The sequence below is a fragment of the Leptolyngbya sp. Heron Island J genome, assembly GCF_000482245.1.
Taxonomy (GTDB): domain Bacteria; phylum Cyanobacteriota; class Cyanobacteriia; order Phormidesmidales; family Phormidesmidaceae; genus Leptothoe.
The window spans coordinates 57672-107423 of record NZ_AWNH01000022.1; the positions used below are offsets into that span (position 1 = coordinate 57672).

At 48.3% G+C, this 49752-nt stretch carries 42 protein-coding genes and 1 tRNA gene; 24 read left to right on the forward strand and 19 right to left on the reverse strand.

The window, feature by feature from the left end:
* Positions 1-272 precede the first annotated feature (272 nt).
* Together N836_RS47010 and N836_RS0137435 are read left to right on the forward strand one after the other, a co-directional pair.
* Positions 273-911 carry a DUF928 domain-containing protein gene (locus N836_RS47010; RefSeq protein ID WP_161634943.1) on the forward strand — a complete coding sequence of 213 codons (639 nt, stop codon included), beginning with the start codon at positions 273-275 and terminating at the stop codon, positions 909-911.
* A 138-nt stretch (positions 912-1049) separates the two neighbouring features.
* Positions 1050-2801 carry a CHASE2 domain-containing protein gene (locus N836_RS0137435; protein ID WP_023071635.1) on the forward strand — a complete coding sequence of 584 codons (1752 nt, stop codon included), beginning with the start codon at positions 1050-1052 and terminating at the stop codon, positions 2799-2801.
* Between the two features lie 26 nt (positions 2802-2827).
* Here N836_RS0137435 and bchM read toward each other — a convergent pair whose 3' ends face one another.
* Entirely contained in the window at positions 2828-3523 is a 696-nt protein-coding gene (gene bchM / locus N836_RS47015; RefSeq protein ID WP_023071636.1) for a magnesium protoporphyrin IX methyltransferase, read from the reverse strand.
* 122 nt (positions 3524-3645) lie between these two features.
* Positions 3646-4800, reverse strand: a complete 1155-nt coding sequence (nagA, locus tag N836_RS47020) for an N-acetylglucosamine-6-phosphate deacetylase (protein WP_031292046.1) — start codon at positions 4798-4800, stop codon at positions 3646-3648.
* Between the two features lie 103 nt (positions 4801-4903).
* Between nagA and purE the strand changes: the two genes are divergently transcribed.
* The 3 genes from purE to N836_RS47035 all read left to right on the forward strand — a co-directional run bounded on the left by purE (position 4904) and on the right by N836_RS47035 (position 9762).
* Positions 4904-5452 carry a 5-(carboxyamino)imidazole ribonucleotide mutase gene (gene purE / locus N836_RS47025; protein WP_023071638.1) on the forward strand — a complete coding sequence of 183 codons (549 nt, stop codon included), beginning with the start codon at positions 4904-4906 and terminating at the stop codon, positions 5450-5452.
* Positions 5453-5880: 428 nt separating this feature from the next.
* Complete coding sequence (locus N836_RS47030) at positions 5881-7341, forward strand: ammonium transporter (protein WP_031292048.1); 1461 nt, start codon at positions 5881-5883, stop codon at positions 7339-7341.
* A gap of 402 nt (positions 7342-7743) precedes the next feature.
* Complete coding sequence (locus N836_RS47035; protein WP_023071640.1) at positions 7744-9762, forward strand: DICT sensory domain-containing protein; 2019 nt, start codon at positions 7744-7746, stop codon at positions 9760-9762.
* Positions 9763-9785: 23 nt separating this feature from the next.
* On the opposite strand, the gene N836_RS73015 is transcribed toward N836_RS47035, so the two are convergent.
* The gene (locus N836_RS73015) at positions 9786-10985 is read right to left on the reverse strand and encodes an AMIN domain-containing protein (RefSeq protein ID WP_023071641.1); all 1200 of its coding nucleotides are present in this window, start codon (positions 10983-10985) and stop codon (positions 9786-9788) included.
* 360 nt (positions 10986-11345) lie between these two features.
* Here N836_RS73015 and N836_RS47040 point away from each other — a divergent pair, with 360 nt between their 5' ends.
* Entirely contained in the window at positions 11346-11930 is a 585-nt protein-coding gene (locus N836_RS47040; RefSeq protein ID WP_023071643.1) for a thioredoxin family protein, read from the forward strand.
* Between the two features lie 2 nt (positions 11931-11932).
* On the opposite strand, the gene N836_RS47045 is transcribed toward N836_RS47040, so the two are convergent.
* A complete protein-coding gene (locus tag N836_RS47045; protein WP_023071644.1) occupies positions 11933-12808 on the reverse strand; it encodes a J domain-containing protein in 876 nt (291 codons plus the stop codon).
* A gap of 16 nt (positions 12809-12824) precedes the next feature.
* Positions 12825-15752, reverse strand: a complete 2928-nt coding sequence (gene dnaK, locus N836_RS47050) for a molecular chaperone DnaK (protein ID WP_031292052.1) — start codon at positions 15750-15752, stop codon at positions 12825-12827.
* Positions 15753-15963: 211 nt separating this feature from the next.
* On the opposite strand from dnaK, the gene N836_RS47055 reads away from it, so the two are divergent.
* Positions 15964-16046 (forward strand) — tRNA-Leu (locus N836_RS47055).
* 127 nt (positions 16047-16173) lie between these two features.
* A complete protein-coding gene (locus N836_RS47060; protein WP_023071646.1) occupies positions 16174-17079 on the forward strand; it encodes a DUF4349 domain-containing protein in 906 nt (301 codons plus the stop codon).
* 68 nt (positions 17080-17147) lie between these two features.
* On the opposite strand, the gene N836_RS47065 is transcribed toward N836_RS47060, so the two are convergent.
* Positions 17148-18137: an NAD-dependent epimerase gene (locus tag N836_RS47065; RefSeq protein WP_031292056.1), complete on the reverse strand. Its 990-nt coding sequence runs from the start codon at positions 18135-18137 to the stop codon at positions 17148-17150.
* Between the two features lie 496 nt (positions 18138-18633).
* Between N836_RS47065 and N836_RS47070 the strand changes: the two genes are divergently transcribed.
* The gene (locus N836_RS47070) at positions 18634-20790 is read left to right on the forward strand and encodes a polyribonucleotide nucleotidyltransferase (RefSeq protein ID WP_023071648.1); all 2157 of its coding nucleotides are present in this window, start codon (positions 18634-18636) and stop codon (positions 20788-20790) included.
* A gap of 161 nt (positions 20791-20951) precedes the next feature.
* Positions 20952-21677, forward strand: coding sequence for a triose-phosphate isomerase (tpiA, locus tag N836_RS47075; protein WP_071789032.1), 726 nt, complete (start codon positions 20952-20954; stop codon positions 21675-21677).
* 41 nt (positions 21678-21718) lie between these two features.
* On the opposite strand, the gene N836_RS73020 is transcribed toward tpiA, so the two are convergent.
* From N836_RS73020 to tilS, 3 genes are all read right to left on the reverse strand, one after another.
* Positions 21719-22924 (reverse strand): diguanylate cyclase domain-containing protein, encoded by a 1206-nt coding sequence (locus N836_RS73020; protein ID WP_023071650.1) that lies wholly within the window; start codon positions 22922-22924, stop codon positions 21719-21721.
* Between the two features lie 781 nt (positions 22925-23705).
* On the reverse strand, positions 23706-24500 hold the full coding sequence (locus N836_RS47080; protein ID WP_023071651.1) for a tetratricopeptide repeat protein: 795 nt from the start codon (positions 24498-24500) through the stop codon (positions 23706-23708).
* A gap of 81 nt (positions 24501-24581) precedes the next feature.
* Positions 24582-25562, reverse strand: a complete 981-nt coding sequence (gene tilS, locus N836_RS47085) for a tRNA lysidine(34) synthetase TilS (RefSeq protein ID WP_023071652.1) — start codon at positions 25560-25562, stop codon at positions 24582-24584.
* 227 nt (positions 25563-25789) lie between these two features.
* Between tilS and minC the strand changes: the two genes are divergently transcribed.
* The 3 genes from minC (at position 25790) to minE (ending at position 28322) form a co-directional block, all read left to right on the forward strand.
* Positions 25790-26815, forward strand: coding sequence for a septum site-determining protein MinC (gene minC, locus N836_RS47090; RefSeq protein WP_023071653.1), 1026 nt, complete (start codon positions 25790-25792; stop codon positions 26813-26815).
* 153 nt (positions 26816-26968) lie between these two features.
* Entirely contained in the window at positions 26969-27769 is an 801-nt protein-coding gene (gene minD / locus N836_RS47095) for a septum site-determining protein MinD (RefSeq protein ID WP_023071654.1), read from the forward strand.
* A 163-nt stretch (positions 27770-27932) separates the two neighbouring features.
* Positions 27933-28322, forward strand: coding sequence for a cell division topological specificity factor MinE (gene minE / locus N836_RS47100; protein ID WP_023071655.1), 390 nt, complete (start codon positions 27933-27935; stop codon positions 28320-28322).
* On the opposite strand, the gene N836_RS47105 is transcribed toward minE, so the two are convergent.
* The 3 genes from N836_RS47105 to N836_RS47115 all read right to left on the reverse strand — a co-directional run bounded on the left by N836_RS47105 (position 28319) and on the right by N836_RS47115 (position 30164).
* Entirely contained in the window at positions 28319-28807 is a 489-nt protein-coding gene (locus N836_RS47105) for a TrmH family RNA methyltransferase (protein ID WP_023071656.1), read from the reverse strand. The genes minE and N836_RS47105 overlap by 4 nt on opposite strands.
* 30 nt (positions 28808-28837) lie before the next feature.
* Positions 28838-29443 (reverse strand): thylakoid membrane photosystem I accumulation factor, encoded by a 606-nt coding sequence (locus tag N836_RS47110; RefSeq protein ID WP_023071657.1) that lies wholly within the window; start codon positions 29441-29443, stop codon positions 28838-28840.
* A 109-nt stretch (positions 29444-29552) separates the two neighbouring features.
* The gene (locus tag N836_RS47115; protein ID WP_023071658.1) at positions 29553-30164 is read right to left on the reverse strand and encodes a hypothetical protein; all 612 of its coding nucleotides are present in this window, start codon (positions 30162-30164) and stop codon (positions 29553-29555) included.
* Positions 30165-30312: 148 nt separating this feature from the next.
* Between N836_RS47115 and ychF the strand changes: the two genes are divergently transcribed.
* From ychF to N836_RS47135, 4 genes are all read left to right on the forward strand, one after another.
* Positions 30313-31404, forward strand: a complete 1092-nt coding sequence (gene ychF / locus N836_RS47120; protein WP_023071659.1) for a redox-regulated ATPase YchF — start codon at positions 30313-30315, stop codon at positions 31402-31404.
* A 215-nt stretch (positions 31405-31619) separates the two neighbouring features.
* Complete coding sequence (locus N836_RS47125) at positions 31620-32411, forward strand: GDSL-type esterase/lipase family protein (protein WP_200867397.1); 792 nt, start codon at positions 31620-31622, stop codon at positions 32409-32411.
* A 66-nt stretch (positions 32412-32477) separates the two neighbouring features.
* Positions 32478-33722, forward strand: coding sequence for a 4-hydroxy-3-methylbut-2-enyl diphosphate reductase (locus N836_RS47130; RefSeq protein WP_023071661.1), 1245 nt, complete (start codon positions 32478-32480; stop codon positions 33720-33722).
* Positions 33723-34207: 485 nt separating this feature from the next.
* The gene (locus N836_RS47135) at positions 34208-35575 is read left to right on the forward strand and encodes a hypothetical protein (RefSeq protein WP_023071662.1); all 1368 of its coding nucleotides are present in this window, start codon (positions 34208-34210) and stop codon (positions 35573-35575) included.
* Here N836_RS47135 and N836_RS47140 read toward each other — a convergent pair.
* The gene (locus N836_RS47140; RefSeq protein ID WP_023071663.1) at positions 35572-36372 is read right to left on the reverse strand and encodes an ABC transporter permease; all 801 of its coding nucleotides are present in this window, start codon (positions 36370-36372) and stop codon (positions 35572-35574) included. The genes N836_RS47135 and N836_RS47140 overlap by 4 nt on opposite strands.
* A gap of 387 nt (positions 36373-36759) precedes the next feature.
* On the opposite strand from N836_RS47140, the gene N836_RS47145 reads away from it, so the two are divergent.
* Together N836_RS47145 and N836_RS47150 are read left to right on the forward strand one after the other, a co-directional pair.
* Complete coding sequence (locus N836_RS47145) at positions 36760-37188, forward strand: photosystem I reaction center subunit II PsaD (protein WP_023071664.1); 429 nt, start codon at positions 36760-36762, stop codon at positions 37186-37188.
* A 245-nt stretch (positions 37189-37433) separates the two neighbouring features.
* Complete coding sequence (locus tag N836_RS47150; protein ID WP_023071665.1) at positions 37434-38966, forward strand: anthranilate synthase component I family protein; 1533 nt, start codon at positions 37434-37436, stop codon at positions 38964-38966.
* 114 nt (positions 38967-39080) lie between these two features.
* Here the strand turns inward: N836_RS47150 and N836_RS47155 are convergent, their stop codons facing one another.
* Entirely contained in the window at positions 39081-40160 is a 1080-nt protein-coding gene (locus tag N836_RS47155; RefSeq protein WP_023071666.1) for a mannose-1-phosphate guanylyltransferase, read from the reverse strand.
* Positions 40161-40513: 353 nt separating this feature from the next.
* Between N836_RS47155 and N836_RS47160 the strand changes: the two genes are divergently transcribed.
* Entirely contained in the window at positions 40514-41866 is a 1353-nt protein-coding gene (locus N836_RS47160; RefSeq protein WP_023071667.1) for an LCP family protein, read from the forward strand.
* 9 nt (positions 41867-41875) lie between these two features.
* A complete protein-coding gene (locus N836_RS77860) occupies positions 41876-42010 on the forward strand; it encodes a hypothetical protein (protein WP_023071668.1) in 135 nt (44 codons plus the stop codon).
* Positions 42011-42021: 11 nt separating this feature from the next.
* On the opposite strand, the gene N836_RS47165 is transcribed toward N836_RS77860, so the two are convergent.
* From N836_RS47165 to glnA, 3 genes are all read right to left on the reverse strand, one after another.
* Positions 42022-42717, reverse strand: coding sequence for a GDSL-type esterase/lipase family protein (locus N836_RS47165; protein WP_023071669.1), 696 nt, complete (start codon positions 42715-42717; stop codon positions 42022-42024).
* Between the two features lie 234 nt (positions 42718-42951).
* Positions 42952-43152: a hypothetical protein gene (locus tag N836_RS47170; RefSeq protein ID WP_023071670.1), complete on the reverse strand. Its 201-nt coding sequence runs from the start codon at positions 43150-43152 to the stop codon at positions 42952-42954.
* Positions 43153-43411: 259 nt separating this feature from the next.
* A complete protein-coding gene (glnA, locus tag N836_RS47175) occupies positions 43412-44833 on the reverse strand; it encodes a type I glutamate--ammonia ligase (RefSeq protein ID WP_023071671.1) in 1422 nt (473 codons plus the stop codon).
* An 833-nt stretch (positions 44834-45666) separates the two neighbouring features.
* Between glnA and apcB the strand changes: the two genes are divergently transcribed.
* Together apcB and N836_RS47185 are read left to right on the forward strand one after the other, a co-directional pair.
* Positions 45667-46176 (forward strand): allophycocyanin subunit beta, encoded by a 510-nt coding sequence (apcB, locus tag N836_RS47180; protein ID WP_023071672.1) that lies wholly within the window; start codon positions 45667-45669, stop codon positions 46174-46176.
* 79 nt (positions 46177-46255) lie between these two features.
* Positions 46256-47494, forward strand: coding sequence for an FGGY-family carbohydrate kinase (locus N836_RS47185; RefSeq protein ID WP_023071673.1), 1239 nt, complete (start codon positions 46256-46258; stop codon positions 47492-47494).
* A gap of 99 nt (positions 47495-47593) precedes the next feature.
* On the opposite strand, the gene petG is transcribed toward N836_RS47185, so the two are convergent.
* Positions 47594-47707: a cytochrome b6-f complex subunit V gene (petG, locus tag N836_RS47190; protein ID WP_006516887.1), complete on the reverse strand. Its 114-nt coding sequence runs from the start codon at positions 47705-47707 to the stop codon at positions 47594-47596.
* A gap of 300 nt (positions 47708-48007) precedes the next feature.
* On the opposite strand from petG, the gene N836_RS47195 reads away from it, so the two are divergent.
* Positions 48008-48418, forward strand: a complete 411-nt coding sequence (locus N836_RS47195) for a c-type cytochrome (protein ID WP_023071674.1) — start codon at positions 48008-48010, stop codon at positions 48416-48418.
* On the opposite strand, the gene N836_RS47200 is transcribed toward N836_RS47195, so the two are convergent.
* The gene (locus N836_RS47200; protein ID WP_031292066.1) at positions 48415-49470 is read right to left on the reverse strand and encodes a D-alanine--D-alanine ligase family protein; all 1056 of its coding nucleotides are present in this window, start codon (positions 49468-49470) and stop codon (positions 48415-48417) included. The two genes, N836_RS47195 and N836_RS47200, sit on opposite strands and share 4 nt — an antisense overlap.
* Positions 49471-49752: the final 282 nt, after the last annotated feature.

Here is a 49752-nt window from a genome sequence, read left to right on the forward strand (position 1 = left end):
TCTTACGGTCCTACAGCTTTACTTAGTCTGTACAGCACAGACATCTTTTTTAAGTATTCTTTACCTGTTTCAAGGTTAAAAAAGATACATTAAAGCAACTGAAGGGCTCTCCATCACCGCCATTCATTTATTTAGCAATTTCTACTCAGCTTTAGACTCATCCCGCCATGATTCCGTTTGCCCACAGCACTACGCAACTACTAACAGTCATCCTAAAACAAAACCACCGACTATTATCTGTCATATTAGCCAGCAGCTTGGGGCTAACTTGGATGCCGTCTAGCTATGCAGGGGAACGCATTCGTTGGACGCCTGATAGCGATCGCGGCAGTGTGGAATCAACTCTATCGGGGGGTCGCCGGGGACAGGCCGCCGTCAGTTGTAATGCGGCCCACCATGCTACCCAGCTAGCCTTGTTGATCCCAAAACACCAAGATAGCCTCCTCACAACCCGTGCCCAGCCGACATTGGCTTGGCAGATAACAACAGCTACCCCTGTTTCCATGACATTTCATTTATCGGACCCTGACCTGGCCACTCCGATATACACTCGCGCCCTGCAGCTTGAAAAAACCAGTGTCGTCAGCCTTACCTTACCTGAGAACTACCATTTAACTGCTGGCAAACGATATCGCTGGACAGTATTTGTCTCATGCCCAGGAGATCACCAGGCTGAAATTTCTGCCCGTAGCTTTGTTGAGTATGTAGATCGGGAATCCTTAGATGTAAATCATCTATCTAACCTGGAACAAGCACGTGCTTACGCTGACCGAGGCATTTGGTACGACGCTATCGCTGTGCTGTTGACTGGGAATCACGAAGAAACAGATGCTGAAACTATGGTGCAAAGTCTTTTGGAACAAGGGGAAAGCTCAGCAGAGGCAACACTGTCAGCGGTGGTACATCTTTAATTTAATGGGTGCCACCACCGTGTTGCGGAAGCACTGCTAGACATCACACACGGGAAGTAACCCTTGGTAAAAACAGACAATATAGGAGATCTTTGGAGAACGCTCTGGCATCGCTGCAAGCATAAGGGCGGGTTTACTATGTGGGCTAGTTTAGTTACAGCCAGCAGTGTCTTAGCGTTGCGATCGCTAGGTTGTTTGCAAATGATAGAACTACGCGCGTTTGATAAAATGCTGGGGCTACGAGTCCCCGAATCCCCAGATCCACGGATCGTGATCGTGGGTATCACCGATGCGGATTTAGACAGTTATCTAGGCACCGCATCCGTGAGCGATCAGATTATGGTTGAACTGATTCGTAAAGTTCAGAGTCAACAGCCTCGGGTAATTGGCCTGGACTTTTATCGTAGTTTACCAAACGAGCCTGGTACCAAAGAACTGACAGAAGTCTTCGCCAACACGTCTAAGTTAATTGGCATTGAAAAGGTAATAGGAGGTGAAACAGGAGACTCAATACCTGGCAACACAGTTCTCAAAGCTACAGACCAAATCGCCGCCAGCGACATTGTTGTTGATGCAGACGGTCGTATCCGACGGGGGGTGTTATTCCCTACAGCCCATGGTTCTAATGTCGTTGAATCCTTGGGCTTACGCCTAGCCCTGGATTATTTAGCAGAGGATCCCTACAACATCACACCTGATTTAGACGCGCCAGTCCTCACCCTGAATAATGTTGTTTTTCCTCCCATTGAAAGTCACACAGGCGGATATGTTGAAACTGATGCTCAGGGATACCAGATCTTGTTGCATCTTCGCCAGCAGGCAAATCCTTTTGATGTGGTGTCGTTAAAACAGGTATTACGGAACGAAATTCCATCGGATTTAATGCGCGATCGCATTGTCCTAATTGGCAGTATGGCCCTGAGCAGCGCTGATATCTTTTATGCAGCGGGTCGCTATTCTAAACAGCAGCTTCCTATCAAGTTTGGTGTAGAACTTCATGGGGAGGTTGCCAGTCAGATTATCAGCACCACATTGGATGGTCGCCCCCTACTCCATGCCTGGCCCCAGTGGATTGAAAGCCTGCTAGTGATAGGCACGTCTGCCTATGGCAGCTATCTGGTTCAAAAGGCAACCAAGCTGTGGCAACGACTAACCCTGATCCCAGGTGTGAGCTTATTAGTTTTTGGCAGTAGTTACGTCGCACTAAACTTTGCAGGACTATGGCTACCTGTCGTACCGGCTCTTTTGGGGCTATGGATAGCCGCAGGCCTCATTGGAGCACATCGAACAACTCAACTCCAGGTACTCTCAACCAACGACAAATTGACTGGATTAGCGAATCGGCGGACATTTGACGAGAGTCTTCAACAGACATGGTTTAAGGCATTGCGATCGCAACAGCCCCTGGCTCTGATCGTGGGTGATGTAGACCACTTCAAAAAATATAATGATACCTACGGCCATCCCCAGGGAGATGAATGCCTTAGACGAGTGGCCCAAGCTATCCGTACTACCGTCAAAACCAATGGCGCTTTAAATGCTCGATACGGTGGCGAAGAATTTGTAGTGTTGTTACCCAATACGTCGGCAACCCAGGGAATCGCGATCGCGACAGCCATATTAACCAAGCTAGCCACTTACCATTTGCCCCATGCCGCGTCTGATACAGCTGAGTACGTCACCATGAGCTTAGGAGTCACTAGCTTTATACCCAAACTAGAGATTCCCCCCAGTGCTCTAGTCGAAATGGCGGATCTGGGATTATACACCGCCAAAAAATCTGGACGCAACTGTGTTCGGCTACATCAGCCGAATACCCTCAACAGCCTTTCCTTAAAACTCAACCGTCAAAGCATTGACTTGTCAGAGCCTTCTGAGCAGAGCACATAAAACCAAAGCCGAACACCAGACCAGCCTTAATCTGAAGCTTTGACAGCCTCCAATAATCGCGAAAAATAAAATTGCGTTGCCGTAAATTCCTTGCGCTTAATTTTCCAACCGTTAGCCTTAAGGGCCGCACAAATTTCAGCTTCGCTGTGGAGATATGCTCGGGTAGCCTTGCTAGGACCAGGAAAGAATTCACCAATGCGTTTGAGCACGGTATAGAAAGGATTTTTGGGCGCAAAGCTTAAAATCAATCGCTCTTCTGCCAAAGAACTCAAATGGGCAATCATGTCACCGGCTTTGTCCTGGGGATAGTGAATCAGGACATCGAGACAAATAACCGTGTGATAGTTACCATCCAATGCCTCTAGATCTTTAGCCTCAAAGGTAGGCACAGCTCCAGGCAGCAGTAGCTCCTTAACTCGTTCAGTGGCTTCCGTCACCATTTTCTCAGAAATATCACTGGCTGAGACTTTGGCCCCCATCATTGCCAGAGGAATGCTGAGACTACCAACACCGCACCCCGCATCACAGACAGAAAGCCCCTCAGCATTGCCATCCTGCTTAAACCAATAGAGCACATGGTCCACCGTCTGCTGATGGCCCTCACGAATGTCCCGTTGCACCTTATTAACCTGACCATCCCCATAAATGCGGCTCCAACGCTCGAACCCTTGGGCATTAAAATAATCACGAACGATGGTCTTATCGTCAGTTGCACTTGTCATAGGATTGGACAGAAATAGTCATTATGATTTCTTCACCGTCAGATCCTATTACGTTTTGGCGATATGCAGTGCGTCTTTATAGTTGTTCGTAGCGAACCTTAGGGCCTGCATGCCAGACCTCATCAATCTTCTAAGATTCTTTGCCAGTTTAAGGTCGTGCCATCATCATGCCAGCGGAGTAAGTGCACCGTTTGTCTAGGGGCTAATCCTGGCAAACCGATGGCCTGACGTGGCTGATCTGTAGCCAGAGCAATCGCCTCATCAATACTGCATACCCCCCATTTGACCAAATTCTTTGCACCGTCGAGCAAGGGGCGGGTTGTCCCCGATAAGGTGCCATCAGGCAATCGCGCTGTCCCTTCAACCACCTCAATCTCCCGGTCATCCCACGGATAGATGCCGTCCGGTAATCCAAGGGGAGAGAGGGCATCGCTCACCAAAAATAGGCCACCCTTATCTGTGGTCTCACGTCCTCGACCCGCTCGCAAAAGCAGATCGAGCATCATAGGGCAGACATGTTGCCCATCAGCAATCATCCCTGCAGACACATTGGGCTGGGTGAGCGCGGCCCCCAATAACCCCGGTTCACGATGGTGTAGACCTGGCATGGCGTTAAAAGCATGGGTCACCATGGAGGCTCCCTGGTCAAAGGCTTGCTGAGCTTGGGCTGCCGTAGCGAGAGAATGGCCTAGGCTGACAATAATGTTGTGCGATCGCAACCACGGAATCACCGCCGCTGCCGTGTCGATTTCGGGAGCTAAGGTCACAATCCTAATCACATCCAGATATTGTCCCAGTAGCGATCGCATGCGCTCTATCGAGAGCGGTTGCAGATGCTCCTGAGGATGGGCTCCGCGTTTAGCCGGATTGAGAAACGGGCCTTCTAAATGCGCCCCTAGAACCGTGGCATGGTCTGACTGAGAGTTAAAGTCTTGAGATTGATAGGCCTGAATTACAGCCAGGCTGCGCTGAGTTTGTTCAGGGTGAGCCGTCACCAGCGTTGGCGTAAACGCATCAATGCCCTGGCTCCATAAAAAACTGGCGGCTTTTTGCAGTTCCTGAGGCTCGGTTAAATCCGGAAATGCCAGCCCCAAAGCCCCGTTAATCTGCAAATCCACTCCACCCAGGGAAAGCCAATCTCCTTCTAAATCTATCGCTTGGACTGCATTAGCAGCGACCTTAGCCATCGGCAAAATAGACCGCAGCTGATGGCTCATCACCTCAAGACAGTAAAGTCCTGACAAGTGAGGTAACCGTGCATTAAGCAAAATTGACATGGGCACTTGATGTCCAAATCTTTATACGAATCATGCCATAGGAACCCGGTAGGCTAACAAAAGACCCTGGTCAGGCCAGGCATACCATTCACGTATCCGTCCTATGACTTCTCCCCTTGTCGGCATCATTATGGGCAGCGATTCTGATCTGCCCACCATGGAAGCAGCCATTGTTGTTTGTGAAGACTTTGGCATTCCACACGAAATCGCTATTGTGTCAGCCCATCGCACACCAGATCGGATGGTGAACTATGCTCAAACGGCAGTCGAACGAGGCTTAAAAGTCATCATCGCTGGGGCCGGTGGAGCCGCTCATTTACCAGGCATGGTCGCCGCCCTCACGCCACTTCCGGTCATTGGTGTTCCCGTTAAAAGTCGCAGCATGCAGGGAATAGACTCGCTTTATTCAATTGTGCAAATGCCCGGTGGTATTCCGGTAGCAACGGTGGCTATTGGCAATGCCAAAAATGCGGGTTTATTAGCAGCCCAGATCTTGGCGACTAGCGATCGCCAACTCTTAGAAAAAATTCAAACCTATCGCCAAAACCTCAAAAACAGTGTCCTAGACAAACAGCAGCGTCTTGACGAGCTTGGTCCTCATCCGTACTTAAAGACGATGTTTCCATCTCAAAACATTGAAGCATCTCACTAACTATCAATAGCTTTGAGGCTCGGTACATTATTAATTTTTGAAAATAAGCAAAAATAAGCAGGGCTCAAACACCTAATATTCCATTCACACGTATCAAGTGTATTACTTGATACAGAATGACTTTGCTGAAATTGGTGGAATCTATCTAATAGATAGTGCAATGTACCAGCATGAATACATCTAGCAGGCTAGGTATGTTCGTGCGTGACGTGATGGAAAAGCTACTGTCGGCAAAAATCTTGATTAATCGCTAATTTTGATTTTTCCCAATGTTTGGCACTGCCATATCACGGTCTCAGAGCCACCGTCGGTCATTGAGTATCTTGAACTGTCAAGGTCCCCTCACACACGGACTTCACTGTCTAGGGTTGGAGCCTTTGATAGTGAGTTTTAGTTGATTGGATTGTGTTGTAGGAACGTCTGTTGAGATGTCTAGTCTAAATTTGAGCCGCAAGGCGAGACGACGTAAATCGTCTGTCTGGGATTCTTATGCACCGCCATTTGATCAAATGGCGAAGCGCTTTTTCGGTAGAAGCTTTTCTTGGGCTTGGCTAGCTTGTATTCCCCTGGCACTGGTTATCGTTGCCACCTGGGATACAGCAGCTCATGCTCAGGAAGATGCCATTACTGCTGAGAATGTTCAGTTTGTTTTAGATAACATCTGGGTGCTGATCGCAGCTATCCTGGTGATTTTTATGAACGCTGGTTTCGGCATGTTGGAAACCGGATTCTGTCGCCAGAAGAACGCTGTTAATATCCTTTCCAAAAACTTAATCGTATTTGCCCTGGCTACACTTTCCTTCTGGGCAATCGGATTTGGCCTCATGTTCAACGAAGCCAATCCTGTTTTTGGTATGGGGAACTTCTTCTTATCTGGCTTGTCTGCTGACGAGCCCTATGCGGGTAACTTAACTGCCCCGGTGTTCTTCTTATTCCAGGCGGCATTTGCTGGTACTGCAGCAACTATTGTGTCTGGTGCAGTAGCCGAGCGTATCAAGTTTATTGACTTTATCCTGTTCAGCATCTTGCTAACAGCGATTTCTTATCCAATCACTGGTCACTGGGTCTGGTCTGGTAACGGTTGGTTAGGTGCTCTACCAACAGGCGGATTTTCTGACTTTGCTGGCTCCACTGTTGTTCACTCCGTTGGTGGTTGGGCAGCTCTATGTGGTGCTGCTATTTTGGGGCCTCGGATCGGCAAGTACCAGGATGGTCAAATTAATGCAATCCCTGGCCACAACATGAGTATTGCTACTTTGGGTTGTCTAATCCTTTGGATTGGCTGGTTTGGCTTTAACCCCGGTTCTCAGCTAGCTGCAGATGGAGCCGTTCCTTACATTGCTGTGACTACTAACTTGGCTGCTGCTGCGGGTGGTGTAGCCGCAACTGTAACAGCTTGGATCATGAGCGGTAAGCCCGACCTATCCATGATTATTAATGGCATCTTAGCCGGTCTAGTGGGCATTACAGCTGGTTGTGCTGGTGCTAGCTTCTTCGGCGCAGTTATCATTGGCCTGATAGCAGGTGTGATAGTGGTCTTCTCAGTGGGCTTCTTTGATAGCATCAAAATCGATGACCCGGTTGGCGCCATCTCCGTACACCTTGTATGTGGTATCTGGGGAACCCTTGCTGTTGGGTTGTTTGATACTACTGCTGGTCTGTTCTACGGTGGCGGTATCCAACAGCTGATTTCTCAGGTGATTGGTATTGTTGCAATTGGCTTGTTTACCGTTGTATTCAGTTCTGTCGTTTGGACTATTCTGAAGTCTGCTTTTGGCCTACGTGTATCTGCCGAGGAAGAGCTCAAGGGTTTGGATATTGGTGAGCACGGTATGGAAGCTTACAGTGGTTTCCTTAAGGACACTAGCGATATGGGTGGTGTTGCTTAGCGCCTCCTTAAGTCGGATCGGATCTTTGAGAATGCTTTAGCATTACGATAGAATCTATGTTTTCAGGGTGAATAGCTTCTGATTGGAGGCTATTCACCCTTTGTTATGGGGGGATCAGTACCTTTCAGACCGCATAGGACGGCTCGCAATATCTTGTTAGGCATTGACTCGGCCTGTCCTACTTTCCCCTAAGCTTAGTTACAATTCCGTTGCAGCCTGGATAGGCGCTGATAAGGTTGGTGCAGTTGGGCGTGTTTCTATAGCGATAGCCCAATTGGTTAGGATGCAAGTGCTCGGTATAAATGCTTAGGTCATCTAGGCTTGGTGATCTGGCCAATTGAGCAGGCGCGTGTCTAATTTATTAGGTCATCAGCTATGGCATCAATCACATCGTAGAAGTGAATGGGCAATCCGGCTTCGGTTTTAGACGAGTTGCTTGCGGCCTTACCAAGCTTAAGGCCACAAATGTATTTCAAGACATCGCTGACGGCCCTCTCTCATGCGATGGAAGATCAGGTATTGGCCGGAGATGATTCTCCCTTAATGATTGCTAGCTTTCAGCAAGAACGTTTCTACCGTCAAGAAGCACATCGCTATTTGCGGTTAGCTGAAATCACGCCTCAAATCTATGTCATGGCAGCGGCTGATACTAAGTTTGCCGATGTTGGGGGAACAGCTAGACATGAAACCATTGCGTTTGATCCAGAGGATGCCTTAGTTAATGAATGGCATCTAGTAGTGTTAGGCAAACAATACACAGCCTGTCTGATTTGCCGCGAGCATGATCAAGGGTCGCTAAAGCCAAAGGAGATCGGTGGAGCATCTGCGCTGGATCAAAGTCGTCGCTTTGAGGGGATTTGGACTTTAAACAGGCATGTGTGCGAGCAGGCTGCTTATAGTCTGCTGCAGCGCATTGCCAGCTACCGTCCTGATTTGTCCGGCAAAATTGCGCAGGCTCAGACAGAATTTATCCCCAGTGAGCTTTTAGCCGGGAACTCTTATGGTGAGGAAATTACTGAATCTTATCCCTTTGCTCAACGGTTGGTTACCTATGTGCAAGCTAGCCAGTATAAGTTGCTGAAAGCGTATAGAGCCCTAGCGGCGAAGGAAAATCGAGAACGTTTAATTAATTCGATTACCGCGGCAATTCGTCAGTCATTAAATCCAACGGAAGTGTTTGCGATCGCAACCCATGAGTTAGGGCAAGAAATCTCTACCTGCAGATGCATCATTTATCGCAGCGATGATACCTCTAGCGTTGAAATCCACCACGAATTCCGACAACCAAATGTCACCTCCCTTAAGGGTGAAAGGTGGCCTATCTTAGAAAACCCTCTGTACCAAACCGTCAACCATCAACGAGAATCCCTAACATACCTACGAAATACAGCCACAAATTCAGCAGACGAGCAGATTGCTGATATCTCGACCATCGAAACATTATTCAACCAGTGGAATATTAGTGGTTGCCTACTCGTTCCACTCATCTACAAAAAACGACTACTAGGTATTATCGAGCTACATCAATGTGTCACTACCCCACACCCCTGGAGTAAGTACGACATTAGCCTAGTAGAAGCCGTAGCAGCTCAGCTCAGCGTAGCTGTCATTCAAGCTGAAGCCTACGCTAATCTGGAAAGCCTCAATCAACAGTTAGCCGCCCTTGATCGCACACGCAGCAATCTAATCGCCATTACCGGTCACGAATTACGTACACCCCTATCAACCATTCGAGTCTGTCTAGAAAGCCTCTTTACAGAGCCAGATATGCCTGCGGAAATGCAACAAGCCATGCTGCAAACAGCAATCGATGACTCAGAACGGATGCAGCGACTTGTTCAAGATTTCCTCACCCTTTCACGTCTAGAAAGCGGTCGCATTGAATGGAATCTAGAATCCCTCTCCCTTGAAGAATGTGTTGCCCTGGCCCTTAGCAGCCGCCGAGCTAACGCCCACTGTTCTACCATCACTGTTGATTTACCTGAGGCCTTACCCCTAATTCGAGGAGATGGCGAATGGATTGTTGAGGTGCTCACTAAACTACTCGACAATGCCTGTAAATTTACAACCTCTGATGGCAAAATCTCTATCCAAGCAACTATTAAAGACGAAGCCTTTCTGGAAGTCTCAGTTAACGACAGTGGCCGAGGCATTGAACCCGAGCGGCTAGAAACTGTGTTTGAGCGGTTTTACCAAGAAGAAGGAGCACTCCGCCGTTCAGTTGGCGGCACTGGACTGGGTCTAGCGATTTGTCGACAAATTGTAGAAGCCCAGGGCGGCAAAATTTGGGCTACTTCCGTTGGCAAAGATCAAGGCACCCAAATTCATTTCACGTTACCAATCGCTGCCCAACCAATAAACCCAAAATCCCACAAACAGTCGAAAATCAGGTCATCTCGGCAAAAAAAAATCTCCGTCTAGTCCGCTACCCAGCCTAAAGGACTTTACAGATCTTCTGGCAGAGGTTGGCCAAACGGCAGTGGCGTGGGTGGTGCTGTTTGCACAATTGTACGTGCAGCCGCAGGTTGTTGAATAGTTTGCAGCGCAGCATCTCCACGTGCAGGTTGCAGATTATCTGACTGAGGCGATGACGACTCAATCGGAGCCAACGCTGTCTCTGTTGGCCCGACAGGCGTAACTACTTCAGCCGTTGAAGAATCGATTACTGCTGGTTCTTCCTCAGGCTGCTCGATCACAGGAACAACATCCTCAGGTCCTGTAGCAGTGCTCCCAACATTGGTAGAGACTGCAACCGGAGCGTCCTCACTAGCATGATTGCCTACTTCTGGCGCTGTAGGCTGCGATGACTCTACACTCAATGGCTCAACTGCCACGGAAACACCAGGCTGGGCATTATCAACGCCAATTTCTAGATTAGGTAAGGTCTCTTGACGTGATGCTTCTACCTCTTCACGCATGGTTGCTGTCAACGCATCGTCTGCACCTGTCTCTTCCAGTTCCGGAACGGTCATCGGTGGCAAATCTGGAACATCAGCCGCCGTGGATCCTGGGAGATCAGTTTCAGACAAGTCTTCTAGAGGCGGAACACTGACCAAACTGGTTGAAGACTCAGCTTCATAGGGATCAACTGGCAACACTGCGGAGGAGGATGGCTGTTCAGTTAGCTCCAAATTTACAGCTGACAGACTAGGATCTGTACTAGAACTAGTATCTGCCTCAGAACTGCGTGACGGTGCAGTAGTGTTAACCGTTGCAGTCACAGCCGTATCATTCTCAGCCAGCAGCGGTCGAAAACGCCAATGCCGTTGACCATCACCGCCCTCATCAAATTGAATATCCGCCTGGGCAGGCGATAAAACAATATCAGAGGCCAGTTCAATGACCACCCTCACATTCTCCGGAGTGTGCTGTGATACACGAATAGATCTCACCGTACCGTCATAAATTTGCTCTGGATCGACATCCCCAATAGCTGTGTCAGGGATATCGAGTACCAGGCGTGGAGGTTCTGCAAGGAGAAAAAACGCTGGAAAAACCTGATCTGAAAGCGAGAACGTTAGCTCACTACTACTCGTATCAAATGCCCAATCCTGAAGTTCTTCTGCCAAGGCCGGTGCAACGGATAGAGCCAGGACCGATAAACTGCCCCCCAATACCTGGTAAAAACGACGTTTGAACCCCATAAGCCTAACCTGCAGAATACTAACAGACACGATTAAAGGTAAAAGGATACGTCACTTTATCAAACATGACCCATATTTTTGATAAAAATTCCCCACGTCTTTCAGATTTGTCAGCCATGATAGGTGCAGTGAGAAAACTATTCACTCTCTGACCTTATATTTAAGGAAACATAGCGTCTATGGAAATGCATGAATTGCTAACGCTCATTTTGCTGCTGAGTCCCGGACTATTATTGTCTGCCCTTGTCATGTCAGCGATGGCTTTTGGTGGTTAGCTAGCGATCGCCCATAGTGGCGATAAGCGATGCAAAAGCGTGGTTGAATAAGCAACCAAGGACGTACGTTGTTGAGGTATTTGCCATGGTCATGGTTGAGTCTACAATGCTGGCATTAGGCACCAAAGCTCCAGCATTCTCGCTAATTAGTGTCATGTCAGGTGCCACCGTTACTCTCGACACTTTCGCGGATAGTAAAGCACTGCTAGTGATGTTTATCTGCGTCCACTGCCCATTCGTAAAGCATGTGGAACAGGAGTTAGCCAAAATTGGTCAAGACTATAGCAATACGGGCTTAGGGATTATCGCTATTAGCTCCAACAGCATTGAAACTCATCCTCAGGATGCACCCGAGCATATGAAAGCTCAGGCCCAGGAACAGGGCTTCAGTTTTCCTTATTGCTACGATGCAACTCAGGCAGTAGCTAAAACTTATACAGCTGCCTGTACTCCTGATTTTTTCCTCTTTGATGCCTCACTCAAACTTGTTTATCGAGGCCAGCTCGATGATAGTCGTCCAAGTAACGGTAAGCCCGTCACAGGCAAGGATTTGCGACAAGCTCTGAATCAGGTGTTAGCTGGCAAAAGTCTTTCCGCAGAACAAATGCCAAGCATCGGCTGCAATATCAAATGGGCTCCCGGCCAGGCTCCTGCTTACTTTGGAGCTTAGGTTTAATAATGAGCCCTAGGATTAAAGGCCTCAATAGCTCGTAGTTTTTCATAAAGCTCAGCTTCTTGCTCACTGAGTATCTTAGGAATAGCGACCTCGATCTCAACAATTTGATCGCCGCGTTCTTCTAGAGTGCGGCCATAGCCTTTGCCAGCTAATCGTAACTTGCGACCTGACTGAATACCCGCTGGAATCGTCATCTGCACTGGACCGTCCAGGGTAGGCACTGTTACCTGGCCACCTAACACCGCTTCACTGGGTGTAAGTGGCAAGCAACACACCACATCTCGACCTTGAACGCTTAGAAAGGAATGGGGCTCTACCACAATATTCAGATAGAGATCACCACCGTTAATTCCTTGCCCTCTTAAACGAATACGCTGCCCCGTAAGCATGCCCGGCGGCATATCCACTTCTAAGGCTCGACCATCCTCCAGACGTACACGCTCTGCACCACCGTGAAAGGCGCGTTCCAGAGGCACTTGCAAAGAGGCCTCAGCATCACGACGCTGGGCATTGCTTGTTTTCCGATCTTTTTTGGGAGTTTTTTTAGTCTGAGTAGACGGTCTAGCAGTTTCTTGGCGATTTAGCAGCTGATCAACAAAGTGATTAAAGTCTTCTAGATCACGATAGTCAGCCTCAGACTTTTGCCGTAACCAATAACGACGATAGTCATCATACTGAGCCTTACGCTCAGGATCAGAAAGTATCTCGTAGGCTTCACCTAAGGACTTAAATCGTTCTTCAGCCTCTTGATCACCCGGATTGAGATCGGGGTGAAACTGGCGAGCAAGACGACGATAGGCTTGTTTGATTGCTTGCGAATCGGCACTCTCAACAATGCCGAGAATCTCATAGTAATCTCGAAAATTTTGCATAGTGGGACAGACCGGCTTACCAGACTTCGTCTTGGTCTCCCCATTCATCGTCGTTATAGCGCTGTGGACTGCCTTGGCGACTAGAAGTGTTTCCAGAAGAGTAACCGTTAGCAGGGGTACTCGCTGGCTCACTCGGCTTATCGGCCCAAGGATCATCATCAACAGAGGCGTTAGAGTGCCAGTTACTAGCTGCTGTCGAACGACCACCATTAGGATGGCCATCGGTTGACTGAGATGGGTATTCAGAATTGGTAGGAGGTGTATAGCGCTCTGAAGCAGGTGGTCTTACTTCATCTCTAGCAGCAGCATCTGAGCTGTAGCGAGGCTGTTGTAAATTATCTTGCTCATAGGCTGAACGAGAAGCCGTATCTTGGCTATGACCGCTACCAGAACGCTGACCGTAGGTATTTTGATCAGTGTAGCTCTGTTGAGGATAGTTCCCTCTGGGGTCTACACTGCCACGTCCATAATTTTCCTCGGGACTGCGGTCATAACGACCTTGATCACGCTGACGATAGCTATCGCTTTGCTCGTAAGGATTCTGTCCATAGGCAGACTGGTTATAGGCACCTTGACCAAAAGACCTATCCTGAGCAGGCCGCTGCTGGCCAGAACCATCCTGCGGCTGAGATGGAGAATCGTAAGCATCAGCCCCATAGCGCCCTTGGGCACTTTGATCATAACGGCGGCTTTGCTGTTCGTAGCGACTTTGGTCAGAGCTTCCTTGCTCAAAATGCTCTTGACGGGATGCTCCCTGGTTGTAGGGTTCTTGGCCATAGGATGTCTGATTGTAGGCATCTTGACCATAGGAACCGCGACCGTAGCTATCTGAGCGACGTCTCTGATTATCATAGTCACGATTTTCGTAACCGCCTCGGGTGTCGTAGCTACGGGGAGGATCGTAGGTCTGACGACCACCACTTGATGGTGATGTGGGCTGGCTCCAGCTGTCATCCCAATCATCCCAACCGCTCCGATTATCCCGTCGACCAGCCGACCAACTGGGGCTATCCCACTGGCTTTGGCCATTCCAGTCATAGTCTCGACGATAGTAATCGTCGTCGTCCTCAAACGCTTTTTTAAGGGTGTCGCCAATTTGGCTAAAGATATTCCCGTCGTCGTTATCGGCGTCGTACAAATAGGCTTCGCGGTTGAGTTCATATAATTCATCCTGGAGTTCGGACTGAATCATATCGATCATGCGCTCGTCCTCACGTTTGAGGGCATCGCGTAGATCTTGAATCAGGTTGTCGATGCGGCGTTTGCGATCGCGAGCAAACTGCAATCCAAAGTCAATAGAAACACTGCGCATGGCCCGTTCAGCTTGGAAAGTCAGCGTTTCAGCTCGATTGCGCTTTTCAATTCGTTCCCGCTGCCCCCGGTCCACATCGGCAAATTCCTCAGCTTCCCGCAGCATCCGTTGGACATCGTCTTCGGATAGGTTAGAGGCCTCTTGGACAGTAATACTCTGCTCGCGTCCTGTGGTTTTATCCATGGCCGACACTTGCAAAATACCATTGGCATCAATATCAAATGACACCTGAATCTGGGGAATGCCGCGTGGAGCTGGGGGAATGCCCATAAGCTTAAATCGCCCCAGGGATTTGTTATCTATCCCCATTTCCCGTTCACCCTGAATCACATGCACTTCCACAACGGTTTGATTATTTTCGGAAGTGGAGAAAATATCCGAGCGCCTGACAGGAATCGTGGTGTTACGAGGAATGACCTTTTTCATGACCCCACCAATGGTCTCTAATCCCAAAGACAGTGGGGTGACATCCAACAGCATGATGTCCTTGACCTCTTCAGTTAGGATGCCAGCTTGAATAGCAGCTCCAACGGCGACGGCCTCGTCCGGGTTCACATTCTGATTGGGTTCTTTGCTGAGGATAGAACGCACCAACTGCTGCACCATGGGCATGCGACTGGAGCCACCGACAAGTACTACTTCATCAATTTGTGAAGGTGACAAACGCGCATCATTCATCGCCTGCTGCAGGGGAGCCCGTAGACGACTAATTAGATCGGCACAGAGTGATTCAAAGTGAGATCGCGACAGCTTTTTCTCAATATGCTTTGGCCCATCAGCAGTAGCCGTAATAAACGGCAGATTGATTTCCACCGTCGGCAATCCTGACAGCTCAATTTTTGCCTTTTCTGCCGCTTCTGTCAGACGCTGAAGAGCCTGCCGATCCCGACGTAGATCAATCCCTTCAGTTTCAAGAAACTCATCCGCCAGCCAGTCAACAATCTTCTTATCAAAGTTGATACCCCCTAGCTGAGTGTCACCACTAGTGGATCTGACTTCAAATACGCCATTGCGTACATCTAAAATAGATACATCAAAGGTGCCACCTCCCAGATCAAACACCAGAATAGTTTGATTAAATTGCTGGTCTAATCCGTAGGCTAATGCCGCCGCCGTTGGCTCATTAATAATCCGTTTAACCTCTAAACCCGCAATACGACCAGCATCTCGGGTTGCCTGACGTTGGGCATCGTTAAAGTATGCAGGGACAGTAATCACCGCACCAGTTACAGGCTGGCCCATATAGCGGCTTGCTTCCTCAGCCAGCTTACGTAGCACCATGGCCGATATTTCTTCGGGAGCAAAGTCCTTATCTAAACGAGGACAGCGGACTTTGACGTTCCCAGCATCGTCTTTGCGCACAGTGTAAGGAACGCGCTTAGAGTCGGAACTAAGTTCTGTATATTTACGCCCCAAGTAGCGCTTAACGTTGTAAAACGTATTTTGAGGATTAAGCACCGCCTGTCGACGGGCCATTTGTCCTACTAAACGCTCTCCCTCTTTACTAAAGGCCACCACTGAAGGTGTGGTGCGCATCCCCTCCGTATTGGCGATGACCACCGGTTTGCCACCTTCGATGACTGAGACAACTGAGTTGGTAGTACCGAGGTCAATACCGACGACCTTTCCCATCCGATAGGTTTCTCCCACTGCACGTGCAGCGGCCATAGCCGCCTACACAATTAATCATATATATAGTAGTCACTTAGTAGTCTAAGCCACTATTGTGCTGTGGCTTAACCACATGTACACACCATCATAATGGTCCGGTTAGGATAGAGTTGTCTATTCCAGAGAACCGGCTATAACTTGTTCGAATTCTCTGATAGTATGGAATTCGCAAGCGGATGTGGCGGAATTGGTAGACGCGCTAGGTTTAGGTTCTAGTGTCTTCGTGACGTGAAGGTTCAAGTCCTTTCATCCGCATTAAAAAGCCCGGCTTCTAATAGAAGCCGGGCTTTTTAATGGTTGCAAATTCTGTAACCCGCCTCCCTTGCCAAGGTTACCAACTCATACTGGGAACAACGATACAGATGAGACGTAGGAAATAACCATGGCAAAGTTGATGCGGGCAAAACTAGCAGTACTCGTAGCCGTCGCTAGCTTGGTGAGCTGTGGTGCCGCTACTGAAATGAGCATGAGCGATGAGTTTGGTTCGCAAGCTCAGGCTCCGGCAGAAACTACAGCGGTCGCCGAATCCGCCAATATTTTGATGGATCAAGAAGCCGTTGAAGCAGATACCAGCAGACCAGTTGAGCCCCCTGATGACTCTGCTATCACTGCTGGACAACCTCAATTAATCAAACGAGCACAGCTAAGCTTAGTTGTAGATTCGGTAGATGACGGCTTAAAAAGTGCCTCGCAAATCATCCGCACACATCAGGGCGATATTTTAGACCTCCAGGACAATCAAATAGAAGCAGTCCAACGGACAGCCTATCTACGTATTCGAGTCCCCCAAGCCAATTTAGATCCATTGCTGGAGGAACTCGGTGCCTTGGGAACAGTCCAGCAGCAGGGTTTAGGCGCGGAAGATGTCTCGACCCAGCTTGTTGATGCTCAGGCCAGATTACGTAATCTGCGGAAATCAGAGGAATCTTTGCTTAAAATCATGGAGCGCTCTGGAGAAATTTCCCACGTGCTAGAAGTCTCCCGAGAACTTAGCCGCATACGGGAGCAAATTGAGCAGATTGATGCCCGTGTACAGAATTTACAAACTCAAGTACGTTACTCCACAATCGATTTGACCCTGGCTGCAGCTGTGGCATCGCAGCCCGTTGGTCGCCCATTAGGTGAAACCATTGGTGCTACCTGGCAACAAGCGACTCAGTCTGTGGGCTCTCTAACTGTAGGGTTAATGCAGATTGGTCTATGGCTGCTGGCTTATAGTCCTTATTTATTGGTAGTTGCTATTGCGAGTGTAATTGGCTACCGTACTATTCGTCGTCGGCCTAGTTAGGGCTACAAGCGCGTTTTTACTAACCTTGCCTGACTAGCTCAGACCTCTTCTTGGTAAAAACCGAGTCTCTAGTACCCATAGTAGTTCTTATACCAATCAACAAATTTCGTAATACCCACCTCCAGGGGGGTACTGGGGGCAAAACCTACGTCGGCGGTCAAATCAGCAACGTCAGCGTAGGTAGACGTCACATCTCCTGGTTGCATGGGCATCATTTCCTTGACCGCAGGTTTGCCCATAGCTTGCTCAATAATCTCGATAAAACGCATCAGCTCAACTGGACTGTGATTGCCGATGTTATAGACTTTGTATGGAGCTGCAGTGCTAAAGGCTTCATCTGTAATGGGTTTGGGCAAATGCCACACAGTGCGTACCACACCCTCAACGACATCATCAATGTAGGTAAAATCGCGCTGCATTTTGCCGTGGTTGTAAACTTGGATGGGTCGATCATTTGCGATCGCATCAACAAACTTAAAATAGGCCATATCGGGTCGGCCCCAAGGACCATAAACCGTAAAGAAACGCAGACCCGTCGTCGGCAAATTGTACAAATGACTATAGGAATGAGCCATTAGCTCATTCGCCTTTTTTGTAGCCGCGTACAGCGATACCGGATGGTCCACATTATCCACTGTAGAAAATGGCACCTTACGGTTAGCTCCATACACCGAACTCGAAGACGCATAGACTAAATGCTCTACCCCCGTGTGGCGACATCCCTCCAGAATGTGAATAAAGCCCGTCAAGTTACTATCGGCATAGGCATAGGGATTTTTCAGCGAGTACCGCACACCAGCCTGAGCAGCTAGGTGAATCACACGGTCAAACGACTGCTCTTGAAATAAAGCCTCTACCTTGGCGCGATCAGCCAAATCCAACGGGAAAAACGAAAACGAAGCATGCGGCAACAGTTGATCTAATCGACCTTGCTTTAGAGACACATCATAGTAATCATTTAGGTTATCAATCCCACAGACAACCTCTCCATCAGCCAACAGACGCTGCGCTACAAAGTAACCAATAAAGCCAGCTACCCCTGTTACCAAGACCTTCATAGAAATCTGTTCCATCAAACGCGCTTACTATAAGGTATCCTTCCCTCGCCCCCATCAAAAGCTGAAACGAGCGCAAAAACGAGTTTAGACGTCACACAATCTGCTTGAGCGAATGGAGAAAGGACACGTACAGTTACTGCTGAAATTCTGAGGCAAAATTGAGGATCACTTCAGAAACCGTCCTCAAGATTTAGAGTTCGTCTGTCAAAAAGCAATTCGGCAAAACGAGTTATTTTTTAATTATTTTTACGTAAATTATGTCCTGAACAAGGAGACAGTTACGGCTAGTCATATAGCCTGAAACTTTTACCAGAAGTCCAATCTAAGCTCAGGCCTAGAAACTTAGAAACCCGATGGATAAAAAATTTAACTTCCTTTAAAAGTATCTGCTGACATCAAACACATCTTTAATTTTTAAGAGGAAACAACTGTTCTATATCAGTGCTAGGATTGCCAAAGAACAAATGTGAAAGAAGCAAGAAGGACGTAGTTGTAAATGCAAGAAATTGACAAGTCAATATCTTTTGATGGACGAGATATTCGACTTAAAGTGGGTCTTCTGGCACCTCAAGCAGGCGGCTCAGTTTTAATTGAATCTGGAGAGACAGCCGTACTTGTTACTGCAACTCAGTCCAGCCCCCGAGAAGGCATCGATTTTTTACCATTGTTAGTTGATTACGAAGAGCGCCTCTATGCAGCGGGCCGAATTCCCGGAGGCTTCTTACGTCGCGAGGGACGTCCACCGGAAAGGGCGACCTTAGTTAGCCGCTTAATCGACCGACCAATGCGTCCGCTGTTTCCCCAATGGATGCGAAATGACATTCAGATCGTGGCAACCACCGTCTCAATGGACCATGATGTGCCTCCCGATGTGTTGGCTGCAACTGGCGCTTCAATTGCCACTCTACTAGCCAAGATTCCTTTTTACGGTCCCATGGCAGCTGTTCGGGTCGGCCTAATTGGCGATGACTTCATTATCAATCCCACCTATCAGGAGATTGAAGATGGTGATCTAGATTTGATTGTTGCTGGCTCTCCCGATGGGGTCATCATGGTTGAAGCTGGGGCTAACCAACTACCTGAACAGGATGTGATTGAAGCCATTGACTTTGGCTATGAGGTGGTTCGCGATATCATCCAGGCTCAGAAAGACATCGTAGCGGAGCTGGGGATTGAGCCAGTTATACTCACGGCTCCTGAAACGGATCCAACACTGGCAGACTTTTTGGCAGATAAAGCGACTGATGGCGTCAAAGATATCCTGAAGCAATTTGAGCTATCTAAGCCCGACAGAGATGAAAAACTTGACGAGCTAAAGGCACAAATTAGCGAACAAGTGGCTGAACTCGCTGAAGACGACCCAATTAGCGTAGCCATCGCTGAAAACAGTAAGGCTTTTGGGAATGCTTATAAAGCATTAACTAAAAAATTAATGCGGGCGCAGATCCTGGAAGAGGGTGTACGCGTTGATGGTCGCAAGCTTGACGAGGTCAGGCCGATTAGCTGCCGTACAGGAGTTTTGCCTAGCCGCGTCCATGGCACAGGTCTATTCCGCCGAGGACTGACTCAGGTGATGTCTGTGGTCACCCTGGGAACCCCAGGGGATGCTCAGCTCACGGATGATTTACATCCGGACGAAGAAAAGCGCTATTTACATCACTATAATTTCCCACCTTACTCAGTAGGTGAAACTCGCCCCATGCGATCGCCAGGGCGTCGTGAGATTGGTCACGGTGCTTTAGCAGAAAGGGCATTGGTACCAGTGTTACCGACCATGTCAGATTTCCCCTATGTAATTCGCGTTGTTTCTGAGGTGTTATCCTCCAACGGGTCCACATCTATGGGTTCAGTCTGTGGTTCTACCCTATCGCTGATGGATGCTGGTGTGCCTCTGAGCAAACCAGTTAGCGGTGCTGCTATGGGATTAATCAAGGAAGGTGATGACATCAGAATTTTGACTGATATTCAAGGAATTGAAGACTTCCTGGGCGATATGGACTTTAAGGTTGCTGGTACTGACACCGGCATCACCGCCCTGCAGATGGATATGAAAATTACAGGTCTCTCAATGAAGACCATTGCCGAAGCCATTAACCAGGCGAAACCAGCGCGGCTCCATATCCTCTCAAAAATGCTAGAAGCGATCAACGCACCTCGAACTGAGCTTTCGCCCTATGCACCTAGACTCCTTACCTTCAAGATCGATCCAGAAATGATTGGCATGGTGATCGGTCCTGGTGGTAAGCAAATCAAGAGTATTACCGACGAAACAGGGGCTAAAGTTGACATCCAGGATGATGGGACCATCACAGTCTCGTCAGTTGACGGGGCCGCAGCTGAACGAGCCCAGGCACTCATTGAAGGGATTACCTTTAAACCCTCAGCAGGGGATGTATATGTGGGTAAAGTAACCCGTATCATTCCGATTGGTGCTTTTGTTGAGTATCGCCCTGGCAAAGAAGGCATGATCCATATCTCACAGCTGGCAGATTACCGAGTCAATAAAGTCGAAGATGAGGTCACTGTGGGCGAAGAGGTTCTGATCAAAATTCGAGAAATTGATGGCCGCGGTCGCGTTAACCTCACTCGGCTCAATATCCACCCAGATGAAGCTGCTAAGGCACGGGCGGCTGCGGGTCTAGCCGCTGAATAGGTTCAGCAACTGTCGCAGGTAGGGATGTGAACACTGTAGATGTTTGCAAGATTCACATCCCCAGTGGCTCACCGTGAGCGATTTCCTGACCTTAATTTGCGCTGGGTTAAGGTTTCTCGGTAGGATGCTTGATGCAATATCGAGAGCGAAATTAAACACCCGTGCGAAGAATTGTTATCGCTGGCAATTGGAAGATGCACAAAACCCAGGCAGACAGCCTGGCGTTTTTGCATGGTTTTTTACCTCAGCTAGAGGCCACACCTGAGCATCGAGAAGTGATTTTGTGTGCTCCTTTTACGGCCCTGACTACACTGTCTAAAACTCTCCATGGCTCACGGGTGATGGTGGGAGCACAAAATGTTCACTGGGAAACATCTGGTGCATACACTGGGGAAATCTCTGGGGAAATGTTGACAGAGATTGGTGCTCGCTATGTGGTTGTTGGTCACAGCGAACGCCGTGAATATTTTGGGGATACTGACGAAACCGTTAACCTGCGGCTAAAGGCAGCTCAAATAGCCGGGCTAACGCCTATTCTCTGTGTTGGCGAAACCAAGCAGCAACGCGATGCAGGGGAAACAGAAGCCCACGTAGTTAGCCAAATAGAGAAAGGCTTAGCAGGTGTGGACCAGAGTAAATTGATTATTGCCTATGAGCCAATCTGGGCCATTGGTACTGGTGATACCTGTGCAGCGGAAGAGGCTAACCGTGTCTGCTGGCTAATTCGTTCTCAGTTGGCTAATAAAGATGTGCCCATTCAGTATGGCGGCTCTGTGAAACCGGGCAATGTGGATGAAATTATGGCGCAGCCTGAAATTGATGGAGCTTTAGTGGGAGGTGCCAGCCTGGAGGCAGATACGTTTGCTCGTATCGTTAACTATGAGTAAATCCATGGTTGGCTAGATCATGATTGGGCATTAGCAATCAATCATACCTGCGCTCCATCCTCTGGTTGGCTGACAAAATGATTAGTGGGATCCAAACTAACATTTTGGATGCGAGTATCATCGTGAACGTAGTAGTGGGCATGAACATAAATGCGATCGCGTCCCTGCTGTTTAGCATGGTAAAGCGCTAAATCTGCCGCCTGGAGGAGATCCTGAGACACTAGATGATGTTCAGGGATTACAGTAGCAATCCCCATCGTCAAAGTGACCCTATCAGTTACATCCGATGTGGCATGGGGAATTGAGGCTTTTTCTAACTGGTGCTGAATAGCAAGCGCAACATTGTGACCGCCTGCCGTATTAGTGTTGGGCAGAACTACTGCGAATTCCTCACCGCCATAGCGAGCCACCAGGTCAGCAGGACGACGAATACAGTGAGTTAATACATCGCTGACCCTCGACAGGCAAACATCCCCCATAGGATGGCCATAGTAATCGTTATACCGTTTGAAATAATCAATATCACACAAAATCAAGGTCAGCGGCTGCTGCTCCCGGGCCAGACGATTCCATTCAGCCTCAAAATAATGATCAAACTGTCGACGGTTGGCTAATCTCGTCAAACTATCGGTCAAGGCTAGGGCCTTCAAAGCATGGTTATCTTGCTTCACCTGCTCGTATAGCAGACCATGATGTAATGCGATCGCAATTTCATCTGCCAGTATTTTGGCCTGTTCCAGCGGCTCCCCAGTCCAACTGTTGGTCATATCCTTGCGACCAATCGCCACCACCCCCCAAAGCCGATCAACCAATTGCATCTGATGAGCATGGGGTAAATGAATGGGGCTCAACAGCCAAGCCCCCGGAAACTGACTTAGCCACTGCTGATCCACTGGCACTTCCTGAACAGACTGAGCATCAACAGCAATGGGAAACGGCTGCTCCAGTTTTGTAATCACACTTTCCAAACTCAGGTAAGCATTAAACACATTAGAGCCATTGAGGGGTTGCACACACAGCGATGAACCCACAGAGCGCCAATGACATGGCCCATTCTCCAGGAGAAATATCCAATCTGCCTGAAAAAAATCCATAAGCGCCTGTACAACGGTTGTATAAACATCGTTGACAGTTAAGCCCTGTCGGATACGCTGAATGGTTTCCCGCAAATCAGTTTGTTGTTGTAGCTGCTGCTGAAGCTGCTGGACATCAACCAGGCTAGCTTCAGAATTAGGGAAACGGGCCATCCTTGAGGAAGGTTCGAGAACTTGGTGGAATGGCTGTCCAATTAGGGACGAAGGGAGACCTTGCTGATCACACACCGGGGAGTGCAACCCAGAAAAAACTGTCTGTAGCTGAGGTGATTGTTGAATGAGAGGCCTGTGGTACATAGAATGCCCAGGAATTAAAAAAGTGCAATCAGCGACAATATCTGTAAATTTTTTCGAGCCTTGACACACACCCTAAGGTCATCAGTATGTAACCAGCAAAACGCACGCTAGATGCTATGGCACTAAACACCCGGTCACATACCAATCCCCTCTCTAACCTCAAAAATGATTTCCAAAATATATATCTTTTAGAAAGAGTAAGCCCCCACATCATCTGCAGAGAGAATACTTAAAACCTTAGGAAGTCTGACCAATCCATCAATTCAAAGCCCGCTTTACACCACCCTAAGTGCTAGATGGTGTCGTCATTAGATGTCATGGATTCAGGGAACGCACAACCACTCAAGAATAGCTACAGGAAAGTGCGGCTCCTTTACGCACCGATGTCTAATCTGACAACAGCGCCTGCTAGCCACACCCCAAACCATCACTCACTTATAAGTATCAAGCCCGATTCTGTGAACTTCTATCGTAGAAAGACTGAAATCGATGGCGATAGAAATCACCAATCCATAAATAACTTAACTAGAACTATTGATGTGACTGACGACAACCACCTAACCCGGTGACAGTTAAGAATTGTGATGGCTCTAAGAAAAGTATGCCGGTATCGCCCATGATGCTCTCAAATGGCAGGCTAAAGATTGAGGAAATGATCGAGGCCTGTAACCAGGGAAGGGGGCCAGCGACGTACCGTTTTCACCCAATGCAGGTCGGTATAACGTCTATCTAACCCTCGGGCAGCCGCCCACTGACTTTCAGCTTCTCCCCGATTACCTGTCTCCCACAAAGCGGCTGTTAAAGCAGCCCGCACATCTGCATAGTTGGGATACTTGCGGGCAAGACTTTTCAGTACCTGTAATGATTTGGCGCGTTCCCCAACCTCAAACAGAGCAATGCCATAGTTGGCATACCCGAGGGAAAAACTGGGTTGAATTGTGATTGATTTCTCATAATCTTTGAGGGCAGCTTGCCAGTCCCCTTGTCCACCTTTAGCATTCCCACGATTGTTATAGGCAGCTGGATCGTCCGGCGATAACTTTAACACCCGGTTATAATCATCAATCGCAGCCTGCCAGTCGCCCAGTGCTTCATAGGCTGTACCACGATTGAGATAGGCATCGGGCTGTAGTGGCTCTAGGCCAATCGCTCGATCATAATCACGAATGGCGGCCTCAATTTTGTTTTGACTGATACGGACATTACCCCGGTTACTCCACACAGCAGGCTCATCAGGCAACGCGTCAATTAGCTGGGTCCATAGCCCTTCAGCCAAGTCAAACTTACCGCTGCGGGTCAATTCAAAGGCTTGTTTACGCAAACCGCCGATGTCTGCCTGAGGAAGGGCCTCAGCATCTGCTGAAGCGGGTGGTAACCAGATAGATGTAAGCCCCAAAAAGAGTCCGAAAGCAACTGCTAATAACCAGCGCATAGTGTTTAGGAAAGGTTCTTTCTATAGCTTAGGGTGGATTGATTCCCCCGTGCTACCTCCTGAGCTGGTTATATGTTCTAACTATTGCAGATGAATCCAGTCATGCTCGACACGAGCAATACGCCCACCAGGAAACGGATCAGTTTGGGTCCGGTTGGGCCGATCCGCTAAGACTACTAATTTTTCAATATGGTCAAAGCTAGGTTGCTGGGGTAGTACTGTTTGCAACAGACGACGAGCGACTCGTCGCTGCAATGCTAATGGGGCTGATTGGAAACGGGAGCGATGGATACGCCAACTGTCTTGGTACTCGTCAATTACCTGGTGGTATAGCTGATCGGTCTGTTGTTCCAGATAGATGACTTCGGCGGTGAAGATTTCGGCGGTTTGGGCCAGCGTGGTTTCAACCTTGGGGTTAAAGTGCGATCGCAAATAAGGCATCAGCTCATGACGAATACGATTACGACGATAGGTCCAATCGTTATTAGAGGTGTCATGCCACACAGGTAGACCCAAGTCACGACAAAACGCAGCAGTCGCTTGACGCGTTAGCTGTAACAGTGGTCGAGTTACATAGATATTTGAATGTTCTATACTTAGCGATCGCTGCCAGCTCAAAGCCTGAATCCCATCAGCCCCACTACCTCGTAATAAGTTGTAAAGGACTGTTTCCGCCCGATCAGTGGCCGTATGCCCCGTCGCCACATAGTCATAGCCATGGTGATGGGCCAGGGCTGCAAATACCCCATAGCGCCAGCTACGAGCTGCTGCCTCTGTTGCCGGTAGGGCCTGCGCTGTCTCCACAAAACAAGGCAGCTGCCACTGCTGAGCCAGCTGCACTACATGGGTTGCATTGTCAGCAGAGTCAGCTCGCCAGCCGTGGTCACAATGCACTATCGCCAGACGCCAGCCCCATTTTGGCCCCAGGTCTAACAGCAATTGGGCCAGACACAATGAATCTTGCCCCCCAGATACGGCCACCAAAATAGCAGCCTCCTGAGGCAGCAGCCTCGTTGCTTTCAGTAAGGTGTGAATCCTGGCGTGGATGGGAGTCCAAGGCATTATGGGTCGGTAGTCAGACGGTTGCAAACGTGGCAGTTCAATCAGTAATCTATGCCGACATGTAACATTAGATATCAAAAAATCTGACGATAGTTAAAACATACGCTGATTAGAAAGAGGAGTTCGGCCCTATAGTGGTTTATGCTCTTCGATGACCAGATGGTGGTCGATGTTTTTCATCTATAGCAGCTGGATACGTCCCCAGGACAGTCTTAGCCAACTTAACCATGGATAACGGCGCAGACAATCAAGTCACCAATAGTGAAGGTTTTGAAGGCCATCCCAATACGGGCGAGCATGCTGACACGCCCAATCGCAATCCTCAAGAGCAGGCACCAGCAACAGCCGCTGAGACTGTCATTAATACTGAGAATGAAACGTCACAGACGAATCGTTCAGCACTGTCTGCAAGATTAAAGGCCTCCAAAAATGTGGAGCTGTACGTTTTCGAAGCAGAAAGTACTGGAGATGCTGATACTTTAGCCGATGTATCGTCCATAGATGTGGAGCTGGACGAACCGGAAACTATTTCTAAACAACAGATAACCTTTAAGAGTGAGCAAGGACGTCTGTTACTGTTACTGCCCGCCGCTGCTCAAAAGAGGTTTGCTCCGGTGGAGTGGGAAGAGCTGCTGACACAGCTCAAACAGCGTCTCAGTTCTGAGGAGCGATTTTTTCAACCCAATACAACGGTGCATTTGATTGCCCGTGACCGGCTGCTGGATAGTCGTCAGCTGCAAGAGATGGATGAGTTACTACAAACAGCTCAGCTACGGATGAAGCGTATTTATAGCCAACGGCGACAAACGGCAGTTGCCGCTGCTACAGCAGGCTATTCGATCGAGCAGCAAACCAAATTAGAGCATCTCAACGAGACGCAAGATCAAGGTAAGGCGCTGGAAACGCCCTTATATCTACAAATGACTGTACGCTCTGGCACAGAAATTCGGCATCCTGGTTCAATTATTGTTTTAGGAGATGTCAACCCAGGTGGATCACTGATAGCCGCTGGGGATATTTTTGTGTGGGGACGTCTGCGCGGGTTGGCCCATGCCGGTTCAGAAGGCAATGGAGCCTGTCGAATTATGGCGCTACACATGCAACCGACACAGCTGCGGATTGCGGATAAGGTGGCTCGGGCACCGGAAAAACCGCCGGTTTCTTATCAACCTGAAGTTGCTTATGTCAACGATGATGGCATTCGTATTGCGATCGCATCCGAATTTGCCCAGATTCACCTCAATGTCCCTTGAAAAAAGAACTCCATAGTACACTCGACCTTTTGTATGGGGCTATCCAAAAAAAATCCCTCAGGAATTTCCCATAAAATTTGCCACAACGTGCGATTATTGCCCTACTTAAGGCCTAACCTTTGCGCATACCGTCCTCAACCGCCTATTTAATCCATGGCTATGAACCGCATTATTGTCATTACCTCCGGTAAGGGAGGCGTTGGGAAAACTACCTGTACCGCCAACCTAGGAATGGCCCTGGCCAAGGCAGGAAAACGCGTCGTAGTAATTGATGCTGATTTTGGGTTACGCAACTTGGACCTGCTGCTGGGGTTGGAAAATCGCATCGTTTACACGGCTCTGGATGTTCTAGCTGGAGAATGTCGTCTGGATCAAGCGCTAGTGAAGGATAAACGCCAGCCGAACTTGGCCCTACTGCCCGCTGCCCAAAATCGCTCGAAGGAATCTATTACCCCAGAGCAGATGAAAAAGCTGGTGCGGGCGCTGACGAAAGCCTACAACTTTGTCTTAATCGATAGTCCTGCTGGCATTGAGATGGGGTTTCGCAATGCGATCGCAGCGGCTCGTGAAGCCATCATTGTCACCACCCCTGAAATTTCTGCTGTCCGTGATGCTGACCGTGTGATTGGCCTACTAGAAGCCAATGACATTAAAGCGATGCGTCTGGTGATCAACCGTCTGAAACCGGCCATGGTGGAGGCGGAACAAATGATGTCGGTTAAGGATGTGCAAGATATTTTGGCAGTACCGCTCCTGGGCGTTATTCCTGACGATGAGCAGGTCGTGGTTTCAACCAATAATGGTGAACCCTTGATTCTAGATAAGGAACTCTCCAAAGCCGGTACTGCTGTCTCCAATATTGCTCGTCGCCTGCAAGGAGAAAAGGTGGCACTCATGGATTTGAGTGTGCCCAAGGATAGCTTTTTTAAGAAATTACGTCAGTTATTTAGCTAGGTTTAGCCAAACGGTCGATGAATGGCGACCGTTATGCCGTTGCTGATTAACAATTTAGAATCAACCTGGTCTTTATATCCTTTTTTATAGAGCTTCTACAATTGCCTCCTCCGGGGATCAGCAACGCCAACCTTTCACTACCTCCGCCTTATCGGAAACGACCATGATTAGTGACTTCTTCGAACGACTCTTTGGCTCGCGTGAACCGGTTAGCCGTGACACGGCTAAACAACGATTGCGATTTGTTTTAGCCCATGACCGCTCTGACATTTCTCCCCAAAACTTAGAAAAGCTGCGCCAAGAGATTTTGGAAGTCGTATCTCGCTATGTAGAACTTGATTTTGACGGTTTGGAATTTTCCCTTGAATCGGATCAGCGGATGACCGCCCTGATGGCCAATTTACCGATTCGGAGAGTGCGTTCCAATCCGCTAGAGCCCGATAGCCCTGTTGAAGAAACCGAAGCCAAAAATTTAGAGCTAACAGATGAATCGATTGCTCTAGATGACGAGGTTGAGGAAGTCTCGGAAACAGCCGATATTCCATTGGATTAACGCCATTGACGATTGTATTCGTAGATTGCGATCGCACCTGCTGTTTGCACATTCAATGACTCCACCCGACCATATTGGGGAATTGCCAACACCACATCGCAAAGCGCCTCAATATCAGCAGGAATACCGGTGAGCTCCCGCCCCAATACCAGCAGAGTTTTTGCAGCAAAATCATAATTGACCAGTGGTTGGGAGGCTACACCCAACGCTAACGCTACACGGGTATATGTCTGTTGCTGCCAAAGCCACTGTCTCAGCTGATCTGGAGCACAATACTCAACAGATTGCCAACGTTGGGCCGAGACCGCAACTTTACGAAACTCCCAGGAGTCGTCTGGCTCCGGTAATACCAATCGATTCACCCCTAACACCTCACAGGTACGGCATAGGGCGGCTTGATTAGTTATTTTTTCTACCAAAGAGGCACAGACTACCAAACATGGAGTGTGGTCGTTGAATGCAGTGCCGATTACCTGGTGGGCCATGCCACCCCCCAAACAGTCATTACCTGCAATCTAATCTACCGGGACAAGCTCTACATTGAGTTCATTGATCTGACGACGACGTAGCTCCTGAGATTCCTCACGGGGTAACAGCTCAAAGACTTCACGAAACACATCGTCTACCTCTTCGTAGCTGACGGCTCCAGTTTGGTCAAAGCGCATGTTGCCACTACCGTCGAGCACCAGGGTCTGAGGCACGGCCCCTTTGAAGTAGTAGCCTGGCTCACTCGGTGTAAACGAATCTTTTATAGGAACAGCATCAGCCATCACTGGCACAAAGTTAGCAACCCTGCCATAGGGTGCCTGTAGCTGGGAAATGACAAATGAATATTCTTTACAATCGCGGCTGTCGTCCACGTAGAAAAACAGCAGCGTTGGCTTTTCTTGCTCAAGGGACTGGGCTAAGTTGACACGTGGCGGCACAATCGCTCCATTGCCCGCATAGAGCGCAAAGATATTGCCGTCGTATCGGTCGTCGTTGAGGCTCGCCCATGCATTACCAGGAAAGCACAGGATGGAAATTAGGAAGGCTGCGATCGCAGCCCCAATGATGCACCACCGCCATATCCGTTGATAATCAACGCCTGACTTTAAATGCCGAATAGCAAAACTACCCATAAAATCCTGGTTTTTATGATCACATCACTACCATTACGCCACAGAAAGGACATTCCCTTCCACAGCCGTGCCACAAAAGCCAAAAATCATGGCTGACTTAAAGCGGCAGCTACGTGCCCCGAAAACTCTCAATCACATCCTGCAGTTCACCTCTAGCATTGGCATAATCTGCCGCCGTGGTCCAAGCAACGACCTGATAGTAGTTAGTTTCCCCCTCAACCGTAGTGTGTAGATACACCACAGGCACATTATCTATATTGCCTCGAACTTCATACTGGACAGCATCAAGACCATTTAGGGATGTCACATTGGTAGCAGTCTCAGGCTGTTCTTGAGTCAACCCCCGATCTAAAAAACTCAAATACTGAATCGCATTATTAGTGAGACTAAAGGTACCTATTTCAGAACGCTTGGGATCGGCCAGGACCAGAACGTACATCGTTCTATCTTCCCGCGCTACATATAGGTCCGCATCGGGGCGCAAGTTTTGCACATCAACCCAGCCCTCAGGCAGCGTCAGCTGAACATCACTCTCCTCGTTTCTTAACAATGTCTGACCATTGGACAAATTTTGAATTGATATGGCATCAATCACATCTTTGGTGCGTTCACCCACACGATTACAGCTCGCTGCCCCGAATAAAAAGCATGCTGCGACTGCCATCAGCGATACTCTTTGCCATTGTCCATTTTTTTCTTGATGCTCAAACTTAAACCCCATGGTTCTATCCTTGTTTTGCAACAATGTCTGGCATTTTATAGCCTCCGTCCCATGCTTAGAACAGAGACGATTGCTTTTTCCTAAACCGTAAGGTTAGCGCTTTGACCTATGCTGGACTATGGAAATTTCTTCATAAAAATTAGAGGCCATGCTTAGAGCTGGAATCGTCGGGCTCCCAAATGTAGGCAAATCCACCCTTTTCAATGCGCTGGTTGAAAACGCCAAAGCCCAAGCAGCGAACTTCCCGTTCTGCACCATTGAACCTAACGTTGGTGTCGTGGCAGTACCCGACCCCCGGTTAGCGGTACTCACCGAAATTTCCAAATCCGACAACACCGTTCCAGCACGGATTGAGTTTGTTGATATTGCAGGTCTCGTTAAAGGAGCCAGTAAAGGTGAAGGACTGGGTAATCAGTTTTTAGCCAATATCCGCGAAGTTGATGCCATTGTCCATGTCGTGCGTTGCTTCGAGAATGACGACATTATCCATGTGGATGGCTCCATTGATCCACTGCGTGATGCTGAAATCATTAACCTGGAATTGGCCCTGGCTGATTTAGAACAGATCGAGCGGCGCATGGAGCGCGTCCGTAAACAGGCGAGAAAAGATCCTGAAGCCCAAGCAGAATTGACCGTGCTCGAAAAAATTCAGCCCGTACTGGCAGACGGCAAATCGGCCCGCACCGTCTCCCTGGAAGTAGACGAAGAGCTGCTGATCAAATCTCTAGGGTTTCTGACCCGTAAACCTATTATCTATGCAGCCAACGTCTCTGAAGACGAACTCGCTGAAGGCAATGCCTGGGTTGAGCAAGTCAAAACCTTAGCAGCTCAGGAGGATGCCCAAGTAGTCACTATTTCGGCCCAGGTCGAAGCCGAGCTGCTAGAACTGCCGGCAGATGAGCGCAAAGATTTTCTAGAAGCCCTTGGTGTCGAAGAAGGGGGGCTCAAATCTCTCATTCGAGCTACCTATGATTTGCTGGGGTTACGCACCTACTTCACCACTGGTCCCAAAGAAACTCGGGCATGGACAATCACCGCAGGGATGACTGCTCCACAAGCAGCAGGCGTCATCCATACGGATTTTGAGCGTGGTTTTATTCGAGCCGAAACCATTGCTTACAAAGATCTGGTTGAACACGGATCTATGAATGCAGCTAAAGACAAAGGTTTACTGCGCAGTGAGGGCAAGGATTATACCGTTCAAGAAGGGGACGTTATGCTATTTAGGTTTAATGTCTAGTCCAATGTGGAACAGTCATTAGGCGGTTGGGTTTCAACTACGGAGCGATGCTCCCCAAAATTTCTTACGAAAATATAGTGGGATAAACTACTCATCCACGGCAGATCCTATTAGAATCTGTCCAAACACCTTGTTATGCTGGCTTGGATACTGTGGTGGCTAATCGGTTTCTGAAAACTCCGCTTACAATTCCCCCCTGGGCAGCCCTTTCACTAATGATGAATGGGGTTCTATTTGTTGCGCTTCTGGTCATTTGGCAGGATAAATCAGGGGGCGTTGACCCCACCGTAATTCCACAAGCCAATGCAGCCTATGCCACTAATCCTGCATCTGAAACAGCAGCTTTAGATTCTGGATCGCCAGCTCAGGAAAGTCGCCCTCGTCTCAACTACGAGCAGTGGGTTGATGTGCTGGGTCAGGAAGTGGCGACCATGGCCGCTAAAAATCCAGACCACCTGACCATTTTGCTGGGCGACTCTCTAAGTTTGTGGTTTCCAGCAGAACTCTTACCAGGTCGCCGAGTGTGGATGAATCAGGGAATTTCAGGCGAAAAAACTCACACTCTACTCTCACGGCTGCATCTGCTGGACGTGGCTGATGTGGATACTATCTTTTTGATGATTGGTATCAATGATCTGATTTGGGGCCAGACCGATGAGCAATTGCTGGCCAACTATCGGGACATTATGGACTATTTAGCTACCTATCATCCTGAAACCCAAGTTGTAGTTCAGTCTATTTTGCCCCACGGTGCCGAAACAGCGACGTGGGAAAGCCGTCACCTGCTACTCGAACTGCCTAATGAACGGATTCGAGAGATGAATCAGTCTTTGGAAACCATTGCTAAAGAGTATGATGCGCATTACCTGGAGCTGTATCCAATTTTTGCCAATGGCGAGGGAAAACTCAGACCCGATTTAACTACCGATGGGCTGCACCTTAATCGCCAAGGGTATTTGGTATGGCGGGCAGCGATCTCACTCTACAGCCAATTGGAGCTGCCGTAGCTGGCCACGGCCATTCCCCCTTTTCGGTAGACTACTAGGTATATAGTCTGCCTCTTTGTAAAACCAATGGATACCAGAGCGTTTCGCCGCAGCCTCAACAAGTCTGACAACTACTACCGAAACCAGGGATTTGGCGAGAAAGAGCAAATCGCGACCCAGATGGGGGACGAATACCAGAGTGAACTAATTCAAACCATTCGCAACCAGGGCTACACCTACACCCAGGGCGATGTCACCATCAAGTTAGCTAAGGACTTTGGTTTTTGTTGGGGAGTGGAGCGTGCCATCGCTATGGCCTACGAAGCTCGGCAGCATTTTCCGAGCCAACGCATTTGGATTACCAACGAAATCATTCACAACCCTGGCGTAAATCAACGACTCCAGGATATGAATGTGCAATTCATTCAGGTGATTAATGGCACCAAGGACTTTTCAGTCGTCGATCAAGGTGACGTTGTCATTTTGCCTGCTTTTGGGGCCAGTGTTGATGAGATGAAACTACTGAACGACCGGGCCTGTACCATTATTGACACCACCTGTCCCTGGGTATCCAAAGTTTGGACAACAGTAGAAAAGCACAAGAAAAGCTCATTTACTTCCATCATCCACGGTAAGTACAAGCACGAAGAAACCGTAGCGACCAAGTCTTTTGCTGATAAGTATCTGGTGGTCCTCAATCTGGATGAGGCTCAGTATGTGGCCGATTACATCCTGCGCAGCGGCGATTCGCCAGAGGAGAGGCTGCGCCAACGCAACGAGTTTTTGGCTAAATTTGCCAACGCCTATTCCGAAGGCTTTGATCCTGACCAGGATCTAACGGCTGTGGGCATTGCCAATCAAACCACGATGCTAAAAGGGGAAACAGAGCGAATCGGCAAACTGCTGGAACGCACCATGCTGAAAAAGTATGGTCCCCAAGCTGTTAACAACCATTTCTCTAGCTTTAATACCATTTGCGATGCCACTCAAGAGCGTCAAGATGCCATGTTCGAATTAGTAGACATGGATATGGATCTGATGGTGGTCATTGGCGGGTTTAACTCATCCAACACCACCCATCTCCAGGAAATTGCCATTGAGCGTGGCATTCCGTCGTACCACATTGATGGTCCCCAGCGTTTAAGCTCTGATAATCAGATTGAGCACCAGCCCCTCCATCAAGCAATCACAGTCTCTCAAAATTGGTTACCAGAGGGCAAAATTGTCATTGGCATTACCTCAGGGGCCTCAACACCTGATAAATCTGTGGCTCAAGTCATTCAGCGGATCTTCCAGCTCAAAGCAGAACTCCCGACCCCCGCCGTGGTTTAACCCTTGGCCCCTGCAGAGTTCATGGATGAATAAGCTCAGCGTTCTCAGCAATAGATTACTGACAGAACCGTTTAATAAGCATCATGGCCGGAAGCAGTGTTCTCAGCCATAAGGATGATATTCAGCGTCCTAAGTGGCGGCAGACCAGGGTTTCTCCTTAATATGGTTGGATAGCTATACATAATCACTATCATTGAGGCTTTTAGAGCCCTATATGAAGGTTGATATGCGCTATCTAATCGACTTTTTACTGATCTGAAATTAAAACTTTACTGTCAGATCGGGGAAAACCTTGTTGTATGTAAAGCGACTATCGATTGACATACAAGTGTTTCAGCTTATGCCCGATGTCTGATGTTATACCTTTTAATGACTTAGGCACTGCTTCAGTAGGGCCACGGGTGCCATTCCATCCGAAAATCATTAATTCTTTTAGGTAGACTTAGCTGACAATATTTAAGTTCCTGATTGAGTTCCTGGTGACTATGGCTCGTACAGATATCCAGAACGCCCAACACGTCCTATACGATTTCTTTCTCTATAGTGTTCAGACAGAACCTGTGGAAATCGTTTTGGCTACATTCCGTCGTTTATTTGTGGATTACACCGAATCATCCACAGAATCAGAACTGCCTGTAGCCCTTTACTCCATTGTCATTGCCAATAGTGAACAGCAGTTTCTTTTCACTCTCAAACGTGTTTGCTACATCTTGATCAACAACTGGGGGATTCAACGACGACCAGACGCGATCAAAGCTTTGATCGCAATGTTCGAGGACCAAGTTTTGATGCGGCCAGGTGTTTCATTGATTCTGAAACGACTGCGTGGCTGGATGCAGGACTTTATTAACAGCCAGGACTTTCAGGATCTCAAGCTATTTGCCGCCCGCTATGACCAGCACGAGCATTGGAGTGAGCGCTATGCATCGTATCTATTAGCGCCTCAATATCTCAACCTAGACAATCCATTGGAACAGCGTGAAGCTGCTCGTAGTTTGTCATCACAGCTCAAGTCAAAGTTTCGCTTTGATTTGGCGATGTATACGGCGAAGTCCCAGATGGAAACCCCCAGAACTACGGTAGAAAACCCAACAGTCTTAGGCGAGGCTGCCATTAATTTAATCAAGATGCTCCTGCTACAACCAGGACGTTTTGGCTATGAAAACTTGGCCAATTTGTTACGTAAACAATGCCACCAGCTCAATTATTTGGACTTTAAGCGGGCGCTTTTACACTATCTCGTCTATGCCCTACCCAATGGCCCTATTACGTGCGCTCTAAAGAACAAACTGCCTGATGCAATTCTGCCACTGTATCAACATAACGATCCAGAAACGATTGCAGAAGCACTGATTTTACGCACATGCAAACGTGTAGTTGATTTTCTTACCAGCGAAGATGGGAAAAAACCCTCCACATCCTTCAGTATGTTTTTGGCCCAGGGAAATCCTCTGGTGCTGGTAATTTTATTGTTGAAGGTGGCTTTATTTTGTCCCCACGTTCAATCCCATCTAGAACTGCGAATTGCCAGTTTAATCCGTTACTACGAGACCTACTCAGAGGATGATTGCCGCTGGGTGATCAACTTTTTTGAGGTATTTCGGATTACGTTCGCCGTTTATGCCAGTGGAACGCTTTACAACCTCGTCCAAGTGTCTACAGAGGATACGGCTGCATCGTCCCTAAATGCGTATCGGATTTTCTCGCAGCTACGCGATCGCAATATGACGCTCGACCAGGTAGCAACAGAGTTAGAGCATCGCTTGGCTGAAGAAGAAGCCATTCAGCTTGTACAGCCACCTTTGGAAGTTGCTACCATTTCACCCCGAATGCCAAATGCGATCGCAAGCTAGTCTTGCTGACGGGCAAACTGATAGGCTCCGTTAATAGAAAGTGCGATCGCAACTACCAACAGAACTGGAATCGAATACCAGGGAAACTGATCAAGGGGTTGATAGGCAGCAGCACGCAGCCCAACCGTTGTGTAGGTAAGTGGCAATAGATAAACAATACCTTTGAGCACCGTTGGCAGAGTCGTAGGGTCAAAAAAGGTGGCCCCTAGAAATGACATGGGCACAATCAGAAAGTTATTAAACAGTCCAACACTTTCCAAGGACTTCACATTTAACCCAACGATCACACCCAGACCGGCAAATACCGCACAGTTCAGCACCAGCAGCAACAAAAACAGAGGATTGATAAAGCTCCACAAATCGCGAGTAAACAACACAGCCACCAAAATCACCGAACCAGCCGTCAGCAAACCTCGCACAATTCCCGCCAGCATTTTCCCCAAATGCATCGCCAGCGGATGGATCGGAAACAGCAGCATTTCCTCAAAGTTTTTTGTAAACAACCGCTCTCCACAGATAGAGAACGTAGTCCCGCCAAAGCTAATCACCATGGACGATAACGCCACCATCCCCGGCAAAATAAACTCTAAGTAGCTCTCTCCTACAGGCGGCAGTGCCACTTGATCAAGCGAACTCCCAAGTCCCAAGCCAAACGCCATTATGTAAATGAGTGGAGACACCAACCCCGATGCTGCGACTTGAGGAATCCGTACCCGCAGATCCAGCCAGTCCCCCCAAAAAATGGTCAAACTGTCTGCCAACAAGGTTTGTAGCGTACGGGCTCTGAAAATTTTCACAGCAATCTAAAACCAGAATATTTTTATATTTTTATTATCAATGGTGAAGGCGTCCTTTGGTTTGTGTTCTTGGTAACTCAAGTGACCGGATACTAGAACTCTTCAGATGTTCCCAAATAATCCATGAGCGTCCTTGAGCAAAATTATAGAAGAGGTATTGACCTCTGAGAGCATACATGCATGATAGCTTATGCCGCTGCATCCCCCCTACATAACAACCATGCAGTAGCCAGAATTCAAGGATTTGCTATTCCTATGTACAAATTCTGTTAAAACTCTAGCTAAATTAAAACTCTGAAGAACTATTACGCTTCCTCACAAAGAATGTAAACAGCGTCATGCTCAGTGATAGATTTGTGAGCGATAAGGTTGAGAGATAATATTTCCATGTCTGAAGAAATTACTGGCAAAACTCCGATCTTTGGTGGTAGCACCGGTGGTCTCCTATCCGCTGCTGAAAAGGAAGAAAAGTACGTCATTACCTGGAGCAGTAAAAAGGAGCAACCTTTTGAAATGCCCACAGGTGGCGTAGCCATCATGAATGAAGGCGAGAATATGCTTTACCTAGCTCGTAAAGAGCAATGCTTAGCTCTCAGCCGCCAACTTAAGACCAAATTTAAACCCAGAATTACTGACTATAAGATTTATCGCGTCCTACCTACTGGCGAGACCACTTACCTGCATCCCGCCGATGGTGTACCTCCTGAGAAGGTCAATCAAGGTCGTGAGTACAACGGCAAGATAGATCGTAGTATTGGTAAGAACCCCAACCCTGCAACCATTAAGTTCAGTGGTAAAGAGCCTTACGAGGTTTAGGCAAGGCTGATTGCCGAGCTTTGGTCAGTTCAAACCAATCATCATTTTGATAAGGAGGCAGTCTCTGGACTGCCTCTTTTTAATAGCCATGTTACGGGGTCAAGGTTTAACCAAACCGCTTGCCAAGGGTTCAAACCATAAGGCAGGCTTAGTAAACATTCAACCCATCAAGACCTGTGGTTTTCTGTAGAGCAAATTCAGAAACCTAAATTGGATGTGGTTTATGCCGACTGCTCAACTGCTTCATGATTTATCCAGACCTAGCTACGTTTAAGACTCTGGCAACGCAGGGTAACTTTGTGCCGGTATATCAAGAGTGGGTTGCCGATCTGGATACTCCAGTATCTGCTTGGTGCAAGGTGTGTGCAGGCCAGCCCTATAGTTTTTTGCTGGAATCGGTGGAAGGGGGCGAAAACATTGGCCGCTATAGTCTGTTAGGGTGTGATCCTCTGTGGACGCTGGAAGCTAGAGGGCAGAAGACTATCCAGCGATTTCGCGATGGTGCTGAACAGACATTTACAGGCAATCCCTTCGATATATTGGCAGACTGTCTGGCTCCCTATCAACCGGTTAAGCTGCCGGAACTTCCTCCTGGGATTGGCGGATTATTTGGGTTTTGGGGCTACGAGCTGATTAAGTGGATCGAACCGACAGTAACGGTCTATCCTGCAGCTGATGATGAGCTGCCTGATGGTCTGTGGATGCAGGTGGATAGTCTGTTGATTTTTGACCAGGTCAAGCGGAAAATTTGGGCGATCAGCTACGCCGACTTGCGGAACCCTGAGGTAGATCTAGACCAGGTCTATCAGGAAAGTTGCGATCGCATTGCCAACCTAGTCAATAAGCTCAACCTGCCTCTCTCCAATCAAGACAGCCGTCTGGCCTGGACTCCCCCCAGCAACAACCCAGCAGGTGAGCTGACCTACACCAGTAATCGTAGTAAGGACGAATTTTGCCAAAGCGTTGAAACCGCCAAAGCCCATATCAGGGCCGGAGATATATTTCAGGTGGTCATTTCCCAGCGTCTGACCACCGACTACAGCGGTAATCCCTTTGATTTATATCGTTCATTGCGGCTGGTGAACCCATCTCCCTACATGGCCTACTTTAACTTCCAGGATTGGCAGATTATTGGTTCTAGCCCTGAAGTCATGGTCAACGCCACCCGCGAAGGGGATAGTCCTACATTGACCGCAATTGTCCGTCCCATTGCGGGTACTCGGCCTCGTGGTAAAACCGTCACCGAAGATGATGCCTACGCTGAAGACTTACTGGCTGACCCTAAAGAGATCGCTGAGCATGTGATGCTGGTAGATTTGGGACGTAACGATCTGGGTCGTGTCTGTATAAGTGGCACCGTCAGTGTAGATGAGCTGATGGTGATTGAGCGTTACTCCCATGTCATGCACATTGTCAGCAATGTGATTGGTGAATTAGCGCCTAGCAAAACGGCTTGGGATTTACTTAAAGCCTGCTTCCCGGCAGGCACTGTCAGCGGCGCACCCAAAATTCGCGCCATGCAAATTATTAATGACCTGGAACCCTGTCGTCGCGGACCCTATTCAGGTGTTTATGGCTATTACGACTTTGAGGGACAGCTCAATAGCGCCATTACTATCCGCACCATGGTGGTTGAAAGCAAAGAGGATGGTAGGCATCGCATCAGCGTGCAAGCAGGAGCCGGTCTGGTGGCCGATTCTGTCCCAGAAAATGAATATCAAGAAACTCTGAATAAAGCCCGAGCAATGCTGGAAGCGGTCAGATGCTTAAAAGCTTGAAATACTCCTCGTGCTCAGATTCTGATAAAACCTTGCTCCTTAATCAATAACCCCATAGCTTCACATAGGCGGCCATGGGGTCATATTTGAGAAATAGACTGGTCCAAGCAGGTCCTACAGCAGATGCAGAAATTTATCCTCTTTGCCAAGAGCCTTGACTGCTTTTTTGATTTCCTGGGTACGGTCTTTTTTGACAATTAGTGTGGCGTTGCCATCACGCACAACCACTACATCTTCAAGACCAATGGTAACGACCACCTCATCTTCATCAGACGAATAGACAATGCAGCCATTGGTGTCATGGGCCTGATGCTGGCACATGTCCACATTATCTTTGTCCCCTTTCATCAGACGCTCGATGGCATTCCAGTCACCTAGATCATCCCAGCCAAAGTTAGCAGGCATCACATAGGCTTTTTGAGTTTTTTCCATCACCGCATAATCAATGCTGAGCTTCTCCAATTCAGCATAGGCATCAACACCTTTGGCTAGTAAAGGCCCCATCAGCTCAGGCGCATAGGTTTTGAGCTCATCAATCATGACGCCAGCTGGAAAGATAAACATGCCACTGTTCCAGCTGTAGCGGCCGCTGGCCAAAAATTCCTCGGCCACACTGCGCTCAGGTTTTTCGGTAAAGCGACTAACGCGGTAAGCAGTAAGATCGCCATACTGACCAGCATCGTCTCCCTGCTCAATGTAACCGTACCCAGTGGATGGAAATGTTGGCTGAATCCCTAGGGTTGCGATCGCATCCTGACTCTGCGCCAAGTCAGCTGCCGCTCGGATAGTAGCTCGAAACTTAGGTTCGTCAGTGATGTAGTGATCGGCAGGGAAGAAACATGCGATCGCATCATCCCCATGACGCTTCGCCACCTCCAGAGTTGCCCAGGCTACAGCCGGTGCCGTATCCCGCCCTTGGGGCTCCACCAAAATATTTTCCTCTGGCAGCTCCGGCAGCTGCTGCTTGACACCGTCCGCCAGATGCGACGCCGTAATCACCCAAATTGCATCCCAGCTACCCGCCAACGGCAATAGGCGATCCGCTGTAGATTGCATCAAACTACGACCGCTACCATCTAAACAGAGAAACTGTTTGGGATGCTTCAAACGACTCACAGGCCAAAAGCGCTCCCCTTTACCACCAGCTAAAATAATTGGCACTAACTTTGGAGTTTGATTGATAGGTTGTGTCATTGTTTACTTAATAAAGTTAAGTTACGGCGTTAAAATGATGTTTCCTTACGGATTTCTGAACAATACTAGCGATTACTCAAATCAAGCAGTGTACAGATAGCTTAATATTGGTTAACTTCTCAACTATATGTAGAACGCATCAAACGTCGCTTTCCCCATATCAGTCGACTGCTCAAATCGCTGTACGGAACATCAAACATTTATCAAAATATGCTGTTTAGTGAGCAACCCACCCACAATTTCAAATCACGTTCTGACCACTAAGAGGAAAGAGCGTAATTTAGACCTAGGGACCACCATAAATTCTTTGCTAGACAAGGCACCCCTTGTCCGGGCATTCTCATAAATACTCTATGATTCCCTCTCCATCGTCTCAGTCCGACTCCAGTGATGATCTAGCTCAACCTCAACGTCGTTCCTTGCTTGGCAAGGTGCTTAGGGTTTTAGCCTGGACTGGTATTTTTGGCTCAACCGCTGTGGTCTCTGCAGCAGCTGGAGCGGCTTTTATCTTGACTGTTCCGCTACCAAAGGAATTGGGGGGCAGTGAAGTTGCAACCAATCCGCCTTTAAGTGATCTGTGGCAGTCAGGTTTTCGTTATCAAGTCTCTCGTCCAGTAACGATCTTGCTCATGGGTCTGGATGAAGCCAGGGACATTGATGGGGCTAAGCCGACAGATTTAGTGGGCCGCACAGATACCATGCTCTTAACCCGGATTGACCCAGAAACTGAATCCATTAATGTGATGTCCATACCACGGGATACTCGCGTGGAAATCCCAGGTTATGGTAGCGACAAAATCAATGAAGCTAATGTTGAAGGTGGCGCAGAACTCGCTGCTCAAACCGTCAGCTACAACTTTAATCAGGTTCAAATTGACCGCTATGTCCGAGTGAGCACCGCTGCCTTTCGCGAAATCGTAGATCTGGTGGGCGGTGTAGAGGTATTTGTCCCCAAACCGATGCAATATGAGGATAAAACCCAGGGGTTAGTGATTGATTTGGAACCTGGTTGGCAAACACTCAATGGCGATGAAGCTGAGCAGTTTGCCCGGTTTCGTCAGGATAATTTAGGGGATATTGGTCGGGTACAACGGCAGCAGATTTTGCTAAAGGCTTTGCGCGATCGCATGATCAACCCTAAGGTCATCACCCAGTTGCCACAAATTGTCCGCATTTTACAAAGCCATATTGACACCAACTTATCCACTGAAGAAATTCTGGCCCTGGCAGGATTTGGACTACAGCTTGAGCGAGAAGACCTAAACATGGTGATGCTGCCAGGTCGCTTTAGCAGCCCCAGTGAATATAGAGCCAGCTATTGGATTGCTGACACCAATAGCACCAACGAGGTTATGCAAAAGTTCTTTGATGCGGAACCTGAGGCCCTGTTAGCCACCAATACACCACGGCGTTCCATCAGTCGCCTTCGCATCGCTGTCCAAAATGCATCCAGAGGCCCCTTCATGGGCCAGTCAGTTGCCGACCATCTGCGGGAAGAAGGCTTTCGCAACGTATATGTAGTTGAAGACTGGCCTGACTTTCATCATCAGACCACAATTATTGCCCAGCGCGGTGACCTAGATGGCGCTGGCTTTTTAGAAGCTGTCTTAGGAACTGGCAAAGTCGTTGCTGATTCAACCGGAGATTTAGACTCTGACATCACCATTCGCGTCGGCGATGACTGGACAGAGCAGATGATTCATTAAGGTGCAGCTATGCTGCCTCAACAGCAGCTCCATTTACACCCCTATTTCCTTGATTACGACTATGCAGCCCAGGCTGATCACAGTCTCGTTGGCAACTTTTTATCCTGTATTTGGATACTGTTAACAACGAGAGCAGCCCAGTAACGCTTGGAAAATTAGACTAAGGTCTGCATCAACGGCTGCCAGCCCGAAATATCTGCGACCAGGGTACGGTATCCCAACACGTTCGGATGTAAACCATCATCACACAAACGCTCATGACACCAGGCTTGCCCCTGAGAGCACCATTGTTGATAAAGGTCTAGGTAAGGAATCTGACGGGCTTCACAGGCATGGCGTATCATCTGGTTGTAATGAGCCTGGTCAATATTGGAAAAATGTAGGACATCGGCATAGGGCATGGACGTTTCATTCACAGGTACCATGCCCACAAAAAAGGTAGGACAGAGTTGCTTGGCCTGCTCCAGTAATCCACTCAGCTCTCGGGTAAAGGTGATCTCATCGGTCATCGGTCGTCCAGTCGGGCGGCCTAAACGCGCGCAGTCATTCAAACCCACCGATAGCACTAAAATATCAGGCACGCGCCGACGCAGCTCACCACGCAGTTTAAACTCACCTTCTAGCCGGGTGGCCACTTGCTGCACACCATCACCCCGAACCCCAAGGTTATATACAATTGGTCCTGGCTGTGACGGATCGATCCATTGACGACGCAGGCGTTCAACCCAACCTCCACCTTCTGTATCGCCGTAACCATAGATCAAACTATCGCCCATAATGACGACTTTTTTAGGATGGGCCGTTTTAGATTGGCCACTAGAGTAAGCAGCGCGATCAGCAAGAGCAGCCATAGAAAAACTTAAAGCTGGATTATCGGAATAACAAAATTTATGACGCTAGCCCTTACGACTGCCGTCATACGTTCAGACTCCCGCAAATTAACATTTTGTACCGCTTATTTTCAAATCTTCATAGTTACCGACATAATCAACAAGTGTTATCAAACCTATATGACAACCCCCAGATGCGATCGCATCTGGGGGTTAATTGCCAATTTGAATAGCAGAATAATTGCCAAATAATTGCTAACTCATAGCAGCATGGCTGCGGCCATAAGTATGTTGCACATCATACCTGGGCTTGCCTTGAATGCGGCTACCTGCGCCAATGGCATCCATAGGCATGCCAACATCTACAGCAGCGCGACTCAACAAGGAACGCTGTCGGTTAGTCACAGCATGACGGTTGCAAACGATTCGAAGTCTAGCAGATTCCTGAATAGACATACTTATTGACCTCCTACAAAAGTAACTTAAAAGGCACCATCATAGTGCCTTGCACTTATCTCTTTAGTTTTGATTATAGTCAAAAAAACCGTATATTTTGATACTCTTTTGTATTTATTTTTTTAAATAAATAATGCGTTTTTTTTGCTATGCCAATGAAGATAGGTCAGAACAATTTATAGGAACGCACAAAAAACGCCAGCCGAGTGGCTGGCGTTTGAGCAAAAGGGATAGTCAAGCCCAAAAAAGTGATCGTCGATTAGCAATCGTAGTAAAGAGCGATTTCATAAGGGTGAGGGCGAATATCCATGGGAATTACTTCAGTATCAAGCTTGTAAGAAATCCAGTTTTGGATAAAGTCCTCAGTAAACACCCCACCTTGAGTCAAGAAATCATGATCACCTTCTAAAGCAGATAGCGCTTCCTTCAGTGAACCAGGCGTAGATGCAATCTTTGCCAGGTCCTCAGGACTGAGCTCATAAATATCCTGATCGATCGGCTCAGGAGGCTCAATCTTGTTCTTAATGCCATCAATACCGGCACAGAGCATAGCCGCAAATGCCAGGTAGGGGTTAGACGTCGGGTCAGGGCAGCGGAACTCAAGACGCTTGGCCTTCGGGCTATCCCCAGACAGTGGAATCCGGATAGCTGCAGAACGGTTACCGTTGGAGTACACCAGGTTTACTGGAGCCTCAAAACCAGGCACCAGACGCTTGTAGGAATTAGTACTGGGGTTAGAAAATGCCAGGACGGCAGGGGCATGCTTAAGTAGACCACCGATATACCAGGTAGCCAGCTGACTCAGACCTGCGTACATATCACCCGCCATCAACGGCTGACCGTCTTTCCAAATAGACTGGTGAGTATGCATACCGGAGCCATTGTCCTCAAACAGAGGCTTAGGCATAAAGGTCACGGTCTTGCCATACTTCTTAGCAACGTTCTTAATGCAATACTTGTAGGTCATTAACCAGTCAGCCGCCTGGATCATTTCCCCAAAGCGGAAACCCAGTTCACACTGACCACCGGTTGCTACCTCATGGTGATGTTTTTCAATGGGCACACCACAATCTGCCATCGTCAACAACATCTCAGTCCGCATGTCATGAGAAGTATCAGTAGGCGACACAGGGAAATAACCACCTTTATACGCAGGCTTATAACCCAGGTTGCCACCTTCTTCTTCGCGGCCTGTATTCCAACGGCCCTCAACAGTGTCTACATAGTAGTAGCTGGAGTTAGACGTAGTGTCAAAACGGACATCGTCAAAAATAAAGAACTCTGCCTCAGGGCCGAAGTAGGCAGTATCGCCAATACCAGTTGCATTTAAGTAATCCAATGCTTTCTGCGCAATAACCCGAGGGCAGCGGTCATACCACGCGCCAGTACGAGGTTCTTTAATCGAACAGACCATGCTCAGCGTAGGTTCCTTCATAAAAGGATCAATCCAGGCGGTTGTTGGATCGGGAACCATGGACATGTCTGACTCGTTGATGGCCTTCCATCCTCGAATACTGGAGCCGTCAAAGGCCACTCCATCGGTAAAGCTACTCTCATCAATCTGGCTGCGATGCACCGTGAGGTGTTGCCAAATACCTGGTAAATCGATGAACTTAAGATCAATCATCTGAATGTCTTGATCGTTGATCATCTGCAAAACTTCTGCGGCAGTTTGGGCCATGGATCACTCCTTCATATATGCATTCACGAGAGCCGTCTTCGAAATTTTTGAGGGAAATGTAGGCTTTGCAGTATGGACAGGCCAACACGTTTAACGGCCAAAACATTAAACAATGAGTGTGACCGAATAATAGGTCTCCGTTAGAAATTTTCTATATTTCTAAGCAGCGGCAGGCATATTCGCTTCACTCGGGCCATAAGAGCATGACACCAGAGAACATCACTCATTCCCACATAACCTTTGACACCGGCCACGATTCAAAGATTAGTAACACCCAGCAGCAGAGTAACTGTGTTTGAACAAACTTTCAGTGTTTACTTTGACTAGGCTTGGATCATCCTAGGAACAGTAATCCCGAGCGATTGTATCTCTTGTTACAAATTCACGTTTTCTCTAGCAAGCCTGTTGAAAAATCGCGACGATCGGATTCAAAGTTCCAAAGCTGTGGTCACATCAAAGATTTCAAGGCATTGCCCCTATGTGTTAACTCCATCTCAATTGTTGCGAAAGATTGCGTATTGTAAAAAATAGGCAGCTCAACCCGCCTCTCTATCAGGTGTCTTGTCTGCTACTTAATTGACCATGGTAGACTATTTTCTGGTATTAAAGTGTTGGTAAGCGTTGTCGCTGAACGGGTTTCAGGATTTACATGGCAGCGGCAAGACACTTGGTCAATGCCTAAGTAAGCAATTGCATCGCTCTTGTGTTTGTTCTCATATTCGGTTCATACCAATGGTTGGTCATTGCTTAAATGAGGACTTTCACCCTTAGCTTGGTTACAAGTTCCTGCTTAATTTTGAGTCGCACATTAATCGCACTGGGAGAAAGGTTTCATGCGGGATACGGTGACGGGTTTAATTAGTACCTACGACATCACAGGTCGTTACCTCGATCGCGACGCTATAGATTCTTTAAAAACCTATTTTGATAGTGGTGCTGATCGAGTTAAGGCGGCGGCCTACATTAGCGCCAATGCATCCAGCCTTGTGAAAACAACTGGCGCTGCGCTGTTTGAGCGGATACCTGAATTGATTCGCCCAGGGGGTAATGCGTACACCACTAGACGATACGCCGCTTGTCTACGTGATTTGGATTACTACTTGCGCTACAGCAGCTATGCCCTGGTAGCAGGTAACTGTGATGTACTAACAGAGCGAGTACTCAACGGTCTACGGGAAACCTACAACTCTCTAGAGGTGCCTGTTGGCCCCACCGTGATTGGTATTCAGATTATGAAGGATGTGCTCAAAGAGCAGCTGGAAGCGCAGGGAGTGGCTGATACATCTTTTGTGGATGCGCCTTTTGACCATCTCACTCGTGAACTGGGCGAAGTTAGCGTCTAGATCGGACATGTAGCTCTAGCAGTCATAGTCCGAGCAGGTTTGAAGTGGGGTGCTCCTGAGAGTACCTCATTTTTTTGATATGAATTATTTAGGCATTGATTTTGGTACTTCAGGGGCACGAGCGATCGCAGTTGACTCGACTGGGCAAATCATCACTGAAACCCGCTGCCAGTACCCATCGCTAGAACCCAATGCTGACGATTGGCAACAAACACTGTGGGCCTTACTCGATCAGCTACCAGCTCAGGTGCGACAACAGATAGCCGCGATCGCAATTGATGGTACCTCTGCGACTGTTTTACTGTGCGATCGCGCCCATACACCACTCACCACACCCTTACTCTATAACGATGCTAGAGGCGGAGTCCCCACTGTCGCCCCCACAACCAGTCCTGCCCATAGCGCCACTTCTAGCCTTGCAAAAGTCCTCTGGTGGCAAACCCATTTACCAAAAAATATTCTTGCTAATGCTCGATATCTAGTCCATCAAGCAGATTGGTTGAGCAGCTTACTCCATGGCCAACCGGGTATCAGCGACTATAACAATGCATTAAAATTGGGATTTGACCCTCAAGCCCTCAAATATCCCAACTGGCTACGAAATCTAGAAATTAGCGCCTGGCTGCCGCAGGTGTTGGCCCCAGGGATTGCGATCGCTCCCATCCAAACCCAAATTGCTAAGCGCTTCGGGCTACCGCCAAGCTGCATAATCAAAACCGGCACCACCGATAGTATTGCAGCCTTTTTAGCCAGCGGTGCCAACTCGCCAGGTGACGCCGTCACTTCCTTGGGGTCTACCCTGGTACTGAAATTGTTCAGCCCGGTGGCCGTTAATGATGCCCCTAGCGGTATCTACAGTCACCGACTAGGGCAACAGTGGCTGGTGGGCGGTGCCTCCAACACCGGGGGAGCGGTATTGCATCACTACTTTAGCGAGCATGAGCTACGCTCCCTCAGCCCGCTCATCGACACCCATGCTGCCAGCGGGCTCGATTACTATCCGCTACTCACAGCTGGCGAACGCTTTCCTATTAATGATCCTGACTTGGAGCCCAAGCTAACGCCCCGTCCATCAGACCCGGTGAGGTTTCTCCATGGACTCTTAGAAAGCATGGCTCAGATTGAAGCCTTGGGCTATCAGAAACTAACGGCCCTAGGCGGCAGCCCGGTCAAGCGAATTTACACAGCAGGAGGCGGGGCCCAAAATTCCACCTGGCATACTTTACGAGCACAGGCACTGGGTGTGCCATTAGTAAGCTCTCTACACACCGAAGCCGCCTATGGAACGGCCCGATTAGCAGCTGGCCTAGTGACATAGCGTCAGATTGATTAAACAGCTATCAATTCAAGACATCCCAAAACAAGTAGCCAGCGTTCTCACGAATGCTGGCCTTAAAACTTCTTATGTAGCTAATTCTTAGAAGTTGAGCTGATCACCACGGCGATACTGCATGTAAGCTGCAACAAACAAACCGGCCAACGTTACCGGAATCAGACCTAGAACAATCCCTAACAGCAAAGGTTCAATCACGCCACGTTTTCCTCAATGACTTACAGAGCTAATAGAAGCAGTGTGCGCTACACATTACTTCTTCCACCTTCATAGTAAGACATTCGCTTAATTGAGCCTAGACCTGATCCAGCAACTCCGTCACCTTGAAATCTCTATCCTCAATGCTCGCTACTGTCGATTTTATGGCCGATCCAGCCATAGCTTAACAAAAGCTATAGATTTCAAGGCTGTTTTCAAGCCGAAACAACTTGCACTGCCTCCTGAGAAAACTTTAAACTATGTATCATATGCGTAATGACAAAGTGTTACGTTCTGCTTGTGACCCAAAATACAGTTGACAGTCCAGCCCTCACTCAGCAAACCATAGCCACTCAAGATAATCGGCTACTGGTACAGTTTGCCTTAGCAGCAACGACTATTCTGCTATGTGTCATTCTTGTAATCTGGGGCATTCATAGGGTTCAAGTATCCGATCCATATGTCCATGATGTTTTGGCTACTACAGGGCATCTTGAACGGGGGCAGCAGCTATTCTGGCAAAACTGCGCCACTTGCCATGGAGTGAACGGCACTGGCGAGGTTGGCCCTGATTTACAGAGCGTATCTGAGCGAAAATCACAGGTAGCTTTGATTAAACAGGTTATCAGTGGCAAAACACCTCCCATGCCTCAGTTTCAACCTAATACCCAAGACATGGCAGATTTATTAGTGTTTTTAGAAGATCTTTAAATAGGCCGACTAGCGCGCTCTAAGCCAAGTTGAATCAACCGATCTACAAGCTGATCAAACTCGATGCCTGAGGCCTGCCAAAGCATGGGATACATGCTGGTAGCTGTGAATCCTGGAAAGGTGTTGATCTCATTGATCAGCACTTCATCAGTAGATTCTATGTAGAAAAAATCAACCCGTGACAGGCCAGCCCCATCAATTGCTTGAAATGCTTCAATTGCCTGCTCCTGAATAGTCGTAACAATATTTTTGGGCAGTGGGGCGGGAATGGCTAAGTCAGCTTGGCCACTGGTGTATTTGGTGTTGTAATCATAGAACTCTGCATCAAAACTAATTTCACCGATGACCGAAGCCTTGGGATTGGCATTGCCTAAGATGGCACATTCGACTTCACGAGCGACCACACCTGCTTCCACAATGATCCGGCGGTCATAGCTGGCAGCGCTGTCAAGGGCAGCTTCTAACTCTCGCCGATCTTTGACTTTAGCAATCCCCACTGATGAACCGAGATTGGCAGGTTTAACAAAACAGGGATAGCCCAGGGTTTCTTCAATCTCATCGCACAGTTTCGGAAACACACAGGGGTTGGAATAGACTTGCGATCGCAATACCTCCATATACTTCACCTGAGGTAGCCCCACCTTGGCAAACGCAGACTTCATAGCCAGCTTATCCATCCCCATCGCCGAAGCCAGGACACCACAGCCGACATAGGGAATTTGCATCAATTCAAATAGGCCCTGAATCGTACCATCCTCACCATTGGGACCATGGAGCACAGGAAACCAGATATCCACATCGAGCTCTGATGGCGGCATACGGTCCATAGCAGATATCTCCGCTGCCGTCGCTAACGGTTCTCCCGACGTCAGCACCTCTTGAGCATTCATCACCCAGAAACCATCCTTGCGGATATAAACCGGGACAACCTCATACTTGTCGACATTCTCTTTAAGCTCTAGCCCTCGGGCAATGGCCTGGGCCGAATAAATAGACACCTCATGCTCTCCAGAGCATCCACCAAACAGTAAGCCGACACGCATCTTTGCCATTTGAGTTAGCCCCTTTGACCCTAAAAATAGACCGTTGCCGACTGAGCAATCACTAAGCCACAGCTGATCAATAACAGCAACTGACCATGAGAGTTATCTCAGAGAGCAACAGCGTCAAAAATAATTTTAGGAGGCTAGCCTATCACAAACCCAACCTTAGTAATACAAAATCGACACCATCCAAAAATTGACAAAAAAAGACCCCTAAGCCTCAAAAAGGCTCAGGAGTCAGACATCAGGGTGCATCTACCAGCTAACTGTCCACACTTTTAACGCCTACAT

What these genes read in the sequence shown, in the direction of transcription:
- N836_RS47070 (WP_023071648.1), top strand. Translation starts at nt 18,634, where the DNA reads ATGCAAGAAATTGACAAGTCAATATCTTTTGATGGACGAGATATTCGA.
- N836_RS47010 (WP_161634943.1), top strand. Translation starts at nt 273, where the DNA reads ATGCCGTCTAGCTATGCAGGGGAACGCATTCGTTGGACGCCTGATAGC.
- minC (WP_023071653.1), top strand. Translation starts at nt 25,790, where the DNA reads ATGGATAACGGCGCAGACAATCAAGTCACCAATAGTGAAGGTTTTGAA.
- N836_RS47040 (WP_023071643.1), top strand. Translation starts at nt 11,346, where the DNA reads ATGGTCATGGTTGAGTCTACAATGCTGGCATTAGGCACCAAAGCTCCA.
- N836_RS47105 (WP_023071656.1), bottom strand. Translation starts at nt 28,807, where the DNA reads ATGGCCCACCAGGTAATCGGCACTGCATTCAACGACCACACTCCATGT.
- N836_RS47080 (WP_023071651.1), bottom strand. Translation starts at nt 24,500, where the DNA reads ATGCGCTGGTTATTAGCAGTTGCTTTCGGACTCTTTTTGGGGCTTACA.
- N836_RS47030 (WP_031292048.1), top strand. Translation starts at nt 5,881, where the DNA reads ATGTCTAGTCTAAATTTGAGCCGCAAGGCGAGACGACGTAAATCGTCT.
- N836_RS47065 (WP_031292056.1), bottom strand. Translation starts at nt 18,137, where the DNA reads ATGAAGGTCTTGGTAACAGGGGTAGCTGGCTTTATTGGTTACTTTGTA.
- N836_RS47130 (WP_023071661.1), top strand. Translation starts at nt 32,478, where the DNA reads ATGGATACCAGAGCGTTTCGCCGCAGCCTCAACAAGTCTGACAACTAC.
- glnA (WP_023071671.1), bottom strand. Translation starts at nt 44,833, where the DNA reads ATGGCCCAAACTGCCGCAGAAGTTTTGCAGATGATCAACGATCAAGAC.
- ychF (WP_023071659.1), top strand. Translation starts at nt 30,313, where the DNA reads ATGCTTAGAGCTGGAATCGTCGGGCTCCCAAATGTAGGCAAATCCACC.
- bchM (WP_023071636.1), bottom strand. Translation starts at nt 3,523, where the DNA reads ATGACAAGTGCAACTGACGATAAGACCATCGTTCGTGATTATTTTAAT.
- apcB (WP_023071672.1), top strand. Translation starts at nt 45,667, where the DNA reads ATGCGGGATACGGTGACGGGTTTAATTAGTACCTACGACATCACAGGT.
- N836_RS73020 (WP_023071650.1), bottom strand. Translation starts at nt 22,924, where the DNA reads ATGGCCCGTTTCCCTAATTCTGAAGCTAGCCTGGTTGATGTCCAGCAG.
- N836_RS47185 (WP_023071673.1), top strand. Translation starts at nt 46,256, where the DNA reads ATGAATTATTTAGGCATTGATTTTGGTACTTCAGGGGCACGAGCGATC.
- N836_RS47135 (WP_023071662.1), top strand. Translation starts at nt 34,208, where the DNA reads ATGGCTCGTACAGATATCCAGAACGCCCAACACGTCCTATACGATTTC.
- N836_RS47115 (WP_023071658.1), bottom strand. Translation starts at nt 30,164, where the DNA reads ATGGGGTTTAAGTTTGAGCATCAAGAAAAAAATGGACAATGGCAAAGA.
- N836_RS77860 (WP_023071668.1), top strand. Translation starts at nt 41,876, where the DNA reads ATGCTGCCTCAACAGCAGCTCCATTTACACCCCTATTTCCTTGATTAC.
- minD (WP_023071654.1), top strand. Translation starts at nt 26,969, where the DNA reads ATGGCTATGAACCGCATTATTGTCATTACCTCCGGTAAGGGAGGCGTT.
- N836_RS0137435 (WP_023071635.1), top strand. Translation starts at nt 1,050, where the DNA reads ATGTGGGCTAGTTTAGTTACAGCCAGCAGTGTCTTAGCGTTGCGATCG.
- N836_RS47160 (WP_023071667.1), top strand. Translation starts at nt 40,514, where the DNA reads ATGATTCCCTCTCCATCGTCTCAGTCCGACTCCAGTGATGATCTAGCT.
- N836_RS47125 (WP_200867397.1), top strand. Translation starts at nt 31,620, where the DNA reads ATGATGAATGGGGTTCTATTTGTTGCGCTTCTGGTCATTTGGCAGGAT.
- dnaK (WP_031292052.1), bottom strand. Translation starts at nt 15,752, where the DNA reads ATGGGAAAGGTCGTCGGTATTGACCTCGGTACTACCAACTCAGTTGTC.
- N836_RS47060 (WP_023071646.1), top strand. Translation starts at nt 16,174, where the DNA reads ATGGCAAAGTTGATGCGGGCAAAACTAGCAGTACTCGTAGCCGTCGCT.
- minE (WP_023071655.1), top strand. Translation starts at nt 27,933, where the DNA reads ATGATTAGTGACTTCTTCGAACGACTCTTTGGCTCGCGTGAACCGGTT.
- N836_RS47150 (WP_023071665.1), top strand. Translation starts at nt 37,434, where the DNA reads ATGATTTATCCAGACCTAGCTACGTTTAAGACTCTGGCAACGCAGGGT.
- tilS (WP_023071652.1), bottom strand. Translation starts at nt 25,562, where the DNA reads ATGCCTTGGACTCCCATCCACGCCAGGATTCACACCTTACTGAAAGCA.
- N836_RS47170 (WP_023071670.1), bottom strand. Translation starts at nt 43,152, where the DNA reads ATGTCTATTCAGGAATCTGCTAGACTTCGAATCGTTTGCAACCGTCAT.
- N836_RS47200 (WP_031292066.1), bottom strand. Translation starts at nt 49,470, where the DNA reads ATGGCAAAGATGCGTGTCGGCTTACTGTTTGGTGGATGCTCTGGAGAG.
- N836_RS47165 (WP_023071669.1), bottom strand. Translation starts at nt 42,717, where the DNA reads ATGGCTGCTCTTGCTGATCGCGCTGCTTACTCTAGTGGCCAATCTAAA.
- purE (WP_023071638.1), top strand. Translation starts at nt 4,904, where the DNA reads ATGACTTCTCCCCTTGTCGGCATCATTATGGGCAGCGATTCTGATCTG.
- N836_RS47110 (WP_023071657.1), bottom strand. Translation starts at nt 29,443, where the DNA reads ATGGGTAGTTTTGCTATTCGGCATTTAAAGTCAGGCGTTGATTATCAA.
- N836_RS47045 (WP_023071644.1), bottom strand. Translation starts at nt 12,808, where the DNA reads ATGCAAAATTTTCGAGATTACTATGAGATTCTCGGCATTGTTGAGAGT.
- N836_RS47145 (WP_023071664.1), top strand. Translation starts at nt 36,760, where the DNA reads ATGTCTGAAGAAATTACTGGCAAAACTCCGATCTTTGGTGGTAGCACC.
- N836_RS73015 (WP_023071641.1), bottom strand. Translation starts at nt 10,985, where the DNA reads ATGGGGTTCAAACGTCGTTTTTACCAGGTATTGGGGGGCAGTTTATCG.
- N836_RS47155 (WP_023071666.1), bottom strand. Translation starts at nt 40,160, where the DNA reads ATGACACAACCTATCAATCAAACTCCAAAGTTAGTGCCAATTATTTTA.
- N836_RS47035 (WP_023071640.1), top strand. Translation starts at nt 7,744, where the DNA reads ATGGGCAATCCGGCTTCGGTTTTAGACGAGTTGCTTGCGGCCTTACCA.
- nagA (WP_031292046.1), bottom strand. Translation starts at nt 4,800, where the DNA reads ATGTCAATTTTGCTTAATGCACGGTTACCTCACTTGTCAGGACTTTAC.